General features: G+C 72.3%; 44 protein-coding genes (1 of these 44 running past the window's edge). 34 read left to right on the forward strand and 10 right to left on the reverse strand.

Annotation, left to right across the window (positions count from 1 at the left end):
- The 3 genes in view from QSK26_RS33705 to QSK26_RS33715 are tightly spaced (at most 50 nt apart) and all read left to right on the forward strand, a layout consistent with a single transcriptional unit that may run on beyond the window.
- Nucleotides 1-194 carry the 3' end of an FAD-dependent oxidoreductase gene (locus QSK26_RS33705; protein ID WP_285779364.1) on the forward strand. 1,411 nt of this gene lie to the left of the window's left edge, so 194 of the gene's 1,605 nt are visible here — the last part of the coding sequence; its start codon lies off the left edge, out of view; the stop codon is at nucleotides 192-194.
- 2 nt (nucleotides 195-196) lie between these two features.
- Complete coding sequence (locus QSK26_RS33710; RefSeq protein WP_285779365.1) at nucleotides 197-1,120, forward strand: dihydrodipicolinate synthase family protein; 924 nt, start codon at nucleotides 197-199, stop codon at nucleotides 1,118-1,120.
- Nucleotides 1,121-1,170: 50 nt separating this feature from the next.
- Nucleotides 1,171-3,180 (forward strand): golvesin C-terminal-like domain-containing protein, encoded by a 2,010-nt coding sequence (locus QSK26_RS33715; RefSeq protein ID WP_285779366.1) that lies wholly within the window; start codon nucleotides 1,171-1,173, stop codon nucleotides 3,178-3,180.
- A 5-nt stretch (nucleotides 3,181-3,185) separates the two neighbouring features.
- On the opposite strand, the gene QSK26_RS33720 is transcribed toward QSK26_RS33715, so the two are convergent.
- Nucleotides 3,186-4,034, reverse strand: coding sequence for a helix-turn-helix transcriptional regulator (locus QSK26_RS33720; RefSeq protein WP_285779367.1), 849 nt, complete (start codon nucleotides 4,032-4,034; stop codon nucleotides 3,186-3,188).
- A gap of 65 nt (nucleotides 4,035-4,099) precedes the next feature.
- On the opposite strand from QSK26_RS33720, the gene QSK26_RS33725 reads away from it, so the two are divergent.
- Nucleotides 4,100-4,966 (forward strand): phytanoyl-CoA dioxygenase family protein, encoded by an 867-nt coding sequence (locus QSK26_RS33725; RefSeq protein WP_285779368.1) that lies wholly within the window; start codon nucleotides 4,100-4,102, stop codon nucleotides 4,964-4,966.
- A 68-nt stretch (nucleotides 4,967-5,034) separates the two neighbouring features.
- On the opposite strand, the gene QSK26_RS33730 is transcribed toward QSK26_RS33725, so the two are convergent.
- Entirely contained in the window at nucleotides 5,035-5,907 is an 873-nt protein-coding gene (locus QSK26_RS33730) for an alpha/beta fold hydrolase (protein ID WP_285779369.1), read from the reverse strand.
- A gap of 93 nt (nucleotides 5,908-6,000) precedes the next feature.
- Between QSK26_RS33730 and QSK26_RS33735 the strand changes: the two genes are divergently transcribed.
- The gene (locus QSK26_RS33735) at nucleotides 6,001-6,606 is read left to right on the forward strand and encodes a TetR/AcrR family transcriptional regulator (protein ID WP_285779370.1); all 606 of its coding nucleotides are present in this window, start codon (nucleotides 6,001-6,003) and stop codon (nucleotides 6,604-6,606) included.
- 68 nt (nucleotides 6,607-6,674) lie between these two features.
- Here the strand turns inward: QSK26_RS33735 and QSK26_RS33740 are convergent, their stop codons facing one another.
- Entirely contained in the window at nucleotides 6,675-7,109 is a 435-nt protein-coding gene (locus tag QSK26_RS33740) for a TIGR03618 family F420-dependent PPOX class oxidoreductase (RefSeq protein ID WP_285779371.1), read from the reverse strand.
- A gap of 49 nt (nucleotides 7,110-7,158) precedes the next feature.
- On the opposite strand from QSK26_RS33740, the gene QSK26_RS33745 reads away from it, so the two are divergent.
- The 14 genes from QSK26_RS33745 to QSK26_RS33810 all read left to right on the forward strand — a co-directional run bounded on the left by QSK26_RS33745 (nucleotide 7,159) and on the right by QSK26_RS33810 (nucleotide 20,436).
- Entirely contained in the window at nucleotides 7,159-7,509 is a 351-nt protein-coding gene (locus tag QSK26_RS33745) for a winged helix-turn-helix transcriptional regulator (protein WP_285779372.1), read from the forward strand.
- Between the two features lie 512 nt (nucleotides 7,510-8,021).
- Nucleotides 8,022-9,320, forward strand: a complete 1,299-nt coding sequence (locus QSK26_RS33750) for an ABC transporter substrate-binding protein (protein ID WP_285779373.1) — start codon at nucleotides 8,022-8,024, stop codon at nucleotides 9,318-9,320.
- Nucleotides 9,321-9,398: 78 nt separating this feature from the next.
- Nucleotides 9,399-10,739, forward strand: a complete 1,341-nt coding sequence (locus QSK26_RS33755; protein WP_285779374.1) for a branched-chain amino acid ABC transporter permease — start codon at nucleotides 9,399-9,401, stop codon at nucleotides 10,737-10,739.
- 14 nt (nucleotides 10,740-10,753) lie between these two features.
- On the forward strand, nucleotides 10,754-11,722 hold the full coding sequence (locus QSK26_RS33760) for a branched-chain amino acid ABC transporter permease (RefSeq protein ID WP_285779375.1): 969 nt from the start codon (nucleotides 10,754-10,756) through the stop codon (nucleotides 11,720-11,722).
- Complete coding sequence (locus QSK26_RS33765; RefSeq protein WP_285779376.1) at nucleotides 11,715-12,569, forward strand: ABC transporter ATP-binding protein; 855 nt, start codon at nucleotides 11,715-11,717, stop codon at nucleotides 12,567-12,569. The genes QSK26_RS33760 and QSK26_RS33765 overlap by 8 nt, the downstream gene beginning before the upstream one ends.
- The gene (locus QSK26_RS33770; RefSeq protein ID WP_285779377.1) at nucleotides 12,566-13,300 is read left to right on the forward strand and encodes an ABC transporter ATP-binding protein; all 735 of its coding nucleotides are present in this window, start codon (nucleotides 12,566-12,568) and stop codon (nucleotides 13,298-13,300) included. Before QSK26_RS33765 ends, QSK26_RS33770 begins: the two co-directional genes overlap by 4 nt.
- A 94-nt stretch (nucleotides 13,301-13,394) precedes the next feature.
- Entirely contained in the window at nucleotides 13,395-14,873 is a 1,479-nt protein-coding gene (locus QSK26_RS33775; RefSeq protein WP_285779378.1) for a 2-hydroxymuconic semialdehyde dehydrogenase, read from the forward strand.
- Entirely contained in the window at nucleotides 14,870-15,661 is a 792-nt protein-coding gene (locus QSK26_RS33780) for a 2-keto-4-pentenoate hydratase (RefSeq protein WP_285779379.1), read from the forward strand. The genes QSK26_RS33775 and QSK26_RS33780 overlap by 4 nt, the downstream gene beginning before the upstream one ends.
- Nucleotides 15,661-16,608 (forward strand): acetaldehyde dehydrogenase (acetylating), encoded by a 948-nt coding sequence (locus QSK26_RS33785; RefSeq protein WP_285779380.1) that lies wholly within the window; start codon nucleotides 15,661-15,663, stop codon nucleotides 16,606-16,608. Before QSK26_RS33780 ends, QSK26_RS33785 begins: the two co-directional genes overlap by 1 nt.
- Nucleotides 16,605-17,672 (forward strand): 4-hydroxy-2-oxovalerate aldolase, encoded by a 1,068-nt coding sequence (dmpG, locus tag QSK26_RS33790; protein WP_285779381.1) that lies wholly within the window; start codon nucleotides 16,605-16,607, stop codon nucleotides 17,670-17,672. Before QSK26_RS33785 ends, dmpG begins: the two co-directional genes overlap by 4 nt.
- Nucleotides 17,669-18,460, forward strand: coding sequence for a 2-keto-4-pentenoate hydratase (locus tag QSK26_RS33795; RefSeq protein WP_285779382.1), 792 nt, complete (start codon nucleotides 17,669-17,671; stop codon nucleotides 18,458-18,460). The genes dmpG and QSK26_RS33795 overlap by 4 nt, the downstream gene beginning before the upstream one ends.
- Nucleotides 18,457-18,912 (forward strand): RidA family protein, encoded by a 456-nt coding sequence (locus tag QSK26_RS33800; RefSeq protein WP_285779383.1) that lies wholly within the window; start codon nucleotides 18,457-18,459, stop codon nucleotides 18,910-18,912. The genes QSK26_RS33795 and QSK26_RS33800 overlap by 4 nt, the downstream gene beginning before the upstream one ends.
- Nucleotides 18,909-19,436 carry a 3-hydroxyanthranilate 3,4-dioxygenase gene (locus tag QSK26_RS33805; RefSeq protein WP_285779384.1) on the forward strand — a complete coding sequence of 176 codons (528 nt, stop codon included), beginning with the start codon at nucleotides 18,909-18,911 and terminating at the stop codon, nucleotides 19,434-19,436. The genes QSK26_RS33800 and QSK26_RS33805 overlap by 4 nt, the downstream gene beginning before the upstream one ends.
- Before the next feature lie 4 nt (nucleotides 19,437-19,440).
- On the forward strand, nucleotides 19,441-20,436 hold the full coding sequence (locus QSK26_RS33810) for an amidohydrolase family protein (RefSeq protein WP_285779385.1): 996 nt from the start codon (nucleotides 19,441-19,443) through the stop codon (nucleotides 20,434-20,436).
- A gap of 8 nt (nucleotides 20,437-20,444) precedes the next feature.
- Here QSK26_RS33810 and QSK26_RS33815 read toward each other — a convergent pair whose 3' ends face one another.
- Entirely contained in the window at nucleotides 20,445-21,398 is a 954-nt protein-coding gene (locus QSK26_RS33815) for a LysR substrate-binding domain-containing protein (RefSeq protein WP_285779386.1), read from the reverse strand.
- A 90-nt stretch (nucleotides 21,399-21,488) separates the two neighbouring features.
- On the opposite strand from QSK26_RS33815, the gene QSK26_RS33820 reads away from it, so the two are divergent.
- On the forward strand, nucleotides 21,489-22,265 hold the full coding sequence (locus tag QSK26_RS33820) for an SDR family NAD(P)-dependent oxidoreductase (RefSeq protein ID WP_285779387.1): 777 nt from the start codon (nucleotides 21,489-21,491) through the stop codon (nucleotides 22,263-22,265).
- 82 nt (nucleotides 22,266-22,347) lie between these two features.
- On the opposite strand, the gene QSK26_RS33825 is transcribed toward QSK26_RS33820, so the two are convergent.
- The 4 genes from QSK26_RS33825 to QSK26_RS33840 form a co-directional block, all read right to left on the reverse strand.
- Nucleotides 22,348-22,536, reverse strand: coding sequence for a hypothetical protein (locus QSK26_RS33825; protein WP_285779388.1), 189 nt, complete (start codon nucleotides 22,534-22,536; stop codon nucleotides 22,348-22,350).
- 17 nt (nucleotides 22,537-22,553) lie between these two features.
- A complete protein-coding gene (locus tag QSK26_RS33830; protein WP_285779389.1) occupies nucleotides 22,554-28,748 on the reverse strand; it encodes an RHS repeat domain-containing protein in 6,195 nt (2,064 codons plus the stop codon).
- A 14-nt stretch (nucleotides 28,749-28,762) separates the two neighbouring features.
- Nucleotides 28,763-31,969 carry a hypothetical protein gene (locus QSK26_RS33835; protein ID WP_285779390.1) on the reverse strand — a complete coding sequence of 1,069 codons (3,207 nt, stop codon included), beginning with the start codon at nucleotides 31,967-31,969 and terminating at the stop codon, nucleotides 28,763-28,765.
- A gap of 201 nt (nucleotides 31,970-32,170) precedes the next feature.
- Nucleotides 32,171-33,808, reverse strand: coding sequence for a helix-turn-helix transcriptional regulator (locus QSK26_RS33840; RefSeq protein WP_285779391.1), 1,638 nt, complete (start codon nucleotides 33,806-33,808; stop codon nucleotides 32,171-32,173).
- An 84-nt stretch (nucleotides 33,809-33,892) separates the two neighbouring features.
- Between QSK26_RS33840 and QSK26_RS33845 the strand changes: the two genes are divergently transcribed.
- From QSK26_RS33845 to QSK26_RS33875, 7 genes are all read left to right on the forward strand, one after another.
- Entirely contained in the window at nucleotides 33,893-34,081 is a 189-nt protein-coding gene (locus tag QSK26_RS33845) for a hypothetical protein (RefSeq protein ID WP_285779392.1), read from the forward strand.
- 59 nt (nucleotides 34,082-34,140) lie between these two features.
- A complete protein-coding gene (locus tag QSK26_RS33850; RefSeq protein WP_285779393.1) occupies nucleotides 34,141-34,986 on the forward strand; it encodes a helix-turn-helix transcriptional regulator in 846 nt (281 codons plus the stop codon).
- Nucleotides 34,987-35,179: 193 nt separating this feature from the next.
- Entirely contained in the window at nucleotides 35,180-36,013 is an 834-nt protein-coding gene (locus tag QSK26_RS33855) for an ion transporter (RefSeq protein WP_285779394.1), read from the forward strand.
- A gap of 398 nt (nucleotides 36,014-36,411) precedes the next feature.
- On the forward strand, nucleotides 36,412-36,579 hold the full coding sequence (locus tag QSK26_RS33860) for a hypothetical protein (protein ID WP_285779395.1): 168 nt from the start codon (nucleotides 36,412-36,414) through the stop codon (nucleotides 36,577-36,579).
- 24 nt (nucleotides 36,580-36,603) lie between these two features.
- On the forward strand, nucleotides 36,604-37,152 hold the full coding sequence (locus tag QSK26_RS33865; protein WP_285779396.1) for a MauE/DoxX family redox-associated membrane protein: 549 nt from the start codon (nucleotides 36,604-36,606) through the stop codon (nucleotides 37,150-37,152).
- Nucleotides 37,153-37,162: 10 nt separating this feature from the next.
- Nucleotides 37,163-37,690 carry a TlpA family protein disulfide reductase gene (locus QSK26_RS33870; protein ID WP_285779397.1) on the forward strand — a complete coding sequence of 176 codons (528 nt, stop codon included), beginning with the start codon at nucleotides 37,163-37,165 and terminating at the stop codon, nucleotides 37,688-37,690.
- A complete protein-coding gene (locus QSK26_RS33875; protein ID WP_285779398.1) occupies nucleotides 37,687-39,543 on the forward strand; it encodes an ABC transporter ATP-binding protein in 1,857 nt (618 codons plus the stop codon). Before QSK26_RS33870 ends, QSK26_RS33875 begins: the two co-directional genes overlap by 4 nt.
- Here the strand turns inward: QSK26_RS33875 and QSK26_RS33880 are convergent.
- Both QSK26_RS33880 and QSK26_RS33885 read right to left on the reverse strand, forming a co-directional pair.
- Nucleotides 39,504-39,995: a S26 family signal peptidase gene (locus QSK26_RS33880; protein ID WP_285779399.1), complete on the reverse strand. Its 492-nt coding sequence runs from the start codon at nucleotides 39,993-39,995 to the stop codon at nucleotides 39,504-39,506. The genes QSK26_RS33875 and QSK26_RS33880 overlap by 40 nt on opposite strands.
- A 235-nt stretch (nucleotides 39,996-40,230) precedes the next feature.
- Nucleotides 40,231-40,911 carry a hypothetical protein gene (locus QSK26_RS33885; protein ID WP_285779400.1) on the reverse strand — a complete coding sequence of 227 codons (681 nt, stop codon included), beginning with the start codon at nucleotides 40,909-40,911 and terminating at the stop codon, nucleotides 40,231-40,233.
- A gap of 312 nt (nucleotides 40,912-41,223) precedes the next feature.
- Here QSK26_RS33885 and QSK26_RS33890 point away from each other — a divergent pair, with 312 nt between their 5' ends.
- From QSK26_RS33890 to QSK26_RS33925, 7 genes are all read left to right on the forward strand, one after another.
- Nucleotides 41,224-42,831 (forward strand): ABC transporter substrate-binding protein, encoded by a 1,608-nt coding sequence (locus QSK26_RS33890; RefSeq protein WP_285779401.1) that lies wholly within the window; start codon nucleotides 41,224-41,226, stop codon nucleotides 42,829-42,831.
- 28 nt (nucleotides 42,832-42,859) lie between these two features.
- On the forward strand, nucleotides 42,860-43,813 hold the full coding sequence (locus QSK26_RS33895; RefSeq protein ID WP_285779402.1) for an ABC transporter permease: 954 nt from the start codon (nucleotides 42,860-42,862) through the stop codon (nucleotides 43,811-43,813).
- The gene (locus tag QSK26_RS33900) at nucleotides 43,810-44,586 is read left to right on the forward strand and encodes an ABC transporter permease (RefSeq protein WP_285779403.1); all 777 of its coding nucleotides are present in this window, start codon (nucleotides 43,810-43,812) and stop codon (nucleotides 44,584-44,586) included. Before QSK26_RS33895 ends, QSK26_RS33900 begins: the two co-directional genes overlap by 4 nt.
- Before the next feature lie 104 nt (nucleotides 44,587-44,690).
- Nucleotides 44,691-45,683: a nitroreductase/quinone reductase family protein gene (locus QSK26_RS41995; RefSeq protein WP_352244448.1), complete on the forward strand. Its 993-nt coding sequence runs from the start codon at nucleotides 44,691-44,693 to the stop codon at nucleotides 45,681-45,683.
- A 166-nt stretch (nucleotides 45,684-45,849) separates the two neighbouring features.
- Nucleotides 45,850-47,490 carry a carbamoyltransferase family protein gene (locus QSK26_RS33915; RefSeq protein WP_285779404.1) on the forward strand — a complete coding sequence of 547 codons (1,641 nt, stop codon included), beginning with the start codon at nucleotides 45,850-45,852 and terminating at the stop codon, nucleotides 47,488-47,490.
- Nucleotides 47,491-47,560: 70 nt separating this feature from the next.
- Nucleotides 47,561-48,592, forward strand: a complete 1,032-nt coding sequence (locus QSK26_RS33920) for a glycosyltransferase family 9 protein (RefSeq protein ID WP_285779405.1) — start codon at nucleotides 47,561-47,563, stop codon at nucleotides 48,590-48,592.
- A partial coding sequence (locus QSK26_RS33925) for a glycosyltransferase (protein WP_285779406.1) occupies nucleotides 48,589-48,863 on the forward strand: 275 nt, incomplete at its 3' end. The genes QSK26_RS33920 and QSK26_RS33925, both read left to right, overlap by 4 nt.

Consider the following 48,863-nt stretch of genomic DNA (forward strand, 5'->3'; position numbering starts at 1 on the left):
CCAACGGCTGCTACCGCCTGCACCCGGTGGAGTGGAACATCGGCGAGTCCGCGGGCGCGCTCGCCGCCTTCTGCCTCGCCCGCGGCCTCGCCCCGGAGCAGGTGCACCGGGACGGGCGGTTGCTGGCGGAGTTCCAGGACGGGCTCGCCCAGGACGGCGTGGAGCTGGCCTGGCCGGAGATCAGGGGGTACTGACCGTGTCCGACGGCCGGAGTCTGCTGCGCGGCGTCATGGTGCCGCTCGTCACGCCGATGGACCGCCCCGGGCGGCCGGACCGGCGCGCCGCCCCGCACCTGCTGTCCCGCATGGCCACCGCCGGGGTGCGCGGCCTGCTGCTGCTCGGCAGCAACGGGGAAGGCCCCCTCGTCCCCGCCGGATCCATCGGCGGCTATGTCACGGCGATGGCCAGGGAGTGGCGGGAACTCACCCCGGGCGGGCCGGTGGTGGTCAACGTCTCGGCGGCCGGGACGCTGGAGGCCCTCGCCCGCGCCGAGGCCGCGCTCCCGGCCGGGCCTGACGCGTTCCTGCTCAGCCCGCCCAGCTACTTCCGGCACCGCGACGACGAGGTCGTCGCGCACTACGCCGCGCTGGCCGGCCTCGGCGTCCCCGTCGTCGTCTACAACGCGCCACGCTACGCGCAGCCGCTCACCCCGGACCTGGTGGCGCGGATCCTGAGCCTGGACCACGTCGCCGGGATCAAGGACAGCTCCGGCGACGCCGGCCTCCTCGCGCACATCGTCGCCGTCGCCCGCGACGTCGGCGGCGTGGGCGTCACCCAGGGCGCGGAGCGGGATCTGGCCGCCGGGCTGCGCGCGGGCGCGGACGGCATCGCGCCGGGGCTGGCCAACTTCGCGCCGGGCCCGATGGCCGGCCTGTTCGCCGCGCACGCCGCCGGCGACGACGCGGAGTCGGACCGGCTCCAGGCGGTCGCCACCGAGCTGACCTCGCTGCACGCCATCAGGGCCGGAGTGCCCTCGGTGAAGGAACTCCTGCGCCGGCGCGGCCTGTGCACCGAGCACCTGGCCCCGCCGCTGCTGCCGTGCGACGAGGCCGAGCGTGCCGCGATCCACCGCTTCGCCGCCGACCACTCCGTTCACCTCGTCGAAGGGAACCCCGCGTGAAGTCCGTGCCATCCGTGTTATCCGTGCCATCCGTGTTGTCGGTGTCATCGGTGTTGTCGCTGGTCATGGCGATCCTGGCCACCACGCTCGCGGCGCCGGCGCCGGCGCAGGCCGCGGCGCCCGGACGTTTCGCCGAGACCGTCCTGTGGGACGCCGCCACCGACCCGACGTACGAGAACTTCCACGTCCACGCGCTCGCCGTCACCCCGGCGGGCACCACGCTGGCCTTCACCGAAGGGCGCTACGAGGTCTGCGACGCGGGGCCGCGCGACGTGCTGATGCGCCGCAGCACCGACGGCGGCGCCACCTGGTCGCCGACCCGGATCGTCGTCCCCTCCCGGAACGGCAGCTCACCGGGCAACCCCGCCCTGGTGACCGACGGGTCCACCGGCGAGGTCTTCCTCTTCTACAACGAGGGCACCCGCGACGCGGGCAACACCACCTGCTCCGCCGACCGCACCCGGCTGTACATGGTCTCCAGCAGGGACGACGGCCTCACCTGGGGCACGCCGCGCGAGCTGACCCCGCTGTTCGCCGCCAACCCCCACGGGTGGACGCTGCACGGCGCGGGCCCCGGCCACGGGGTCCAGCTCGCGAGCGGCCGGTTGTACGTGCCGACCGCCCACCGCAGGGAGGTCCGGTACTCGGTGCCCGAGCGGCGTTACGGCATGGCCGGCCTCTACAGCGACGACCACGGAGCCACCTGGCAGGCCGCCCAGCCGGTCACCGTCTCCCCCGACTACCCGATGAACGAACCGCGGGTGTACGAACGGTCGGACGGCGCGCTGGTCGCCAGCACGCGCAACGCCGTCGGCGGGGAACGGCGGCGGGTCACCGCGATCAGCACCGACCGGGGCGCGACGTGGTCACGCCCGCTGCTCGACACCGCGATCACCCCGTACGTGGCCGTCGACTCCGCGGTGCGGCGCTACAGCGGGGGCCCGGCGAGCGACGCGCCCGACCGGCTGCTGTTCTCCCGCCCCGACTCGCCCGCCCGGCGGAACATGACGGTGTCGATCAGCTACGACGAGGGCTACAGCTACCGCTACAGCAGGGTCATCACCTCCGGCCCGTCCTACTACTCCGACCTCGGCGTTCAGCCCGACGGCACGATCACCCTGCTGTACGGCAGGGACGGCACGCACGGCTCCTTCCCCCAGCGGGTGTCGGTGGCGAGGTTCGACCTGGCCTGGCTCACCGGCGGCAGGGACTCCGCCCAGGGCGGCCCCGGGCTCACCGAGCGGTCCCACGAACTGTCCGGCGCCCGGCCGGGCGAGACCGTGCTCGATCCGCACGCCCGCGGCGGCGGATACGCCAGTTTCGAGGCCGCCGCGGGCGGCCGCGTCGAGGTCCCGTTCGACGTCCCCGGCACGGCGGCCGGGCGCACCGAGGTGGCCGTCCGCTACCTGCGGCTCGCGCGGGGCGCGACGGTCCGGGCGAGCATCGACGGCGTGGACCTGCCGGCCGCGGTGGTGGACACGACCTCGACGACGCTGCCGATGTTCCAGACGTACCAGCACGGCGCGGTCACGCTGCAGCCCGGCAGGCACACCATCCGGTTCACGGTCACCGGGCCGGGTCACGGCGGGGGCACGACCCTCGCCCTGGACCAGCTCTCCCTCGTCACCGGCGGCGCCGCGGCCGATCCCCTGAAGGCCGTGGCCGACAACGACTCGGCGCTGGACTTCGGGGCCGTGTCCGGCACGTGGAGCCGCGGCACCGGAACCCCCGGCTTCTACGGCGGCAGCTACCACTTCCACGCCGCGGGCACCGGCGCCTCGGTCGCCCGGTGGCGTCCCGAGGTGCCCGCCAGCGGGCGGTACGAGGTGTCGGTGTGGTACGTCCAGCATGAGAACAGGGGGTCCGACGTCCCCTACACGGTCAGATTCGAGGGCGGCACGGCGACAGTCCGGGTGGACCAGCGGGTGAACGGCGGGAAGTGGGTGCCGATCGGCCGGTATCCCTTTGTCGCGGGGAACCGGGGGACGATCCAGGTCAGCGACGACGCCGACGGATTCGTCATCGCCGACGCCGTCCGCCTCACCCCGGTGACACCGTGACCGGGTCAGGACAGCCGTCGTAGCAGGGACCGCAGGCCCGGAGGGTCCGGCGGCTCACCGGCCTGGTGCGCGGAGCGGAACTCGCGCGGGGACCGGCCGAACGCGGCGCGGAACCGGCGGGAGAAGTGCAGCGGGTCGGTGAAGCCGCAGTCGCGGGCCACCACCGTGACGGTCATGTTGCTGCGCAGGAGGAGGGTGCGCGCGCGGGCCAGCCGTACGAGTTCGAGGGCCGCCGCGGGCGGGTGGCCGAAGTGGCGGGTGAACAGCCGCGAGATGTGGGTCCTGGACACCAGGGCCGCGGCGGCGAGCTCGTCCACGGCGACGCCGCGCATGCCGCCGGCGGCCCAGGTGGCGCGCACCCAGTCGAGGGCCGCCGCGAGCGCGGCCGGCTCCGGCCGGTCGCGCCGTTCCGGCAGCGGCCCCCGGACGAAGATGCCGATCAGCGTGCCCAGCACCTCCTCGATCCGGTCCCGCGAGCCGGTCCCGCCCTCGTCGGCCAGCCACAGCAGGTAGGAGAGCAGACCGGCGAGGGGGCTCGGCGCGGCGGTGGGGCGGACCAGGGGCCAGCCGCCGGTGTCCACCTCCGGGCTGATCGAGACGTGCACGTAGCCGTGCGCGCACGGGGAACGCGCGTCCCAGGCGAACTCGTCCCGCATCCCGGGCCGGACCAGCAGAAGGTCGCCGGGGGCCAGCTCGCGCTCGTCCGGCACGTCGAGCCGCCGCCAGCGGGCCGTGCCCGTCACCATCCACACCAGCTCGAAGTCCACCAGGGTGCGCGGGCCGAAGGTCGCCCCGCGCGAGTAGTGGGCGACCGTGGGCGGCTGCCTGCCGATCCTGCACCTGAGCGGGGTCACGATCGTCCATGTTCGTGTACGGCACGACCATGGTCAACCCGGTCCCCGCCCGGCATCCTCGATACATGACGATTTCCACAGACACCCCCTCTGACCTGCGGCGACGTTATGAGCAGGACGGGTACGCAACCGTCCCCGGCATCCTCTCCGCCGACGAGACCGAGGCGTTGCGGGCCGAGACGCTGCGGATCTACAAGGGTGAATGCGGTCAGGTCGAGGGCCTGCTGCCCGCCGCTCCCGGCGACACCGGCGACACGCTCCTGCGGCGCTACATCTGCGTCCACCACCCGCACAAGATCTCGTCGGTGATCAGGGACACCCTGGCCCACCCGAGGATCGTCGACGTCCTCGTCCGGCTGATCGGCCCCGATGTCAAGGCGATGCAGTCCATGCTGTTCACCAAGGGGGAGGGCAAGCCCGGCCAGGCGTGGCACCAGGACGAGTTCTTCATCCCGACCCGCGACCGCTCGCTCACCGCGGCGTGGATCGCCCTCGACGACGCCACCGTGGAGAACGGGTGCCTGTGGGTGCTGCCCGGCTCGCACGCGCCGGGGATCATCTACCCCGACCGCGAGCACGACGACGAGCGGTTCGACTGCACCGTCGAGTCCTACGGCTTCCCCTACGCCGACGGCGACGCGGTGCCGGTCGAGGTCGCCGCGGGCACGGCCGTCTTCTTCAACGGTTATCTGCTGCACCGCTCGCTGCCCAACACCGGGCGGCACGGGCTGCGCCGGGCACTGGCCAACCACTACATGAACGCGCGGTCCCCGCTGCCGTGGCAGTCCCCGCCGCCCGGTGTCCACGTCGGCAAGTACGACTTCCGGGACGTGGTCATCGTCGCGGGCGAGGACCCGTACGCCTACAAGGGGTACCGGGACATCGCGCGGCCGCACGTCCGCCGCGACCGGGACGGCGGCTGCGATCGCTGAACTGCCGCCGGTGGACGGGCGGCGGCCCGGTCCCGCGAGGCCCGGCCGGGCCGTCCCCGGCTCCGTGGTCAGGCCGTCAGGAACTTGAGGATCCGCCGGTTCACCTCCTCGGGCTGCTCCAGGAACGGGAAGTGGCCCACCCCGTCGAGGAGGGCGCCGTCCGAGCCCGCGGGCAGCGCGTCGACGATGTCGGCGAGCGTCCGCGCGTCGACCACCGGGTCCTCGCTGCCGTGCAGGTAGAGCGTCGGCTGGGTGGGCAGGTCGGCCAGCACGGCTCCCATCGTCCACCGGTCGGTTCCGAAGGTCTCGGGGTGGAAGTTGTCCCGGTAGAGGCCGAGGCCCGAACGCAGGTTGGCCGGCGCCCGCAGCGCGTCCTTCCCGGCCTGCCGGTCCTCGGTGGAGTCGAAGCCGGGGACGGATCCGCTCCAGTGCCGCCACAGCCAGTCGAGGTAGGCGAAGTCGTTCACCGGCACGATCTGGTCCGCGACGCCCATCTGGAAGAAGTAGAAGTGGCTGTTCTTGTGGATCTGGACGGGATCGGTGGCCTTGCGGTCGTAGAACCGGACCGGCGGCACGTCGGCCACCACGACCTTCGACCAGCGTTCGGGCGCGTGCGCCGCGGCGCCCCAGGTGGCGAAGCCGCCCCAGTCGTGCCCGACGATGACCGCGTTCGCGTCGCCGCCGAGTTCCTCGTGCAGGCTGTTGGCGTCGGCGATCAGGTCGGCGATCCGCATGCTGCCGTCCGGCGGCACCTGGGTCGGGGCGAAGCCCCGCAGGGCCGGGGCGACGGCCCGGTACCCCGCCTCGGCAAGGACGGGCATCAGGTGCCGGTACATGCTCGGGGCCTCGGGGAAGCCGTGCAGCAGCAGCGCCAGCGGCCCCTCCCCCTCCTCCAGGTAGGCGAAGTCGATCCCGTTGGCGGTGACGTGCTTGTGGCGCATTGCCTGTTACTCCTTGCTCGGTTCTCTGTAACGAACGTTCTAACCAGAACCTAGCACGTGTGTAACGAACGCTCCAACCAGTACTGTGGTGAGATGAACGACACGACACTGCCGGCTCAGGCCGACCCCGCCCTCGGAACCCGCGAGCGTCTCGTCCGGACGACCTCACGGCTGATGCAGCGGCAGGGCTACGAAGGAACCGGGATCAAGCAGATCTCCCGGGAAGCCGGCGTCGCGCTCAGCTCGGTCTACCACTTCTTCCCCAGCGGCAAGCAGGAGCTCGCCGCCGAGGCGGTCCGGCACGCCGACCTGGAGTTCGCCGGCATCCTGCGCGAGGCGCTGACCGCCGAGGCCGATCCGGCCGAGGCGATGATCGCGTGCACCCGGATACTCGCCACCTACCTGCGTGACTCCGACTGGCTCGACGGTTGCCCGATCACCGCCACCGCCCTGGAGACATCCGGCCGCGTCCCCGACATCCACCAGGCCGTCGTCGACGCCTTCGCACACTGGCGGGAGCTCGTCGCCGAGAAACTGCGCGGCACCGGCATCGCCGAGGACGACATCCCCGACCTCGCCCACACGGTGATCAACACTCTGGAGGGCGCGGAACTCGCCGCGCAGGTCTCCAGGAGCGAGCAGCCCCTGGAGATCGCCGGCCGCCACCTCGCCCGGTTGATCGACTCCTACCGGGGCTGACCTCCCGGGGCCCGCGCACCCGAGGGGGCCTGCGGCGCGACTCCCGGCGGTCGCCGAGCGGGTCCCGGTCAGCCGGCCCAGGGGCCGATCCCGGACACCCGCCTCACCCGGACCCGGCCGATGAGCGCGGTCGGCGACAAGCGGTTGTCGAAGGGGTAGTCGGTGCCGAGGTACCTTCGCGCCTGCCGATCCATGAAGGCGGCGAATCGGTCGGGGATGCCCGGGCCCTCGAAGGTCACGGTGCCGCGGACGACCAGGTGCTGCCGCAGTCCCTCCGGCGTGTTCCCCTCATCCTCCACCATCACCGTGACCCGCGGGTCCGCCCGCAGGTTGCGGACCTTGACCCGGTGATCCTCCACGCCGAACACCAGGTCGTCGCCGTCCCGCGACACCCACATGAGGCTGACCTGGGGCGAGCCGTCGGGATTGACGGTGACGAAGGTGGCATACCGGTCGGTCTCGAACAGCCGATACGCGCTCGGCGGAATCTTCTGATCGCTCATGGCGCCACTGTAGGCAGCCCGATGGGAACCGATCGGTACCCTGGGAACCATGGGTGACTTCAACCGCCCCGGCGACGTCTTCCTCGCCGACTGCCCGGCCAGGCTGGCGGTCGAGGTCATCGCCGACAAGTGGTCGGTCGTCGTGCTCTACGCGCTCAGCCGCGGGCCACGCCGGCACGGCGAACTCGTCGAGCTGATCGGCGGAATCTCCAAGAAGATGCTCACCCAGACGCTACGCCGGCTGCAGCGATACGGGCTGGTCGGCAGGGAGGCGTACGCCGAGGTGCCCCCGCGGGTCGAATACTCCCTCACCGACCTCGGCACGACCCTGATCGAGCCGATCGCCATGCTCACCAGGTGGGCTGAGGAGAACGGCGACGCCGTCCTGGCCGCCGGTTAAGCCCCACCCCGCCGTCACCGGCGGAGCGCGTTCGACGGGGCACAGGCCCCCGTTTCAGAAAGTTTTCAGAGAGGAACCGCGCGAAGGCGGCCAGCGGACGTCCGCCGCCCCGGAGGAGCCCCGGCCGGAGCCGAAGGAGACGACAGAGGCGGGCACCCGGCTCCGGCTCGGCGAGCAGGCGATCCTGCCGGTACCGGGACGGGACCATCGGGATCACCGTGACCGCCGTCGAGAGACGTCCGATTCGGACGGCAGGCGTGGCGGTACGGCTGTCGCGGGAAGCCCCGGCGGACGGTCGTACCGCCACGCCTGCCTTGGTGGGGAGCGGGTGCCGGCGCGGGCGATTCCCGCGAGGTCCGCTCGGCCGTCCACGGAGACGGCATGCCCGGACGGGCATGGCGCGGCAGCGAAAACACATTGGACGGGCATGTGTGGTGGCCCGCATCCTCGACCTACATCAGCGTCACGCCGGCTGGGGGGACAGGGCGACGCCGCGCTATCTGGAGCACCACATGAATCGAAGACTGACAGGACTGACGGCCGCCATCGCGGTCTCCCTGAGCCTCACCGCCTGTTCCGGCTCAGGTGATCAGGAGGGTGCCGCGCAGCCGGCGAAGAAGACACAGATCTATCTGGTCGACGGCAACACCACCCAGTACGGCGACGAGTTCAAGGCCGGCACGTTCGACGGCGTGAAAGGGGTCATCCCGGGCGGGAAGTCGACCGGCGAGTTCCGCGATCGGCTGCTGTCCGTGGACCCCGGCCTGAAGGACTTCGCCTACGCGGTGGAGTCGTACGACTCGGTGATCGTGACGGCTCTGGCGGCGGAGGCGGCGAAGAGCGACAAGCCGAACCTGATCGCCGCCAAGATGCGGGACGTCTCGAACGCGCCGGGCGAGAAGTGCACCACCTACGCGGCCTGCGCGAAGCTGCTCAGGGCCGGATCCGAGATCGACTTCGACGGGCTGAGCGGCCCGATCGACCTGAACAGGACCGGCAGCCCGTCGGCCGCCTCCGTGGGCGTCTTCCAGTACGGCAAGGACAACACCTACCAGCCGATCGGCTACGAGACGGGCAAGGTGTCCGCCGACCCCGAACCGCTGCCGGAACAGGAGATCAGCGGATCGGGTGCGCCCGGGGACGGCCGGCTGGTGTTCGGCTCCCTGTTGCCGCAGACCGGCGACCTGTCCTATCTCGGCCCGCCGATGTCGGCCGGCGTGAAGGTGGCCGTGGACGAACTGAACGACCAGGGCGGGGTGCTGGGCGAGGACGTGCGGCTCGTCTCCGCGGACTCGGGCGACGGAACGCCCAACATCGCGCCCCAGGAGACCGACAAGCTGCTCGACCAGGACGCGGACGTCATCGTCGGGACTGCCTCGTCGAGCGTCTCGCTCAGCGTCCTCGACAAGATCGTGAACGCGGGAGTCCTCAACATCTCCCCCTCGGTGACCTCCCCCGCGTTCGACACCTTCCCCGACAGGGGACTCTTCTTCCGGCTGATGCAGTCGGACGCCTTGCAGGGCGGCGTGCTCGCCAACACGATGTCGAACGACGGCTACACCGACATCGCGATCCTCGTCCGGCAGGACGCGTGGGGGCAGGGGCTCGCCGCGGGCATCGAGGCGGCGTTCGGGGCGTCGGGCGGCAACGTCGTCGCCACCCGCTTCTACGCGGCGGACTCGGGCGGATTCACCGCCGAGGTCAACGCCGTCAAGGCGGCGGATCCGGACGCCATCGCGCTCGTCGGGTTCGACGAGACCAAGAAGATCGTCCCTGAGCTGATCAAGGCCGGTCTCTGGATGGGTCGGTAGCACGGCCCGCGGGCCGTGGCGCCGAGTCGACGGCGCCACGGCGCCCATCCCCCTTCTCACCAGTACCTGGAGTTCCCCGTGCGGTTGCGTCCTGCCCTGTGTCTCGTCCTGCTCGTCATGGTCTTCCTCGGCGCCGGCTCCGCCGTGGCCGCGGCGGCGTCCACCGCCGCCCCGGCTGAAGTCCCGGCCGGAGTCACGACCGGAGTCACGGCCCGGGGCGACGACCCGGAAACCGTGAAGGTGACGGGCAAGCTGGTCAACCGCGACGAGACGGGCACGACGCCGGTCGGCGGCGGCAAGGTGACGGTGACCGACGCGTCGGGCGTCGTGCACTCCGCCGTCAGCCGGCCGGACGGCGGTTTCTCGCTTGAGGTGCCGTTCAAGGTCGGGCCCATCTCGATCGCACTCGACGAGGGTTCGCTCCCGGACGGCGTGGCGTTGCGCGAGGGCGGCCGCAACCCGATCACCAGGACGGTCTCGGGCACCCTGCCGCTGACGGTCACCTTCGTGCTGGGCGAGGGCGACCGCCGGACGATGGGCTGGGCCGACCAGGTACCGCAGAGCCTGTTCAACGGCTTCTACTTCGGCCTGATCATCTCGCTCGGCGCGCTGGGGCTGTCGCTGATCTTCGGCACCACCCGGCTGACGAACTTCGCGCACGGCGAGATGGTGACGTTCGGCGCGCTCGTGACGTACGCGTTCAACGTGATGGGGGTCGACATCTGGCTGGCCGGACTGCTCGCGGTGGCCCTGGCCGGCGCGTTCGGGTTCGCGCAGGACCGGTTCTTCTGGCGCCCGATCCGGCGGCGGGGCACCGGCGTCGTCGCCATGATGATCATCTCGATCGGGGTGCAGTTCATCCTGCGCAACGTCTACCAGTACTTCACCGGCGGGCGGACCGAGACGTATCGCCAGTACACGACGCCGGAGGGCCACCAGCTCGGCCCGATCACGTACACCGTCCGCGACGTGGTCTGCGCGGCGATCGCGCTGGTTTTGGTCGTCGGCGTGACGACCGCGCTCAAGCGGACCCGCCTGGGCCGTGCGACGCGCGCGGTGGCCGACAACCCGGCCCTCGCGGCGTCGACGGGCATCAACGTGAACCGGGTGATCACCACCGTGTGGTCCGTGGGCGCGCTGCTCGCCGCGACCTGCGGCCTGCTCCTCGGTTTCAGCCAGGCCGTGAAATTCGACCTCGGCGCGCTGCAACTCCTGGTGATGTTCGCCGCCATCACGGTGGGCGGGCTCGGGTCCGTGTGGGGGGCCGTCCTCGGCAGTCTGCTCGTGGGCACCCTGATCGAGATGTCGACGCTGGTCATCCCGTCCGAGCTCAAGGTGGCCGCCGCGCTGTTCCTGCTCATCGGCGTGCTCCTCGTCCGGCCGCAAGGACTCCTCGGGCGCGCACAGCGCATCGGTTGATCGAGAGGAATGACATGGACATCCTGACCGGTGCCCTCCGGGCCGGTTTCTCCGTCGACGCGGCGTACTTCTGCCTCGCCGCCATCGGGCTCAACGTGCAGTTCGGGTACGCGGGCCTGATCAACTTCGGGCAGGCCGGGTTCCTCGCCGTCGGCGCGTACGGGTTCGCGGTGGGGTCCGTCTGGCTCGGGCTGCCGTTCTTCACCGCGATCGGCCTCGGCCTGCTGTGCAGCGTCGCGCTGGGGCTGGTGCTCGGCCTGCCGACGCTGCGCCTGCGGGCGGACTATCTCGCCATCGCGACCATCGCCGCCGCGGAGGTCCTGCGGCTCTTCTTCGGCGCGGCCTTCCAGGACGTCTTCCACGGGCGGGACGGCATCTCCGGCTTCTCCGCCGCGTTCCAGGCGGCCAACCCCTTCCACCAGCCGTTCCTCGGTTACCGGCCGGCCGACCTGTGGGTCATGACGGTCGGCTGGGGGCTGGTGGTGATCGTCAGCGTCTTCGTCTGGTCGATCATGCGCGGGCCGTGGGGCCGGGTGCTCAAGGCGATCCGCGAGGACGAGGACGCGGTGCGCAGCCTGGGGAAGAACGTCTACGCCTTCAAGATGCAGGCGCTGGCGATCGGCGGCCTCATCGGCGCGCTGGGCGGATTCATCGTCGCGCTGGGCCAGAACTCCGTGCAACCGGACAACTTCAGCTTCGACCTGACGTTCATCGTGTGCACCATGCTCGTCCTCGGCGGCGCGGCCCGGATCATGGGCCCGATCGTGGGCGCGGTCGCCTTCTGGGCCTGCCTCTCCCTGGTCAGCGGGATCCTGGGCGCTCTGACCGAGGGGCGGGACCCGGTCATCCCCGCCTGGCTGATGACCGCCGACCAGATCGGCACGGTCAGGTTCGTGCTGGTGGGCGTGGCCCTGGTGGTGTTGATGATCTATCGGCCGCAAGGAATCTTCGGAGATCGTAAGGAGATGGCGCTCCATGCCTGAACGCACCCCCGCCGCGGCCCGGTCCGGACCCGATCCGGCCGTGATCCTCCGGGTCGAGAACGTGGAGCGGCGATTCGGCGGATTCACCGCCGTCGACGTGGACCACCTGGCCATCCGGCGAGGCGAGATCACGGCGTTGATCGGGCCGAACGGCGCGGGCAAGACCACGTTGTTCAACCTGCTGACCGGGTTCGACCGGCCGGACGCCGGCCGGTGGACGTTCGACGGCCGTCCGCTGGCGGGTGTGCCGCCGCACCGGGTCGCCCGTCTGGGCATGGTCCGCACCTTTCAGCTGACGAAGGTCCTCTCCCGGCTGACGGTGCTGGAGAACATGCGGATCGCCGCACCGGGCCAGCTCGGCGAGCGGCTCTGGCTGGCTCCGTTCAGCCTGGCGTGGGGAAGGGGCGAGAAGGAGAACACCGCCCGTGCCCGCGCGCTGCTGGCGCGGTTCCTGCTGGACGACAAGCGCGATGAACCGGCCGGCTCACTCTCCGGCGGCCAGCGGAAGCTGCTGGAGATGGCCCGCGCGCTCATGGTCGAGCCCCGGATGGTGATGCTCGACGAGCCCATGGCCGGGGTCAACCCGGCGCTCAAGCAGTCTCTGCTCGAGCACATCGTGTCCCTGCGCGACGACGGCGTCAGCGTGCTGTTCGTGGAGCACGACATGGACATGGTGCACGAGATCTCCGACCACGTCGTCGTCATGGCCCAGGGCCGCGTGATCGCCGAGGGCACCGCCCGGGAGGTCACGAAGGACGAGCGGGTGGTGACCGCCTATCTCGGGGAACGCTTCGGCGGCGACCTCGACGACGCCGCCGCGGCGCCGGGAGCGGGACGGGGCCGATGAGCGTCACCTCTGAGCTGCTGGTCGCCGAGGACCTCGTGGCGGGGTATGTGCCGGGGGTCGACATCCTCAGGAAGGCCGGCCTCCGGTGCGACGAGGGCGAGGTGGTCGGCATCATCGGGCCCAACGGGGCGGGGAAGTCGACCCTGCTCAAGTCGCTGTTCGGTCTCGTGCCGATTCGCGGCGGGACGGTCCGGCTGCGCGGCGAGGACATCACCAACGAGCGCGCGGACACGCTCGTGGCGCGCGGCGTCGGCTTCGTCCCGCAGACCGACAACGTCTTCGCCAGCCTCTCGATCGAGGAGAACCTCCAGATGGGCTGCTACCAGGCGCCCGCGAAGTTCGCCGCCCGGCTGGACTTCGTCGGCGACCTGTTCCCCTCACTGCTCGGCAAACGGCACCAGCCGGCCGGATCGCTGTCCGGCGGGGAACGGCAGATGGTGGCGATGGGCCGCGCGCTCATGATGGACCCCTCGGTCCTGCTGCTCGACGAGCCGTCCGCCGGGCTGTCCCCGCAGATGCAGGACGAGGTGTTCGTGCAGACCCGGAACGTCAACCGCGCCGGCGTGAGCGTCGTGATCGTCGAGCAGAACGCCCGCCGCTGCCTGGAGATCTGCGACCGGGGATACGTGCTGGACCAAGGCTCCAACGCCTTCACGGCGACGGGCCGGGAACTCGTGAACGATCCCAAGGTCGTCGAGTTGTACCTCGGCACCCTGGGGCGTGACGCATGACGGACCACGACATCGCGAGGTATGCGTATATGGGCATGACGGATGCGGCAGATCCTATTTGTGGAACATGGCCGACGGCGGTGAGCATATGGGCATGACCACAGCGTTCGCAGATGGCATCGTCCACAACTTCGTCGGCGGCGCGTTCGCCGAGCCCGGCGCCGGGTCGCTGTTCGACAACGTCGATCCCGCCACCGGCCGGGTCGCCGGACGGGTGCACGAGGCCGACGCCGCGCTGGTGGACCGCGCCGTGCGAGCGGCACGCGACGCGCTCGGCGGTCCGTGGTCGGCCTGGTCGGTGAACGACCGCACCGCCCTGCTCAGGCGGGCGGCCGACCGGATCGAGGAGCGCTTCGAGGAGTTCGTCGCGGCCGAGGTGCGGGACACCGGCAAACCGGTGACGCACGCCCGCGAGGTGGACGTCGCACGCGCCGTCGCCAATTTCCGCGCCTTCGCCGACGTCGTCGGGGCGGCCGGTCAGCCGTCGTTCCTGACCGAACTGGCGGACGGGCGCCGCGCGCTCAACTACGCGGTCCGCAAGCCGCTGGGCGTCGTCGCGGTGGTGGTCCCGTGGAACCTGCCGCTGCTGTTGCTGACCTGGAAGGTGGCGCCCGCGCTCGGCTGCGGCGATACCGTCGTGGTCAAGCCGAGCGAGGAGACGCCGTCGACGGCGGCCCTGCTGGCCGAGGTCCTGCGCGAGGTGGGCCTGCCCGACGGCGTCTACAACGTGGTCCACGGTTTCGGCCGGGGGTCGGCGGGCGAGTTCCTCACCACGCACCCCGGCATCGACGGGGTGACGTTCACCGGTTCGACGGCCACCGGTTCGCAGGTGATGCGATCCGTCGCCGGGCGGGTCCGGCCCGTGTCCTTCGAGCTCGGCGGCAAGAACGCGGCCGTCGTGTTCGCGGACGCCGACCTGGACGCGACCCTGGAAGGGCTCAAGCGGTCGATCTTCTCCAACACCGGCCAGGTGTGCCTGTGCACCGAACGCGTCTACGTGCAGCGCCCGATCTTCGACGACGTCGTCAACGGGCTCGTCGCGCGGGCCAGGTCGCTCACCCTGGGCGACCCGCGCAGTGAGACGACGACGACGGGCCCGCTCATCTCCCGGGCTCACCGCGACAAGGTGCTCGGCTACTTCGGCCTGGCCGCGGAGGCGGGCGCGACGACCGTCGTCGGCGGCGGCGTCCCGTCGATGACGGAGGACCTGGCCGGCGGCTGGTGGATCGAACCCACGATCTGGGTGGGCCTGGGACAGCGGGAACGTTCCATGCGGGAGGAGGTGTTCGGCCCGGTGGCCGGCCTGATCCCGTTCGACTCCGAGGAGGAGGCGATCGCCCTGGCCAACGACACCGACTACGGGCTCGCGTCGAGCGTGTGGACCTCCGACCTCACCCGCGGCCACCGCGTGGCGCAGGCGATGCACGTCGGCATGTCCTGGGTCAACACGTGGTTCCTGCGGGACCTGCGCTCGCCGTTCGGCGGCATGGGCCTGTCGGGGATCGGCCGCGAGGGCGGCGAGGCGTCCCTCCACTTCTACACCGAACCGACGAATGTGTGCGTGCAACTATGACGACGACCATCAGCGCCGCGGCGGAGCGGCTGCTGGCCGCCGCGCGAGACGGCGTACCGTGCCCCCCGGTCCGGGATCTGATCGGCGCCGGCGACCTGGACCAGGCGTACGCCGTCCAGGAGGCCGTGGCCGCCGCGCGTGAGCGGGCCGGGTCCCGGGTCGCAGGTTACAAGATCGGCCTCACCTCGAAGCCGGTGCAGGAGCAGTTCGGCGTCTTCCAGCCCGACTTCGGGCTCGTGTTCGACGACATGCTGCACTCCCACGGCGGCGAGCTGGAACGCGGCGCCTTCCTGCAGCCCCGGGTGGAGGCCGAGGTCGCGTTCGTGCTCGCGACGGACATCGAGACGCCCTCGCCGTCGGTGGCCGACGTGCTCCGCGCGACCGGCTTCGTCCTGCCGGCGATCGAGATCGTGGACTCGCGGATCGCCGGCTGGGACATCACGATCGGCGACACGATCGCCGACAACGCCTCCAGCGGCGGGGTCGTGCTCGGGACGACCCCCCGATCCCTCGACGGCCTCGACCTCGCCGAGGTCGGCATGGTGCTGGAACACGACGGCGAGGACGTCTCCCACGGCTCGGGCGCGGCGTGCATGGGATCGCCGGTCGTCGCGGCCACCTGGCTCGCGCGTGAGCTCGTCCGCCGCGGCCGGCCTCCGCGCGCCGGCGACGTCATCATGACCGGCGCGCTCGGGCCGATGGTCGACGTGCCGGGCCCCGGGCGGTTCACGGCCCGGCTGTCCGGACTCGGCCAGGTCGAGGTCACCTTCGTAGAACGGGGAAAGTGATGTCCGCGCACCGGAAGGCGGGAGCCGTCGTCATCGGCTCCGGCAACATCGGAACGGATCTCATGTTCAAGGTCGAGCGGCTCTCGAAGCGGCTCTCCATGGCGGCCATGGTCGGCATCGACCCGGACTCCGACGGTCTGGCCCGGGCCCGCAGGCGGGGTGTCGCGACGACCGCGGACGGCGTCGACGGGCTGGAGGGCCTGCCCCAGTTCCACGACGCGGCGGTGATCTTCGACGCGACCTCCGCCGGAGCGCACGAACGGCATGCCGCGTTCGCGCGCCGGCACGGGAAGCTCATGATCGACCTGACGCCGGCGGCCCTGGGCCCCTACGCCGTGCCGACGGTCAACCTGGACGAGATGCACTTCGCGGACAACGTGAACATGGTGACGTGCGGCGGGCAGGCGACCATCCCCGTCGTCGCGGCCGTCGCGCGGGTCGCCCCGGTGGCCTACGCCGAGATCGTCGCGTCCATCGCGTCGCGCTCGGCCGGGCCGGGCACCCGTGCCAACATCGACGAGTTCACCGAGACCACGAGCCGTGCGATCGAGTCCGTCGGCGGCGCCGGGGTCGGCAAGGCGATCATCATCCTCAATCCGGCCGATCCCCCCATCATCATGCGGGACACCGTCTACTGCCTGGTGGAGGACGGCGCGGACCTCGACAGGAACGCGGTGACACGGGCGGTCGGCGACATGGCCGAGCGGGTCCGTGGGTACGTCCCCGGGTACCGGCTCAAGCAGGCCATCCAGTTCGACCGGCTGACCGGCGCGTACGTCCCGGCCCTCGGCCGCGCGTTCACCGGCACCAAGGTCTCGGTCTACCTGGAGGTGTCCGGAGCCGGCCACTACCTGCCGGAGTACGCCGGCAACCTCGACATCATGACCTCGGCGGCCCTGCGGACGGCCGAGCGGATCCTCGAACTCCGCGAGGGGGCGGCGCTGTGAGGCTCTACATCCAGGACGTGACCCTGCGCGACGGGATGCACGCGATGGGACACGCGTACACGACCGAACACGTGCGCAGGATCGCGGCGGCCGTGGACGCGGCCGGGGTGGCCGCCGTCGAGGTCGCGCACGGTGACGGTCTCGGCGGTTCGAGCGCGAACTACGGTTTCGGCGCCCACTCCGACCTGGAGTGGATCGAGGCGGCGGCCGAGGTGCTGCGCCACGCCAGGCTCACCACGTTGCTCATCCCGGGCATCGGCACGATCAAGGACCTGGAACGGGCGCACCGGCACGGCGTCACCAGCGTCAGGATCGCGACGCACTGCACCGAGGCCGACGTCGCGGCGCAGCACATCGACTGGGCGCGGTCCCATGACATGGACGTCTCCGGGTTCCTCATGCTGAGTCACATGGTCGATCCCGCGACGCTCGCGGCGCAGGCCGCGCTCATGGAGTCGTACGGAGCCAACTGCGTGTACATCACCGACTCGGGGGGCCGCCTGACCGGCCGTGACGTCGCCGCCCGGGTGGACGCCTACCGTGAGGTGCTGGACCCGGCTACCGAGATCGGGATCCACGCGCACGAGAACCTCTCGCTCTCGGTGGCGAACAGCGTGACCGCCGTCGAGCACGGAGCCGTACGGGTGGACGTGGCGCTGGCCGGGCAGGGCGCGGGCGCGGGCAACTGCCCGGCGGAGCCCTTCGTGGCGGTGGCCGACCTGCTGGGCTGGCAGCACGGGTGCGACCTCTTCGCCCTTCAGGACGCGGCCGACGACATCGTCCGCCCGCTCCGCGCGCATCCCGTCAGGGTGGACCGCGAGACGCTGACGCTGGGATACGCGGGGGTGTACTCCAGCTTCCTGCTGCACGCCAGGCAGGCGGCCGGAAGGCACGGCCTCGACACGCGCGCCGTCCTGATGGAGGCGGGCCGCCGCCGGCTCGTCGGCGGCCAGGAGGACATGCTCGCCGACGTCGCCCTCGACCTGGTGGCCGCCGACGCCGCCGCCGTTGATATCGCCGTGGACGTCGCCGTTGACATCGCTGTGGACAAGGAGAACCGATGAGCCTGGAGGAGAGCGAGGTCGTACGGCTCGCGCATGAGCTGGACGACGCCCAGACGTCGGCGCGCGCGGTCACCGGCCGGCCGGAGGACTGGGACGTGGCGAGCGCGTACCGGGTGCAGCGGCACCTGGTGTCGCGCCGGCAGTCGCGCGGGGAACAGCCGGTCGGGCTCAAGCTCGGCTTCACGAGCCGGGCGAAGATGCGCCAGATGGGCGTGCACGACGTCATCGTCGGCCGGCTCACCGACGCGATGGACGTCCCCGACGGCGGGGACCTCGGCCTCGGCGGCCTGATCCAGCCGAGGGTCGAGCCGGAGGTGGCCTTCCGCGTCGCCCGGGACGTCGACCTGGAGGACCCGCGGGCCTCCGTCGTGAACGCGGTGGACGCCGTGGCCCCCGCCCTGGAGATCATCGACTCGCGCTACCGGGACTTCCGGTTCACCTACGCGGACGTGATCGCCGACAACACGTCCGCGGCGGCGTTCGTCGTCGGGCCGTGGGCCCCCATGCGCCCGCTCGGCAACCTGGCGGTGCGGATGACCCTCGGGCCACAGACCGTAGCGGCCGGTACCACCGGAGCCATCCTCGGAGATCCCCTGCGCGGACTGCGGCTCCTGGCGGGGATCTGCCGCCGCCACGCGATCCGGATCCGGGCGGGTGACATCATCCTGGCCGGCGCGGCGACCGCGGCGGTCCCGCTGACCGAGGGCGTCGTCACCGGGCAGGTGGCCGGCCTGGGCCGGGTGTCGGTGCGGGTGACCCGGGACCGGAGCGGAGGCGGCACGTCATGACGGATCGGCACGACGGCAGCCGTACGATCGCCGGAATCGCCCGCCCGCGCGGCAGGTTCCCGCATGTGAAGGTCGCGGGCGACCTGGTGTTCGTGTCGGGGACCAGCTCGCGGCGGCCGGACAACACCTTCGCCGGGGTCGAGGTCGACGAGCTCGGCACGACCGACCTCGACATCCGCGCGCAGACCCGCGCGGTCATCGAGAACATCGAGCGGATCCTCGGCGAGGTCGGGGCGTCGCTGCCGGACGTTCTCCAGGTGACCGCCTATCTCACGTCCATGAACGACTTCGGCGGGTTCAACGAGGTCTACGCCGAGTTCTTCGACGAGGACGGCCCGACGCGGACCACGGTCGCGGTCCACCAGCTCCCCCACCCGCACCTGCTGATCGAGATGCAGGTGATCGCCCGGAACCCACACCCGCACGCAACCGACCAAGGACAACGCACGTGACGAACGCGCTCTACCCGGCACCGATCAACTTCGCCTCGTGGATCAGTGAACACGAGCATCTGCTGAGGCCGCCGGTGAACAACCAGGCCATCCACACGGGCACGGACTTCATCGTCCAGGTGGTGGGCGGCCCGAACCAGCGGACCGACTACCACGTGGATCCCTACGAGGAGTGGTTCTACCAGATCAAGGGCGACATCCACGTCGATCTCATGACGCCGGAGGGCCCGCGGACCGTGCACATCGGGGAGGGCGAGGTGTGGCTCCTCCCCGGCAATCTGCCGCACTCGCCGCAGCGTCCGCAGGAGGGCTCGATCGGGCTGGTCGTCGAACGGGTCCGGAAGGAGGGGACGCTGGAGAAGTTCCGCTGGTACTGCCCCAACTGCGCCAACCTCGTGCACGAGGTGGAGCTCCAGGTGCGGGACATCGTCGCCGACCTCCCGCCCGTGTTCGAGGCGTTCTACCAGAGCGAGGAGGGCCGCACCTGTGGCAACTGCGGAACCGTGCACCCGGGCAAGGGCTGAGGCCGTGACCGCGAGCGGCTCCATCGACGTGCACACGCACTACGTCCCGCGTGGCTGGCCCGACCTGGGGACGGTGGACGAGCCCGTCCCCTGGTTGCGCGTCGACTCCGAACGCGAGGCCATGATCATGATGGGTTCCCAGGAGTTCCGCGCCATCCGCGACAACTGCTGGGACGCCGAGGTGCGCGTCGCCGAGATGGACGCCGACGGGGTGGACGTCCAGGTCCTCTCGCCGACGCCCGCGTTCTTCTCCTACGGCCGGTCCGCCGTCCAGGGGGCCAAGATCTCGGCGATCTTCAACGATCTGGCGCTCGACATCTGCGCGCCGGCCCCGCGGCGGCTGCTGCCGTTCTGCCAGGTGCCGCTCCAGGACACCGACGCGGCCTGCCGGGAGCTCGAACGGTCGATCGCCAACGGCCATCGCGGGGTCGAGATCGGGAACCACGTGGGCGACCGGGATCTGGACAGCGCGGGGATCGTGACCTTCCTGCAGCACGCGGCCTCGCTGGACGTTCCGGTGTTCGTCCACCCGTGGGACATGGCGAAGTCGGCGCGGCTGGACCGGTGGATGGCGCAGTGGCTGACGGGGATGCCCGCCGAGACACATCTGTCGATCCTCGCCCTGATCCTCGGCGGCGTGTTCGACCGGATCGATCCCGGCCTGCGGATCTGTTTCGCGCACGGAGGCGGTTCCTTCGCCTTCTGGGTCGGGCGGATGGACAACGCCTGGCACCAGCGCCACGACGTCATCGGGACGTCGGAGCACCCGCCGTCGCACTACCTCGGCCGCTTCTACACCGATTCGGTGGTCTTCGACCATCGGGCGCTGCGGTTACTCGTGGACACGGTCGGCGCCGACCGGGTGCTGCTCGGCAGCGACTACCCCTATCCGCTGGGAGAGCGTCCGGCCGGTCGCGTGGTGCACACGAGCCCGCACCTCGGTGACGGCGAACGCCGGGCGATCCTGCGCGGTAACGCCGAGACCTTCCTGGGGCTCTAGCGCACCGGTCACGGGGCCCGCTCGCTCGGTTCGGCGGACGGCAGGGCCAGGTCGCGGGCGGTGCGGCGGAGGATGTCGATCAGCGCGGTGGTCGCGGGGTTGAGGCGGCGGCCGGCCTGGAGCGTCAGGCCGACGCTGTGCCCGATGCGCTTCAGCGAGATGGGCAGCGTCGAGATCCGCGGGTCCTCGCGCGCGATGAGCTCCGGCATCACCGCGATGTTGTGGGTCTCGACGAGAAGCTGCCGCACGGTGAGGAACGACGTCGTCTCCACCCGGTTCTGCGGCAGCTCGAACCCGTTCTCGAGGAAGTACGTCTCAAGCTCGCGCCGGAGCACCGTCTCCACCCCGGGCAGGATCCACGGATAGCCCGCCAGGTCGTCCAGCCGGATGTCCGGACGCTCGGCGAGCGGATGCTGTGCGCCGACCACGACGCGTACCGACTCCTGGTACAGCGTGCGGCGCACGAGCCGTTCGTCGGACGGCGAGGTGAGACGGCCGACGATGACGTCGAGCCGTCCCGATTCGAGCTCGGCCAGCAGCATGTCCGTTCCGCCCTCGCGCACGACCACGGTCACCAGCGGGCGTTCGGCCTTGAGCGCGGCGATCGCCCGGGGGATCAGCAGGTTGGACCCGGTGAGGTGGGTTCCCACGACCACGATCCCGCGTTCCGCTTCGGCGATCTCGGTGAGGTGCCGTGCCGCCTGGGAGAGCTGGGAGAGCACGGCGCGCGCGTGCGCCGTGAAGGCGACGCCGAAGTCGGTGGCGGTGAGGCCGCGCGGGCCTCGGTCGTAGAGGGCGACGCCCAGCACCTGCTCAAGCTCCTGGAGGCTGCGCGTCACGACGGGCTGCGTCACGTGCAGCTCTCTGGCCGCGCCGATCACGGTGCCCTGCGCGCTCAGCACGTCGACCAGGACGAGATGCCGCAGCTTGAGCCGTCCGTCGAGCAGCTTGGGATTGTGCATGCGCTCGATGGTAATGCCACTATGTCAGAAAAGGTATGTAATGGCGCGAATTTCGCTCTATATAGCTATAGCAGCAGTAAGAGGTGCTAGATGACCGATCTCAGCGGGTTGATCGCGGTCGTGACCGGAGGTTCGTCCGGCATCGGGGAGGCGACGGTACGGCGGCTGATCGCCGACGGGGCGCAGGTGGTCTCGGGCGACCTGGCGCGGCCCGCCCACCAGCCGCCCGGACTCCACCACGTGCACGTCGACCTGGCCGGCGCGGAGGCGGGCACCACCCTGGTCGACGCCGCGCTGGACCGTTTCGGCCGGCTCGACGTCCTCGTCAACAACGTCGGCATCGCACCCACCCGCGCCTCGTTCGTGAACACGGCCGACGACGACTGGGCGACGACGTGGACCGTCAACGTCATGAGCGCCGTCCGGGTCTCCCGGGCCGCCCTCCCCGCCCTCCAGGCGTCCCGCCGGGGCGCCGTGGTGTTCGTCGCCTCGACCACCGGCCGGACGCCCGACCCCTACTTCGTCGACTACGCCGTCACCAAGGCCGGCCTGGTCACGCTGGCCAAGACGCTGTCGGAGGAGTTCGGCCCGCACGGCGTGCGGGTCAACTCGGTCTCGCCGGGTTCCATCCGCACGCCGCTCTGGGATCAGCCCGGCGGGTTCGTGGACGGGCTATCGGCCCGTCTCGGGCTTCCCCGGGAGGAGGCCGTGCGGGAGTTCGTCCGCGCGGAACGCAGGATCAGCCTCGGCCGCCCGGGCCGCGCCGACGAGGTCGCCGCGGCCATCGCGTTCCTGGTGTCCGCCGACGCCTCCTACGTCACCGGGATCGACCTGGTCGTCGACGGCGGCTCGACGAAGTCGGTGTAGCGCGCCGCCGGACGGCACCCGCGCCGAACCCGGAACGCCGACGGCCCCTTCCGAGGGCCGCCGGCGTCCCAGGTTCCGGTGATCAGCCCTCAGACCCGTTCCGATGGACGACGTCCAGGAAGGCCGACCCCACCGCGCCGATCACGACCATCAGCAGGGTGGCGACGAAGGCGTCCAGCCACAGGTCTGCGGCCACGCACAACACCACCACCGTGGCCAGGACCCTGAGGTTGCGCGGCCTGCGGAAGGTCGCGCGGTAGTTCACGATCACCTTGTGCTCCCTTCCGGCTACCGGTACGGCGGCTTGAGCATCTCGGGGCTGAACTTCGTCGGCTTCAGCTTCCACTGCCACTGGTACTTGTTCATGAACTTCGCGCCCCAGACGGCGTCGGTCCTGGACGTCACGGAGGGGAGAGTTCGCGCGCCCCGGTTCAGCCGGACCGCGGAGACCCCTCTGGCCGCCTTGTACGCGTCCCGTCCGCCCTGGTAGATCCGGCCGGCACCACCCGTGAGACCGCCCAGGGCGCCGGTCAGGGCGAAGTCACCCCAGTGCCAGGTGTCCTCGCCCGCGTTGACCATCGTGTACCCGAGCATGGCCACACCGGCGCCCACCGCGACCCCGCACACGATGGAGACCCCGCAGGCGACGGTCGCCCCCAGCGCACCCGCCACCATGACGGCCTTCCCGACCTCCCGGATCGCCTTCCGCCACCACGGCTTCTTCTTCTTGACCTTCTTGTTCGCCTCAGCCAGTTGCTGCTGGAGCTTCTCGATCTGCCGTTCCATCCTGAGCCGCTCGGCGTTCCGCCGGTTGAGCTCCTCCAGCCGCTTACGGGTCTGCTCGGCGTAGTCCGCGTCGGTGACCTGGCGGTAGCACTCGTAGGTGGGGCAGTTCTGCGGACTGATCCGGGGACTCCTCAGCACGCCGGTGGACCGCTTCACCGTCGCCTTGGGCTTCTTCTTCGCCTTCGGCTTCTTGATCGGCTGGCCGTCGGGGCGGATGCCCTCCGCCTGGCACTGCGCACCGTCGCAGACCCGCTCGCCGGAGGCGTCCTCCCAGGTGACCGGGTTGTTGCTGGCGTAGGCGTAGCCGTTGATCTGCTGCGGATCGGTGAGATCCATGATCGGGTCGACGGAGACGAACCGGCCGGTGTCCGGGTCGTACTCGCGGGCGCCGAGCTGGGTCAGCCCGGTCGAGGAGTCGATCGTGCCGCCGACGAAGCCGCGTTCTCCCGGCCAGGAGGCCGGGGCCTGGCCGCGCACGGCGCCGTACGGCGTGGTCGAGCGGCGGGTGTAGGCGAGCGTCCTGGCGTCGACGGACAGCGCGCCGGTGTCGTGGTGGTCGGCCAGCACGTAGTTCAGCCCGCCGTCGGAGGTGCGGACGACGGTCGACTCCGGGCCCTCGTAGAAGCGGGTGCCGCTGACCTTGCCCGTCGCCCGGGTGAGCTTGAGCTCCTGGTCGTCGGCGAGGTACAGGGTGACGGCGTCGGGTTCACGGCGGAGCAGCCGCTCCCCGTCGGCGTCGTAGACGAACGAGGTCTCCTTGCCCGCGACGGTCGAGGTGGCGAGACGCCCCTCGGGATCCCAGGTCAGCCGCTGGTCGCCCAGGGCGGTGACCCGCCGGGTGGTGTTGCCGGTCGGGTCGTACTCGTAGGAGTCGGTCCTCGCGCCCGGTCCCGTACCGGCGACCTGCGTCAGCGTGTGCGGCTGGGCCTGGCGCGCCGCCGGGTAGGTGTAGGTCCTGACGGTGTCACCGGTGCCGCCGGTGACGGCGTGCCGGGTCTCGGAGGTCCGGTTGCCCACCGCGTCGAACGCGAACGACTGCCAGTACGGCTCGGGGCCGCCGACCGTGGCCGCGGTGGGCTCCTCGTCCTCGGCGCAGTCGGCGAGGGCCGTCCACGCCTCGGTGAGCCTGCGCAGGTGGTCGTAGCGGTAGCACTGCGTGTCGGTGCGGCTCCTGTCGTCCCGCTCGTCACGCATCTTCAGCACGTTGCCCGACGCGTCGTAGCGGTAGGCCACGTCGCTGATCGTCTGCACGCCGGTGTGCTCCCGGTCGTTCACCACCTGGGCCAGGCGGCGGGTGGTGTCCTCGTACACCATCGTGCGCACGACCCGGGAGCCGACGTCGCCGAGCACGGTCTGCAGCACCTCACCGTGCGGCGAGTACTGCGTGCCGTTCACGTACAGCGTGCTGCCGTTGTCCAGGGAGGCCGGGTCGCCGAAGGCGGTGTAGCCGTGGTTGACCGTCTCCGCGGGCAGGCCGCCCCCCGCCGGGTAGGACGTGGTGGCGAGGAGCCCGCTGACCGGCTTGAAGGTGGTGCTCGTGGTGTACGTGCCGGCGAGGGCGCCCTCGGCCGCCGGGATCGTCACCGTGGTACCGGTTCCGCGGCCCGCCGAGTCGTAGCCCCTGACCGCGATCGTGTAGGGGTTGCCGTCGTGCCACCGGGTGTCGGTGACCGGCATGCCCTTGCCACCCGCCAGGGTGTCGTAGCTCCACTCGGCCCGCTTGACCGAGCCCTCGGTGAGGCGGGTCTTGCGGTTGAGCACGTCGTAGGTGTAGGAGAGCGTGACCCCGCGCGCGTCCGTGGTGGAGGAGATGTTCCCCGCCGCGTCGTAGGTCGTCCTGGTCACGCCCCGGTCCGGGTCGGACGCGAGGGTCTGGTTGCCGCGCAGGTCGTAGTCGTAGGTCCAGGTGTTGCCCACCGGGTCCACGACGGTGTCGAGCCGTCCCGCCGGGTCGTAGGTGTAGCGGGTGGCGTCGTAGGCCGAGGCGGGGGCGTCGAAATCCGGGTCGCGGCCCTTGTACTGGCGCAGCTCGGTGGTGCGCCCTTCGGCGTCGCTGACGGTGAGGGTGGCCGTGTCGCCGTCGGGCGGGACGATGGCGGTGTAGTTGCCGCCCTGGACCGTGGTGGTCCGCCACTTCTCGACGTTCAGCGACTTGTAGACCTCCGCGACCGTGCGGCCCTGGCCGTCGAAGAGCGTCTCGGTCTGCGTGGGCACGAGGTTGTCCGCCACGCCGAGCAGGGACGCGGCGGGGGCGGCGGAGTTCCAGTAGGCGTCGTTGGTCTTCCACACCCTGCCGTGCGCGTCGTAGAGGCTGTCCGTGACCACCCGGCCGCCGCCGGGCGCCGCGGTCTGCGTCTGCCGCGAGCGCAGCAGACCGTCGTACAGCGTGACCGAGGTCTTGTACGTCCCGTTCTCCAGCAGGTCCTTCCTGGTCACGGCGGTCGGGGCGGTGGTGGAGACCGCGTAGGCGAAGGTCATGCTGGCCGAGGCCGTCTTCGCCCGCCCGGCCGGCCAGACCGCGGTGAGCCGGCCGAGGGCGTCGTGGTCGGAGTAGGACATGCGGCCGTTGGCGTCCTTCTCCGACAGGATCAGGCCGCGCTTACCGTCCAGGGTGACCGTGGTGACATGATCCTTGGCGTTGGTCACGGTCTTGGCGGTGGGCAGCGCGCCGGTGGCCGGGAGGTAGGCCGTGCGGGTGGTGTTGCCCCGCTCGTCGGTCGAGACGGTGGTCCGGCCGTAGACGTCGTAACCGGCGGTGGTCGCCACGTAGACCGGCCTGCCGTCGGTGAACTCCGACAGCGTCTCGGTCCTGGTGACGTTGGCCTTACCCGCGACCGGCGCGGCGCCGACCGCCTGCGCGTCGTAGGACAGCCGCTCCTCGCCGACCGTGTTGGCGGCCGAGGCCGGCGTGGCGCAGGTCGCCGACGTGGTGAGCGAGGAGGCGATGAACCCGACGAGCCAGTTCGCGGTGTCGCGGGCAGTGTAGGTGGTGCGGACGCACTCCTCGTCGCCGGTGACGGCCACGTCGCCCTGGTCGCTCACCTGGGTGATCAGGCCGTCGCCGTTGTAGGCCGAGTCCACCTGGGTGCGCCGCCACGCCGTGCCGCCCGGCACGGTGACCAGCGTGCGGGACCGGACCTTGGCGACGTCCTCCATCCGGGCGATCAGCGCGGGCAGGCCGGGCCTGGCCCGCGAGGCGGTGACGGCCGACAGCCACGGGTCGGACACCGCTGCCGTGGCGATCTGCCCGTTCTCCCCGGTGTAGGTGATGATCTCCCGGGTGGCGCCCGCGAGGACGTCGGCGTCGTCCACCTTGCCGCCCTCGGAGTCCTCGACCGTGGCCCGCCTGGTGGAGCCGTCGGCGAGCTTGTCGCCGTCCATGCCCCGGTAGAAGATCGTGTCGCTCTGCGTCCGGTTCGTGACGCCCACCTTGACCCGGACCCGCCCGTAGCCGCGGAAGACGCTCCATGTCCGGTGCTTGTCCAAGGTGAACTCGGCGTCGTCACGCCGCCAGGCCGCGCCGCCGAGGTACTCGTAGGAGGTGATCTTGGACTCCGAGCCGGTGCCCGCCACCTTGTCGTCCTCGACCACCTTGGTCACGACGTACTTGTGGAACCAGTCCTTGATCGGGTCGATGTACCCCTCGGGCGACCAGAAGGCGGGGAAGCAGCGCCGGGTGTTGGTGTCGGGCGCCGGGGTCGCGTTGTAGGCGCAGTCCTTGGCGGAGTAGGTGATCAGCGTGTCGGCGCCGGACTCGGTGCTGATCCGGGTGAGGCGGTACTTGTTCAGCGGCGGCCTCCCCTCGGCCGCGTCCACCCGGTTCTCCATCAGCGTGCCGCCGAAGGTCACGGCCGGCAGCGTGATCGCGGAACCGGCTGCCTTGCCGGTACGGGTGATCGACGCCAGCCAGAGCGCGGCGGTGGAGGCGTCGCCGGTGCCGGGGAACTGCTGGGCGAGGGTCCAGGAGTCCACGTCCACGTAGGCGGAGCCGCTGAGCACCTGGGTGGTGATCGAGGTGAGCCGCTTGCGCGACCAGAAGGTGGGGGCGATCGCCTTGCACGTCTGGGCCATCGTGCAGTTCTGGTCCACCGGGGTGTCCGGCCAGTTGGCCGCGTGCGCGGTGTCGAACGTGGTGCAGGTGGCCAGGCAGCGCTCGCTCACCCCGAAGACGACCTTGGCCGGGGCCGCGGCCGAGTACACCTGCCCGGCCCGCAGGCCGTACTCGATCCTGGTCGGGTAGCCGCCGCGCACGTAGGAGGCGGTGGCGGTGGCCGTCTTGTTCTTGGCGTAGGCGCCGGTCTCCTTGGCGTAGTAGTACGCCATCGCGTTGCCGTGCGCGTCCACGACGTAGTCGAGCTGCCAGCGCCACATCTGGTCGCAGAAGGAGCTGGTCCAGGCGGTGCCGTGGCAGGGCTCGCCCTCGTGGTTGCCGTAGACGGGCACCGAGCGGCCCGAGCCGGTCTCCGGCTTGCCGGTGGTCCAGCCGGGCAGCCGGTTCTTGCCGAACCAGAACTGCGTGCCGTCGGTCTTGGTGATCTTCCAGTACTCGTTGTCGTCGTCGCCGTTGGCGGTGTCGGTGTCGGTGCCCTTCAGGTGCTCGACCTTGGAGCCGTCGTCGTCGGCGAGCCGCCACGTCCCGGTGTCGTCGTCACGCACCAGCGAGGTGGACGAGCCGTCCACGGTCAGGGTGGCGTTGTCGGACTTCCAGCACAGGTCGCCCACCTTGTCCGGGTTGTTGGCGCCCGCGGTCCTGTCGTCCCTGCAGCCCATGTAGCTACGCTCGATGTAACCCGGGTCGTAGTCCCAGCCCTCACCCAGCCAGGACGGCTGATTGTTGGTCGCCGCGGTCCTGCCGTCGACCGTGGAGGAGGAGTACTGCAGGGACACGCCGGGCTCCAGCTCGCCGGGCGTCGACGGCACGTCGATGTCGTAGCTGTAGCCGAAGGCGCCGGAGTTGCCGCCGCTCGACCACGAGCCGGAGGGCGCGAGCGAGGTGGCGGTGTAGGTGCCGCTCGATCCCGCGGGCGCGGCGGCGGCGGCCAGCACGGTCGCCTCCGCCACGTCCACGTCGGCGGTGAGGGTGCCGGTGGCGGCGTCGTTCCTGGCGGGAAGCGGCTGCCCGGTCCTGCACTCCTCCTCGTCCGGCGTGGTCAGCGCGCAGGCGGGAAGCTGGAGCAGGGTGAGCCTGGACGCCCAGTCGGCGCCGAACGCCCCGGTCAGCTTCTTGTAGTCGACCTCGACGGCGGACCGCTTGGAGCCGGTCCCGCCGTCGGCCCTGCGCAGCGTCATGAGCAGGCCGTCCACGCCCGCCCGCTGGGCGGCGGCACGGTCCGCCACCTCGACCCTGACCTTGGCGGGCCCGCGGGCCAGCCGTACGGGCAGGTCACCGGCGGCGCGTCCGGGGACGGCCTCGGCCGCGCCGCGCGGCCAGGTGATCGGGGTCCGCGGCTTCCAGGGGCGCTCGTCGGTCTCGCTCGGCCGCGTGGCGGCGTCCTTGGCCACCTGGCTTCCGGCGACCGACGTCTCCCGCTGCACGGGCCTGAGCTTGAACTCGGCGGCCTGCGCGGTCGCGGGCGCGGGGTACAGGAAGGTGGCCGCCATCACGCCGGTGAGGCCGACGGCGATGAGCCGGGCGGTGCGGGACTTCCCCGCCTGGAGTAGCCGGCGAGTACGGCCGGCTGCCGGCGTGTGCGTCATCCGATGCGTTCCCATCAGTAGATGCCGGCCATGTTGGAGGTCCAGGCGGAATCGCCGATCTGGGTGACCAGGCCGCGGTCCACCGGCGTGCAGGCGTAGAAGTAGAGCACCCCGGTGTCGTCGGCGCCGCCGGGCGCGGTCGACCAGATGTCGGGCGTCTCCTGGCCGGCCAGCGGCTGGAACCGCTTGGCGCCGTCCACGGTGACGACCGTGCCCTGCGCGTTGCCGTTGGAGGTGAAGGTCGGCCGGCTGGCGACGGTCCAGCCGCCGACGCCGTAGGCCCTGCGCGGCGCGAGGGTGTAGGCGCCCGCGGCGTCGTGCGTACCGGGGTGCAGCCACACCTCGCCGGTGGTGCGGTTCCTGGCGATCAGGTCGGTGACGCCGGCCTCCTCCGGGGTGCCGTCGCCGTTCACGTCGGGGGTGACCTCGCCCGGCATGATCACGTCGTTGTCCGCCCAGCCCGACGCGCCGAGCACGGCCGGGGCGGCGAGTTCGCCGTTGGCCGCGGTGGCCGGCGGCCCGGCCTGGGTGCCGGAGAACAGGAGCAGCCTGCCGCCCTCGTTGACGACGAGGTCCACGCCGAGCCTGCCGTCGATGTTGCCGGGGGCGATCACCTGGGTGGCCGCCGCCCAGGTGCCGCCACCCGGGTGCCTCAGCTCGCGGCGGCCCCACACCAGCGGCTCGCCCAGCCCGTCGCCGGGGTAGAGCCACAGCCGGTCGTCCTTGAGCACGAAGACGTCCTCGTAGCCGTCCTTGCCCATGCCGTCCTCCGGGCCGACGAGGTCACCGCGGTGGGCGAGCTGGGCGCCGTTCCAGCCGCTGGGGAAGGTGCGGTTCCAGGCGATCGTGCCGTCGCCCTTGCCGGTGTAGTAGAGGAGCCGGCCGTCCTTGGCGACCGCCAGGAAGTCCGGGTGGCCGTCGCCGTTCAGGTCGCCGTCCCGGTCGCCGTTCACGACGCCGTCGGGGTCGGCGACGAACTCGGGGGCCGCGGTGACGATCAGCGTGGTGTTCGACTCCACGGCCGAGGCCGCGCCGCTGTAGGAGGAGACGTTGCCGGCCGTGTCGTAGGCGACGACGTGCAGCCGGTTGTTCGGCCACCGGGGCGGCGTCACGTTCACCGTCGCCGTGCCGTCCGCGCCGGCCTTCACCCAGGTGCCGTCCGAGCACTTCCCGCCGCCGATCGACAGCGGGTGGTTGAGCGCGTAGCAGAAGCCGTCGAGGTGCAGGTCTCTGGAGGCGAACCGGATCGACCGGGCCTTGCGGGCCGCCACCTCGGCGACGTCCAGCGGGTGCCCGTCGGCCGCGGTCACCGTCGGCTTGGTCGGCGCCAGCTTGTCCACCTGGAAACCGCAGTCGCCGGAGCCGCCCGTGATGTCGATGCCGTCGGTGGCCTGTACGGTCCACCGGTAGCCGGTGCCGTCCTTGAACGTCGCGGCGCCGACGGTCGCACTCGCGGTCCCGCCGCTCGTCACGGCGTCCGAGGGGGTGGCCACGGTGGCCCCGCCCGCCTGCCAGACCAGGAACTTCGCCGTGACGTTGCCGCCGTTCGGGTCGCTCACCCTGGCGGTGAGACCCACTCCCGTGTTGCCGATCAGCGGCCAGGTCGCGGGGTTGTTGTCGCAGCGGAGCGCCACGTCACTGGAGTTGTTGTGCCACGCGCCCACGTAGGCGGCCTTGGAGTTGACCACCGGCATGTGGTTGTAGGCGACCTCCAGCACCGGGTTGGTGGAGTTGACCCGGAAACGCTTCCAGCTCCGCGGGTCGTCCTCGGTGCCGGGCTCGGCGCGCAGCCCCAGGGTGATCTGGGAGCCGCGCAGGTCGGCGTTCTCCTGCAGGGCCGCACGCAACGCGACGGCGGAGTAGTCCTCACCTCCGCCGGCGCAACTGGTGGACCAGCCGTGCGCGAAGGACTTCGTCTGCAGCGTCTTCTTCCACGTCGGCTGGTTGTTCCAGGTGGTGGAGGCGCCGATGCCGGAGGTCCAGCCGAGCTGCACCGGCATCCCGGTGCAGCTGTAGGAGTAGGAGTTGAAGACGTTGAACGTGGCCGAGACGATCCGGGAGCCCCGCAGGTCGTCGGTGTTCATCTGGAAGTAGGTGCGGGCCGTGCCGCCGGTCCAGTCCTCGTAGCCCACCCGCCCCTCGACCGGGTTCTCGCTGCCGATCTTCTTGGTGCCGTCGTAGAACGCGGTGTCCGCGAGCGACGGCGAACCGGCCTGCTTGTAGGCGATCGACCAGTGGTTCTGGTAGCCGTCGTTGAAGATCGGGTCGATGGTGACCGGGTACACCGTGGCCGGGTCGTCGAGCATCGCCCGGTCCGGCACGATCCGCAGCGCGTCACCCTCGACCGCCGCCGTCATGTGCGCGCTCCTGACCGGTCCGGTCTCCGCGGGTTCGGTGGGTCGCCCGGCCGGTGCCCCGGCCTTCGCGGCCTTCGCGGCCTTCGCGGTGGCCTTGGCGGCGGAGGAGGAGTCCCACATCAGGGGGCGCGGCGCGAAGAGGAGCGACCGGCCCGTGTCGTCGATCGCGGCGAGCCCGCCCTGCGCGTCGGAGGCCAGGCGCAGCCCCTTTCCGCCCAGGCCGAAGGTCAGCGTCCGGAGCCGGGGGTTCGCCGCGGCCTTGGCGTCCTTGACGATCAGGTGGTTGACGAAGTTGTCCGCCTCCACCAGGATCCGCAGATCGACGCCGGGCAGCACCTCGGGATAGGTCAGCTCGCTGCCGGACACGACGGGGTCGGGCAGCGGGTCCGGCCAGGTCAGGGTCAGGCTCCTGCCCTCCTTGACCAGGGTGGCCAGCGGCCCTTCGCCGCCGCCTGAGAAGGCCATGCCGAACGTCGTGGCCACCGGCGCGACGGTCCCGTCCTCCTGCCTGCGCAGGGTGGGGTCGATCCGCCGCCACTCGCCGGTGGCCCGGCTCCACACCGGCCGCAGGTGCTGGCGCAGGGTGAGGCTGCCGTCGGGGTTGGCGGTCACCTCTTTGGTCTCGGTGCGCCGGTCGAGGACCTCGACCGGCCTGCCGGTCTCGCGGGCCCGCACCAGTGCCCTGGCCTCCACGGGCGTGGGCCGCGCCGGCTCCGGCGCCGCCTCCGCCGTGGCGGCCGGTTCGGCGGGCGGGGGCGCGCCCCTCTCCTGGACCGGTGAGGTGGCCTGGGGGGCCGGCTCCTCCGCGATCGTCCGGGGTACGGGGTCGGCCGCCGCGGCCGGCGCGAGCGCGCCACCGGCCATGACTGCGACCGTCAGGACCGCCGCTCCCGTGCTCCACCGCAGACGCGATGGCCTCATTTTCTGGCTCCGATCTCGATCAGTGCACGCCGAAGGCGCGGGCCACCATTCGCAGAGCGACCAGCGGAACACTAGGTCCCGGCGGGCGCGGCCGAATCTGTCAGCCGCGGGGGCCGTGTCAGAGTGCGGAGCCGCGCGGCTGAGTCATTCCGGACCGTCGACTCCGTGTCCGGCCTCCCGGAGCCGCCGCGCGAGCTCCTCCCTGGAGGAGACGCCGAGCTTCTGGAAAGCCCGGTAAAGGTGGGACTCCACGGTGCGCAGGCCCACGTTGAGCCGCTCCGCGATCTCGCGGTTGGCCACTCCCCCGGCGGCCAGCTCGGCCACCCTGGCCTCCTGCCGGGTCAGGCCGGCCACCATGCCGGTCCACACTCCGCAGGTGGCGTCCCGCTCCCGACGGGCCCGGCGCGCCCAGGGTACGGCCCCCAGGGTCTCGAAGATCTCCAATGCCGTGGTGAGCCGTTCCCGCGCCTCGGCCCGGCGCGCCGCCCTGCGCAGCCACTCCCCGTACACCAGCGCGCTCCTCGCCCGGTCGTACGGCCGGCCGAGAAGCTCGTGCCCGCGCAGCGCCGCGGCGTACTCCTCGCCCGCCGCGCTCCCCTGCCCCAGCAGGCCCCGGCACCTGGCCAGATCCGCCCGCTCCGCCCGTCCCGGGCCGCCCATCCGGTCCAGCGCCCACCGGGCCAGGTCCTCCCGGCCGCACCGCACCGCCGCCTCGACCAGGTCCGGCCCTCCCACCTCCGCCCCCAGGACGAACCTCCCCGGCCCTGTCTCGGCCTCCTCCCCCGGCTCCAGGGCGCGCACCACGTCGCCGTACCCACCTTCGCCCGGCTTCAGGGCTTGGGCCGCGTCGCCGTACCTGCCTTCGCCCAGGTGGAGCAGGCCGAGTGCGCGGCGGGCGAGGGCCGCGACCTCCGGCGTTCCATGGGCCCCGGCGTACCCCGCGGCGGCCGCGGCGAGGGTGCGGCACCCGGCTTCGTCGCCGCGCGCGGCGGCCAGCCAGGCGAGCCGGGCCCGGAGCCGGGCCGCCTGGCGCCCCTGCCCGATCTCCTCCGCGAGGTCCAGCCCCTCGGACAGCGCCCGGCCCGCCTCCTCCCACCGCCCGGCGTGGACCAGCGTGACCGCGGCGGCCTCCAGCGCCCGGGGCAGCCCGCCGTACTCCTGCCGGGAGCGCACCCGGGTGAGCACGCTCCGCACCGCCGACCGGGCGGCGTCGTCGTCCCCTTCCGCCAGGCTCCGCCACACCGGCGACAGCGCCTCCTCCACCGCATCCGGCCCCGCTGCGGAATCCGGCGGGACAGGTGCGAGCATGGCGGCGCGCCGGGGCTGGCCGGCTTCCCCGGCCGAGCGGGCGGCGGCCGCCAGCCTGGTGGCGCGGGTGTCCACGTCGGGGGTGAGGTCGGCGGCGGCACAGAGGGCGTCCGCGCGTACGGCGGCGTTCTGGACCCGCTCGGCGACCTCTTCGAGGGCGGCGGCGACCTCCTCGTCGGGGCCGAGCGCCGCGGCGGCGCGATGCCACGGGCCGTCCCCGTGCCCCTCCGCCGCCAGCGCCCGATGGATCTCCGCGCGCAGGGAGTACGAGGCCGTGCCGTACGCCAGCGCGGGCACGAGGGGCTGCTCGACGAACAGCCGGCCCTCCACCACGCGCACGACCTCCGCCCGTTCCGCCGGAGCGAGGTCGTCGAGCGAGACACCGAGGCGGGCGGCGGCCGGGACGACGGCCCGGAGTTCGCCGGTGCCCTCGACGGCGATCATGGCCAGGAGCGTGACCGTGCGCTCCGGCAAGCCGCCGAGGAGCGCGCCTGGGCCGGCGGTGTCGTCCCGCGCCGAGTGGCGCAGACCTTCCAGGTGTGCCCACGGAGAAGTCAGATGCCCGAAGCGCTGTTCCTCGGTGAGCGTGCGGGCGCAGGCGAGCATCGCCCCCGGGTTTCCCCCGGCAAAGGCGACGAGCCGTTCGCGGACGTGCCGGACCATGTCGGGGTGGCGCTCGGCGAGGACGGCCGCGCACGATCCGGCGTCGAGCCGGGGCAGCGGGTGGCCGGGCAGCGACGCGGCTGACCGGCCTCCTCGCCTGGCTCGCCGCGGCCCGGGGCGCCGACGACGAGTGCCACCGCCTCGTGCACGCCATCGGCAGGACCGGAGAGACCGCGGGAGGCGCCGCCCGCTTCCCCGGCCCCGGCCTCGGACCGTGGGCGCTGGCCCTGCTCGATCTCGGGCACGGCCGTCCCGCCCTCGCGCTGCGCCGGTTCGGCGAGGGCCCGCTGTCCACCATGGCGGCGATCCGCTCGACCCCCGACCTGGTGGAGGCCGCCGTCCACGCGGGCAGGCGCGCCGAGATCGGGGATCGGGTCACGAGGTTCGAGCACTGGGCGGCGGTCACCGGCCGGCCGGGCCCGATCGCGCTCGCGCTGCGGATCCGCGCGTTGCTCAGCGAGGGCATAGTGGCGTGTGCGCACTACCGGCGCGCGTTGCAGGTGCAGGAGATCGCCGCCCAGCCCTTCGAACTGGCCCGCACCCGGCTGCTTTACGGCGAGTGGCTGCGCCGCAAGGGCCGGCGCGCCCGCGCCCTGCGTCTGCTGGCCAGTGCCCTGACCGGCTTCGAGGAAGTCGGCGCCGCCCCGTGGGCGGGCCGGGCCCTCGCGGAGTTACGGGCCGGTGGCGGCCTGCCCGCCCCCGGGGAACAGGACGCCCCGGCGACGCGGCCCACCGGGCCTCGCGGCCTGACACCGCAGGAGCTCAGAGTGGTACGGCTGGCGGCGGAGGGAGCCACCAACAGGGACATCGCCGCCCAGCTCGCCCTGAGCCGCCGGACCGTGGGCAACCACCTCTACAAGGCGTTCGCCAAGCTGGGCGTCACCTCCCGGGCCGAGTTGCACCGGCTCGCGCTGTCCCCCGCGGAGGGCTCCCCCGGCGTCCCGTCCCCGCCCGCCGTCGCGACGCCCGTCCAGCCCCACCGCGCCTGACCCATGATCATCGCAGACCCGCCCCGGCCGGAGCGCGCGCCCGCCGCGGGCGGGAGGATCGCCCGTTCGTCTCGGACTCACCGGCGAAGCGGCCGAGCCCAGCCGGCCCGGCGCAGTGGCTGCCGCATCGGGCGATTCACGCGTAGCCCTACGATGATCGGCATTTGACTCCCTTCCCTCCAGGAGCTGACCCTTGCCAGGGCGAGAGCGCGTACGTTCCTTCCTTGAGACCCCGCTCGTCCAGCGGGCCGTCGTCGCCGTCATCATCGTCAACGCGATCACGATCGGCTGTGAGACCTCGTCCTACCTGACGGACCGGATCGGCGGCTTCCTGCACGTCGTCGACCGGGTCGCGCTGGCGGTCTTCACCGCCGAGCTCGCCGCCCGGCTGTACGCCTACCGGGGCGGATTCTTCCGGGACCCGTGGAACTGGTTCGACACGACCATCGTGGCCATCGCGCTGATCCCGGCCTCCGGCCCGGCGTCGGTGCTCCGGGCGCTGCGGATCCTGCGGGCGCTGCGTCTGGTCGCGGCGGTCCCCAGCATGCGCAAGGTCGTCGGGGCGCTGTTCGCGGCCATGCCCGGGATGGGGGCGATCATCGGGCTGCTGATCCTGGTCATGTACGTCTCGGCGGTCCTGGCGACCCAGTTGTTCGGCGGGATCGCCCCCGAGCATTTCGGCGAGCTGCCCACGTCGCTGTTCACCCTGTTCCAGGTCATGACCGGCGAGGCGTGGCCGGACATCGCCCAGAAGGTGATGGACGCGAAGCCGTGGGCGTGGATCTTCTTCGTCGGCTACATTCTGATGGCCTCCTACGTGGTGCTCAACCTGTTCATCGCCGTGGTCGTCAACGCCATGGACGACCAGAACACCTCGGCGGAGGAGCAGCGGACCGAGGACCAGCTCGCCGCCGTCCTGAAGGAGCTCGCCCGCCTGCACGCCAGGATCGACGCGATACAGAACGTCCCCCACGCGCCCCAGCCCGTCAAGACGCCCCGCAAGAACGGCAACCGCCGCTCCCGGTGACCGGCCCGCGGAAGATCGGCCGACCCGGGAACCTCGCCTGCCGCCCAGGAAGACCGGCTCCTGTCTAGCACACCGCACGCCCCGGCGTCACGATCCCGGTGCCGGCTCGATCCGGCCCGCGCCACCACTCCGGCCCAGCCACCGGCCCTGCGTCCTCACACGAGACGGGTTGACGATGATCATGCCGAATCGGGATTTTGTCAAGATCCGAAATTACCAAAACAGAACCACCCAAAATGGCGATCATGCTTCTGTAAAAACGTTTTGAGTACCCATACGTTGCAGACGCCGACGGTGATCACCAAGCCCGGCGGCATGACCACGCGGGACGAGGCACCCATCGTCCGCCGACCAGTCGGTGTCACCAGACGCCGTATGGCCTCGACAGAGGAGATTCCATGATCCGTTCACTTGGCAAGCTGGGCGACCGCCTGCTCGACAAGCTGCTGCCCACGACCTCCGCCGCCGCCGAGACCTGCTGGACCGAGACGAAGTACGTCGGCTACACGCAGTGGCGGCAGTGCTGCATCGCCGCCGGCCGCACCGGCTGCACCCCCTGGCGCTGACCGAGCCGTCGCCGGCCGATCACCATGCAGTACGCGGCTCTGGCCTGCCGATGCGCACTGGCCGCCGTCTTCCTGGTGGCGCTGCTCAGCAAGGTGCGCAGCAGGGACGCCTTCCACGCCTTCCGTGCCTCCGTGCTCGACATGGTCCCGCTTCGGGCGGGCGCGGCAACGCCGGTGAGCACCGCGGTGGTGCTGGCTGAGGCGTCGGTCGTCGTGCTGCTGACGATCCGGTGGACCGCGCCGGCCGGCTTCGTGCTGGCCGGCGCCGTCCTGGTGGCGTTCTGCGCGGGAATCGCGCGGGCCGTACGCTCCGGCACCCGGACGCCCTGCCGCTGCTTCGGCGCCACGGCCACCCCGCTGAGCGGCAGGCACCTGGTCCGCAACGCGGTCCTGCTCGCGGTGACGGCGGCGGGCGGCACGGCGCTGCTGCTCACCACGCCGGGCACGGCGCATCCCGGGGGCGTCGCCGTCGGGCTGGCCTGTGCCGGTGTGCTCACTCTGGCCGTCGTCTACTTCGACGACCTGGCCGACCTGTTTGCCGGGCCGCCGGCCTCCGGGCGTGCCGGCCTGTGAAGGGATCCCGATGCCGTATCTCGTCGCCGCCGTGGTCTTCGTCGGACTTCTGGGCGCCGTCAACCTGCTCCTGACCCTGGCGGTGATCCGCCGCCTCCGCGAGCAGCCGGCCCGGCTCAGCTCCGACCACCCGGCCCGGCCTCCCCTGGTGGCCGCCGGCACCCCGCTGCCCGAGCTCACCGCCACCGCGACCGACGGCACGACGGTGTCGCGGGACTTCTTCACCGGACCGACCCTGGTCGGCGTGTTCTCCACCTCCTGCACGGCATGTCTCGAACGGCTGCCCGAGTTCACCACCCGGGCCCGGTCGCTGGGGCCCGGGCGCGCGCTCGCGGTGGTCGTGGACGACCAGGGGGACGCCGGCGCGTTCACCGCGGCCCTGACCCCGGTCGCGCCCCTGGTCGTCGAACCGCCTGACGGCCCGCTCGGCAAGGCGTTCCAGGTGTCGTTCTTCCCCACCTTCTACCTCGTCGACGGCGCTGTGATCAACGCCGCGGCGCTCACGCCGGACGACCTGCCGCTGGCGGCGAGCACGTGACGGAGCCGCAGGCCCCCGCCGGCAGGAACACCGGAGCGGGTTCCCTGTTCCGCCGCGGGCGGGCGGCGGCCGAGCTGGCCTGGCGGGCGCAGCCGGCCGCGGTCGCGGGGTCGCTCGCGACGGTGCTGCTCCTGGGGACGGCACCGGTGGTGACCGCGTGGCTGACCAAGCTGGTGCTCGACCGGCTGGCGGGCGGCGGGGGCGGCCCGCTGGTGCTGCTCGCGATCGCGCTCGGCGTGGCGGGCCTGGCGCTGGTCGTCGTGCCGCACGTGGCGGAGTACCTCACGGGGCAGTTGCATCGAGGACTGCAGCGGTTGATCCACGACCAGCTGTTCCGGGCCGTCAACGCCGACCCCGGGCTCGGCCGCTTCGAGAACCCCGCCTTCCACGACGAACTGCGACTGGCCCATGAGGCCGGCCAGAGCGCCCCTCAGCAGATCGTGGGCTCGTCCCTGGCGATCTGCCAGGGCGTCCTGACCTTGCTCGGATTCGCCGTCACGCTGACCGTCCTCAGCCCGGTCATGGTCGTCGTCGTCATCGCCGCCGCGCTGCCGGCGGCCCGGGTCCAGCTCGCGCTGAGCCGCCGCAGGGCCGAGACCATGTGGGGCATCAGCTCCAACACACGCCGCCAGCTCTTCTTCGGCACCTTGCTCACCAGCCCGGACGCGGCCAAGGAGGTGCGGCTGTTCGGGCTGGGCGACTTCCTGCGCGCCAGGATGCTCACCGAACTCGCCACCGTCAACGGGGCCGAACGAGATCTGGACCGGCGGACGTTGCGCAGCCAGGGCCTGCTGTCCCTGCTGGGCGCCGCCGTCGCGGCCGGCGGCCTGCTGTGGGCCGTGCTGACCGCCGCGGCGGGCGGTCTCAGCGTGGGAGACGTCTCGGTCTTCGTCGCCGCCGTCGCAGGAGTGCAGACGGCCCTCACCGCGATCGTCGGCCAGTGGGCGAGCGCGCACAACGCCCTGCTGATGTTCGGGCACTATCTCAGCGTCGTCCAGGCTGAGCCGGGTCTCCCGGTGCCCGCGCAGCCCGCCGCGCTGCCGCCGCTGCGAACCGGCATCGAGTTGCGCGACGTGTGGTTCCGCTACGACGACGAGCACCCCTGGGTCCTGCGCGGCGTGGACCTCTTCATCCCGCACGGCCGGGCCGTCGCCCTGGTCGGCCTCAACGGGGCCGGCAAGAGCACCCTGGTCAAACTGCTGTGCCGGCTGTACGACCCGGTCCGCGGCTCCATCCACTGGGACGGCGTGGACCTGCGCGACGTGCACCCGGACGACCTGCGCGCACGGCTCGGCGCGGTGTTCCAGGACTACATGTCCTACGACCTCACCGCCGCCGAGAACATCAGGCTGGGCGACCTGGCCGCGGGCGCCGATCCGGAGCCGGTCCGGGCCGCCGCCCGCCGCGCCGGGATCCACGACACGCTCGGCGGCCTGCCCAAGGGCTACGACACCATGCTCAGCCGGATCTTCCTCGGCGACGACGACGAGCAGGCGGGAGTGACGCTGTCGGGCGGGCAGTGGCAGCGGCTCGCGCTGGCGCGCGCGCTGATGCGGCACCACCGGGACCTGCTCATCCTCGACGAACCGAGCTCCGGCCTGGACGCGGAGGCCGAGCACGCCGTCCACCTGGGACTGCGCGAACACCGGACAGGTCGTACCAGCGTCCTGATCTCCCACCGCCTGGGAGCCCTGCGGGACGCGGACGTCATCGTCGTGCTGAGCGAGGGAAGGATCATCGAACGCGGCTCGCACGGCGAACTCATGGCGCTGGACGGGGAGTACGCACGCCTGTTCAACCTCCAGGCCCGCGGCTACGAACCCGCCTCGGAGGCCGCCGCCTCGCCGCTTTGAGTCCGCGCGGGGGAAAGCCCGCGCACGACCACGCCCAGCACCCGGTCGGCCGGCAGGTAACCCCAGTGCCGCGAGTCGGCGCTCAGCTCACCGTCACCGACGACGACCAGCCGTCCCTCGGGGACCAGCGCGCCGTCGAAGGCGTGCACGACGCGTGCGACGTCCGGCGGCACCGGGTCACCGGGGAGCGCGGCCACCCGCTTGATGAGCCACTTCGCGCCCTCCGGAGCGGGCAGCGGCCCGGTGCGCCACCGGCCCTCCCGCGCCGACTCGAAGACCACCACTTGTCCCCGCCGGAGTTTCGAACCGGCCACGCGGCGGATCAGCACCCGATCCCCCGGACGGTAGGTCGGCGCCATGCTCGGACCGGTCACCCGGACCACCACCCACCGGCGCCGGGCGGCCACGAGCACACAGACGACCACCGCCGGCAAGATCACCAGATACCACACGATCTCAGCCTAGCCCCGCCGTCCGGGCACCGGGCGGCGTGCTCGACGCCGGCCGCGCGGGAGCCGCCGGCGGCCATCCCACCCGCCCGGCCGGTGGGCGCCGCCGGCGGCCTGCGCGGCTCCGCCGGACCGGCGACGCCGCCCTGCCTGGCCGGTGGGCGCCGCCGGCGGCCTGCGCGACCCCGCCGGACCGGCGACGCCGCGCTGCCTTGCCGGTTCCTGCGAAGCTACCGCGTCACTCCGTGTGGCCCTCGGGGAATCCGTCGTTCATCGGCGCGCCGGTGAGGTCGACGTGCTGGTGGCCGTTTCCGGCGTCGATGTTGAGCTGGTCGAGCTGGGTGGCGGCGACCGACCAGGTGGCGACGGCCAGCGACCGTTGCCGCGTCACGATGCCGAGTGCGGACGCCCGGCGGTCCTCCGGCAGGTCCGCGGCCATGACATAGGTGTCCAGGGCGACAGACAGCATGTTGACGGAGCTTCGCAGGGCGTTGCGGGCGAGGTTCGTCCCCGTCGCCCCGGAGACGGTCTCCTCGTACTTCTTCACCTCGCCCGTCATAACGGTCCGCCATTCGGAAAGCCGCGCCTGTGGGACCTCCGGCGCGCCGGCCCCGCCCTCGGGTGCCGCCGCCGCCAAGCCGTCGACGACGGGGCCGAGCGCCTCCTGGGTGGCGCGCGCCATGGTGGTCAGCTCGGTGATCTGAGCGGCGTCGCGGCGCGCCTCCTGCTCACGCATCTCCGCCACCGCCGCGTCCTCGCCGCTCGTCCCCGGGCCGGCGATCGCCATTCCGGCCGGGACCCCGGCGCCGAACGCCAGCACGACGGCGGCGGCGAGCCAGAGCCTGAACCGCCTGCGGTGACGGCCGTCGTCGAGCGGGCGGGGCGCCACGCGGACGGGGGTGCGGGTCTTTCGCGACATCGGTTTCCCTTCATTGCGGCTCGGGGTCACATGAAGGGCCGGAACCGGACGAGCGCACGATCGATCGGCCCTTCGCTTCGGGAAGCGTGCGCCGACCACGCCTGCTGACAGTCCGTCCGGTCACGAGCGTCCCTGTGACGCCAGAGACGCTCGCCCGGATTATCAGCCTGATCTCACCGCGGAGTCAACGCCCACGAGAACGCCTCCCGCGCCTTCGCCGCGCTCGACGGTTCTGGCAGGCCGGTCGCCCGGCATCGGGCCAGGACGACTGGCCGATCGACCGCAATGTCGAAAATGGGTATCCTTTTCACTATGACGTCGTCCTCCCGATTCATGGTCATGCGGCACACCTACGGCCGGAGGGAAGTGCTCACCAGACTCGCCGCCGCGACCGCGCTGACGGTGCTGACGGCCTCCGTCGCGGCCTGCGCAGACGGCGCGGGAACAGGCGGCTCGCCGACTGCGCGGCTGACGCTGGCGGCGCCCCGCGACCTCGCCGCCGGACCGCGAGATCCGTACTTCGTCCATCAGTCGCTGGGCGTGTGGGAGCCGCTGGTGGCGCTCGACGAGCGCCTGCGCCCCGTGCCCGCACTGGCCACCGGCTGGACGTCCGCGGAACAGGGCAGGAAGTGGACCTTCAGGCTGCGCGAGGACGTCGTGTTCAGCGACGGCAGCCCGCTGACCGCGCAGGCGGCCGTGACCAGCATCCAGCGGCTGCGCGCGATCGCGCCCCGCCAGTCGGCGTACTTCAGCCTGGACGAGGGCATGGAGGCCGCGTACGGCGAGCTGACCCGGCTGGACGCCGAGGAGAACGCGGTGGTCTTCACCCTCGCCGAGCCGGTCGCCGACCTTCCCGCCAAGCTGGCGGGCTTCTTCAGCATGATCCAGGCACCCTCCGCCTTCACGACGGGCGGCGACTTCGCCGGCGACCCGGTCGGCACCGGCCCGTACACGCTGGCCTCCTGGACCAAGGGGCAGCGCCTGGAACTGCGGGCCAACCCGAGATACCGCGGGCCGAGGCCCGCGTACGCGACGGTGGAGGTCCGCACGATCCCGGACGCCAACGCGCGGGTCGCCGCGCTGCGGGCGGGCGAGGTGGACGGCCTGTTCGACAAGGGCGCCCTGCTTCCCGGCCAGGTCACCGCGGTGGCGGCCGACCCTCGCTACCGGGTCGTCCAGACGCCGTCGGCGCTGACTCACTACCTGACGTTCAACTCCTCCCGGCCGCCGTTCTCCGATCCCCGGCTGCGTGAGGCGGCCGACCTGGCGATCGACCGGGCGGGCATCGCCAGGACGCTGCTCGCCGGCACGGCCGCGCCGGGAGGCGCCTTCCTCTCCCCCGCCTTCGGCGACCTGGCGGCCCCCGGCATCACCGCCCGGCACGACCCGGCCCGGGCCCGCGAGCTGGTCGCCGCGGCGGGCGCCCCGGCCGAGCCGGTGACCATCCTGATCTCCTCGGCGGAGACCGGCCAGTTCCCCTACACCGACATCGCCGAGGTGCTCCGGGCGGCCTTCGAGGACGCCGGGCTGCCCGCCCGGGTCGAGGTGACCGAGGCCACCAAGACCGCCATGGAGGCCGGCAGGTACGACGTGTTCCTCAGCGCCTACAGCGTGCCCAACGGCGACCCCGACTACCTGTTCCGCCGCTTCCTGCGCTCCGACGCCGCCTGGAACGTCGAACGCCGCCTCGGCTACCGCGACACCACGTTCGACGGGCTGATCGACCGGGCCGCCGCCACCGGCGACGCGGCGCGCCGCCGCGAGCTCTACCACGAGGCGCAGCGGCTGCTCGCCGCCGACCGGCCGATGACCCCGCTGGCCTACCAGGCCAACCCCGTGGTGACCCGGGCCGGCGTGCGCGGTCTGACCCAGACCGCCTCCTACCTGGTGGACCTCGGCAGGCTCGAACCGGCCGGGTGACCCGCTGATGCCCGCACGGCCGCGACGCGTGGCATCCGCCGTGTCCGCGCTCACACCGGCGCTCGCGCGGACGGCGAGAGGGCTCGCCGTACTCCTGGTCGTGTCGGTGTTCACCTTCCTGCTCACCGTTCTGGCGCCCGGCGACCCCGCCGAGGAGATCCTGCGCCGCGGCGGGACGCAGCCCACGCCGGGCAGCGTGGCGCGGCTGCGCGCGGAACTCGGCCTCGACGCGCCGCTGCCCGTGCGCTACCTGCGCTGGCTCGGCGACGTGCTGCGCGGCGACCTCGGCGACTCCTACGCCGACCGCGCGCCGGTCGCGGCGGAGATCGTCTCCCGGGTGCCGGCCACCTTGTGGCTGGCGGCCCTCGCCTCGGTCATCGCCGTCACGCTGGCCGTCGTGGTGGCGGTGCGCACGGTCCTGCGGCCGCATGCCCTGGACGGCCGGATCGCGCTGACGCTCATCGTGGCGGCGGGCGCCGTGCCACCGTACATCGTGGGCGTGCTGCTGATCAGTGTGGTGGCGGTGGGCCTGGGCACGCTTCCGACCGGCGGCGCCGGGTCGCCGGTCGCGGTCGTGCTGCCCGCGTTCACCCTCGGCCTGGCCGGCGCGGCGACGCTGCTGCGGCTGCTGCGGGCGGACCTGGTCTCCGCGACCCGGCAGCCCTTCGTCGTCCTGGCCCGGGCGAAAGGCGTGAGCACCGCGCGCGTGGTCGCCGTGCACGCGCTGCGCGCCGCCGCGCCGGCCGCCATCGCGACCGCCTCGGTGGTGGCGGCCGAGCTGTTGGCGGGGGCGGTCGTCGTGGAGACGCTGTTCTCCTGGCCGGGACTGGGACAGTACGCCGTCTCGGCGATCAGGCAGCGCGACCTGCCGGTCGTACAGGCGTACGTGCTGCTCACCGCCGCCGGGACCGCACTGCTCCTGACCCTCGCCGACGTGTGCGCGGCCTGGGCCGACCCCCGGATACGCGGGAGCGGAACGTGACGAGACGCGGCGGGGCGGCGCTGTTCGCCGCGGTCGTGCTGTTCTGCCTGCTCACCCCGCTGCTGTCGCCGCACGACCCGTACCGGCCCGACCTGGCGCGGGTCCTGCTGCCGCCGAGCGCGGAACACTGGCTGGGCACCGACCAGGCCGGCCGCGACCTGCTCACCCGTACGGCGGCCGCCGGCCGCGCCTCGTTGCTGTTCGCGCTGACGGTCACGGCGGTCACCACCGTGCTCGGCTCGGCCGCGGGCGCGGTCGCCGGCCTGGCGCGGGGCCGGCCGGACCGGTTGCTGGGCTTCGCGGCCATGGGGGCACTCGCCGTACCCGGCCTCACCCTCGCGCTGGCCCTCACCGGCGTGATGGGGGCGGGGTACGGCACCTTGCTGGCCGCGCTGGTCCCGCTCGGCTGGGTGAGCTGCGCACTCGCGGTGCGCACGGCGGTACGGCAGGCGGCCGCCGCCGACTACGTGCAGGCCACCCGGAGCATCGGCGCGTCCGGGTTCTACCTGCTGCGTCGTGCCATCGCACCCCAGGTGATCGGCCCGGCGCTCACGGTGGCCTCAGGCGACACCGGCAGGATGCTCGCCGCCGCCACGTCGCTGAGCTTCCTCGGCGTCGGGCCGCCTCCGCCGGATGTGGACTGGGGTGGCATGGTGAACGAGGCGGTCCCGCTGCTGGTGGCCGCGCCGCAGCTCGCCCTCGCCCCCGCCCTCGCGCTGACCGTGACCGGCCTCGCCATCGCCCTCATGGCCGACGCCCTCAGGGGTGTCTGACGGAGCTGTCGCAGACGACGGCGACCTTCACGGTCATGCGTTGTCGCACGGAATTAGTTATGTGCATAATGTTATCCACATAACTAACCTGCCGAGGAGTGCCCATGGACTTCGAGCAAGCCGACGCCCTCAACCAGGCCATCCGTCTCCTGAGCCTGCGCCACCGGGCCAGGGCCGCGGCCCTGCTGACCCCGCTCGGGCTGCACCCCGGACAGGAAGCCCTCCTGCTCGAACTCGCCCGGACCGGCCCGATGATCCAGGCCCAGCTCAGCGAGGCGCTCGGCTGCGAGCCGCCCAGCGTCACGCTGATGACCCGCAAGCTCGAAGCCGGCGGCCACATCCGCCGCAGACCCGTCCCCTCCGACAGGCGCGCCAGCGTCGTCGAACTCACCGGCAGCGGCGAAGCTCTGGTCGATCAGATCAAACAGCTGTGGTGCGCCCTGGCGGAGGAGACCGTGCTCGGCCTGCCCGCCGATACGGTGGCGGCATTGCCCGGCACCCTCAGGACCCTGAGCGCCAACGTGGACACGAGGCGTCCCCGCCACCCGCACGGCCCGGTCGCGGAACCGCGGCGGGCCGGGCAGGCCGACGACCTGACCTCGACCGGTGACTACGAACCGAGCGCGCTGGACTGGGTCCGCGAGCACGTCGAGCAGATCGTGCGCACCGGCACGACCGACGGCGTCACGATCAGCGGCCTGCCCACCGTGCTGATGACCTACCGGGGCGCCAGGACCGGCAAGGTGCGCAAGACGCCGTTGATGCGCGTCGAGCACGAGGGGCACTACGCCGCCGTCGCGTCCAAGGGCGGCGAGCCGACCAACCCGCAGTGGTACGCCGGCCTGGTCGCCGAGCCGGGCATCGCGCTCCAGGACGGCACGGTGACCCGGGAGTACCGGGCGCGGGAGGTGTTCGGGGACGAGAAGGCCCTCTGGTGGCACCGGGCGGTGGACGCGTATCCGGCTTATGCCGACTACCAGCGCAGGACCGACCGCCAGATCCCGGTCTTCGTCCTCGAACCGGTCAACGGCGGCACACCTGCCGGCAGTGGCACCGGAGTCTCCGGGGAGCCGGCGGACGACGGGAACGCGCGGTGAGGGGATGCGTGCCCCGCGCCGCCCGGCGCCACACTGTCAGCCGACTACAGACAGTGAGATTTTTCCGTTTTCTCCCGTTCTGGTAGGAGTTATCAGCGACGGTGTGCTTTTGAGGCGCTTCTCTCCGTAGTGGCCGGGTATATCCGGCATGCGGGGGGAGTTCAGAATGAAATTTCTGGGGATCAACGCGATTTTCCATGATCCTGCGGCCGCGCTCGTCGTTGACGGGCGGGTCGTGGCGGCGGCGGAGGAAGAGCGTTTCAGCCGCCGCAAGCACGGAAAGCGGCCCCTTGCGTTCTCGGCCTGGGAGCTGCCGGAGCAGGCCGCGCGATGGTGCCTGGAACAGGCGGGACTGAAGCCGGAAGATCTGGACGCGGTCGCCTACTCCTACGATCCCGCGCTGGTCAGGGACGACGTGAGTGGCGTGGACGCGTGCTGGGAGGAGCTGCGCACCCTCTACGCCCGGCGCGCGCCCGCCTTCCTCGCCACCGCCCTGCCCGGTCTCGACCCCGACCGGGTGCGTTACGTGCCGCATCACGTGGCGCACGCGGCGTCGGCCGGGCTGGCCTCGCCGTACCGGGACGCGGCGGTGCTGGTCTGCGACGGGCGCGGCGAGGCGGTGTCGCACCTGGCCGGGCACTACCGCGCCGGTGAGCTGACCACGCTGGCCGCCCAGACGCTGCCGCACTCACTCGGCCTGATGTACGAGGACCTCACCCAGCACCTGGGGTTCCTGCGATCCAGCGACGAGTACAAGGTGATGGCCCTCGCCTCCTACGGCCGCCCGCGTTTCCTCCCCGAGCTGCGCGAGCTGATCTACCCCACCGGCGACGGCGGATTCCGGGTCGAACCCGTGGACTGGAGCGGCTACGCCAAGGCGCTCGCCACGGGCGCGGAGGCGACCGCCGACCACGCCGACCTCGCGGCCAGCGTCCAGGTACGCCTGGAGGAGGTGCTGCTGGAGCTGGCCGGATGGCTGCACGGGCGGACCGGGGAACGGGTGCTGACCCTGGCCGGCGGGGTGGCGCTCAACTGCGTCGCCAACACCCGGCTGCTGGCGGAGGGGCCCTTCGCCGAGCTGTGGGTGCAGCCGGCCGCCGGGGACTCCGGCACGGCGCTCGGCGGCGCGCTGCACCTGGCCCAGACCCACGGCGACCGGGTCGCCCCCATGCCCGGCGCCGACCTCGGCCGGGAGTGGAGCGAGGAGGAGCTGGCCGCCTGGCTGGCCACGGCGGGTGTGCCGCACGGGCGGCCCGCCGACCTCGCCGGAGCCGTCGCCGCCGAACTGGCGGCCGACCGGATCGTGGCCTGGTTCCAGGGACGCAGTGAGTACGGCCCGCGCGCCCTCGGCCGCCGCTCCCTGCTGGCTCACCCCGGCCGGGCCGCGAACACCGAGCGCCTGAACGCGGTCAAGGGCCGTGAGCAGTTTCGGCCGATCGCCCCGATGGTCCTCGCGGAACGCGCGGCGGAGATCTTCGAACGCGGTCCCGCGCTGAGCCCTTACATGCTGTTCGTGCACGACGTGCGGCCGGAGTGGCGGGACCGCATCCCCGCCGTGGTGCACGTGGACGGCACGGCCAGGATCCAGACGGTGGACCGGGCCGGCGATCCGCTTCTCGCCAGGCTGCTGACGGAGTTCGAGGCGCGCACCGGGCTGCCGGTCATCGTCAACACCAGTTTGAACACCGCCGGCCGGCCGATGGTGGACGACCCTCGCGACGCGCTGGAGTGCTTCGGCTCGGCGCCGGTGGACGTCCTGGTGCTCGGGCCGTTCCTGATCCGGCGCGGGGAGGTGTTCGTCTCATGAACGCGGTGATCTGGGTGGAGGCGCCCTCGCCGGTCGGGTGGCGGCTCAGCGGCGAGCCGGGGAAGCTGCCGTGACCGGGACCGTCCTGGTGGCGCGACCGGACAACGCGGGGGACGTGCTGCTCGCCGGTCCGGCGATCAGGGCGGTGGCGGCGCGGGCCGGCGAGGTCGTGCTGCTGGCCGGACCGCACGGCCGGGCCGCGGCCGGGCTGCTGCCCGGCGTGGACCGGGTGCTGGAGTGGCGTGCGCCGTGGATCGACCCCGACCCGCCGCCCATGACCGCCGGACACGCCGACGACCTGGTCAAACTGCTGCACGACGTGGCGCCGGAGCAGGCGCTGATCCTCACCTCCTTCCATCAGTCGGCGCTGCCGCTGGCGTTGCTGTTCCGCCTCGCCGGCATCGAGAGGATCGCCGCGATCAGCGCCGACTACCCCGGGTCCCTGCTCGACCTCCGGCATGTCGTCGACGAGTCAGCGGACGTCCCCGAGTCCGCGCGCATGCTGGGTCTGGCCGCCGCAGCGGGATTCCCGCAGCCGCCCGGCGACGATCTCCGGCTCGCGGTACGCCGGCCGCTGCCCGAGGCCGGGCCGCTGACCGGGCCGCCGGGGTACGTGGCGGTGCACCCGGGGACCTCCGCGCCGGCCCGGGCGTGGTCGGCCGACCGGTTCCGCGACACGGTGCGGGACCTGCGCGCGGCCGGGTTCCGGGTGGTGGTGACCGGGGGGCCGGGCGAGCGCGCCCTCACCGGGTACGTGGCCGGAGAGCACGGGGTGGACCTGGGCGGGGCGACCACGTTCGCCGAGCTGGCGGCGGTGCTCGACGGCGCCGTCGCCGTGGTGGTCGGCAACACCGGACCGGCCCATCTGGCCGCGGCCGTCGGCACGCCCGTGGTCAGCCTGTTCGCGCCGGTGGTGCCGGCCGCCCGCTGGGCGCCGCACGGCGTGCCCGCCGTGGTCCTCGGCGACCAGCGCGCGGCGTGCGCCGGCTCCCGCGCCCGGGTGTGCCCGGTCCCCGGCCATCCGTGCCTTTCCGGCGTGACGAGCGCCCAGGTCGTGGCCGCGGTACGCCTGCTGGCCACCGGAGAGGAGGTGGCCGGGTGAGGATCGACATGGTGTCCGAGCACGCCGGCCCGCTGGCGGCCGTCGGCGGCGTGGACGCGGGCGGCCAGAACGTGCACGTCGCCGCCCTCGCCCTGGCCCTCGCCGAACGCGGCCACGAAGTCGTCGTACACACCCGCCGGGACACCGCGGACACCCCGGACACCGTGCCGATGGCCCCCGGGGTGACCGTCGAACACGTACCCGCCGGCCCCCCGGTCCCGCTGCCCAAGGACGACCTGCTGCCCTACATGCCGGCCTTCGGCGAACACCT

The organism is Microtetraspora sp. NBRC 13810, from assembly GCF_030268685.1.
Taxonomy (GTDB): Bacteria; Actinomycetota; Actinomycetes; order Streptosporangiales; family Streptosporangiaceae; genus BSRQ01.

Excerpts from the sequence above, each read along its gene's own strand:
- QSK26_RS33725 (WP_285779368.1), top strand. The coding sequence starts at position 4,100 with ATGACGATTTCCACAGACACCCCCTCTGACCTGCGGCGACGTTATGAG.
- QSK26_RS33730 (WP_285779369.1), bottom strand. The coding sequence starts at position 5,907 with ATGCGCCACAAGCACGTCACCGCCAACGGGATCGACTTCGCCTACCTG.
- QSK26_RS33735 (WP_285779370.1), top strand. The coding sequence starts at position 6,001 with ATGAACGACACGACACTGCCGGCTCAGGCCGACCCCGCCCTCGGAACC.
- QSK26_RS33740 (WP_285779371.1), bottom strand. The coding sequence starts at position 7,109 with ATGAGCGATCAGAAGATTCCGCCGAGCGCGTATCGGCTGTTCGAGACC.
- QSK26_RS33745 (WP_285779372.1), top strand. The coding sequence starts at position 7,159 with ATGGGTGACTTCAACCGCCCCGGCGACGTCTTCCTCGCCGACTGCCCG.
- QSK26_RS33750 (WP_285779373.1), top strand. The coding sequence starts at position 8,022 with ATGAATCGAAGACTGACAGGACTGACGGCCGCCATCGCGGTCTCCCTG.
- QSK26_RS33760 (WP_285779375.1), top strand. The coding sequence starts at position 10,754 with ATGGACATCCTGACCGGTGCCCTCCGGGCCGGTTTCTCCGTCGACGCG.
- QSK26_RS33765 (WP_285779376.1), top strand. The coding sequence starts at position 11,715 with ATGCCTGAACGCACCCCCGCCGCGGCCCGGTCCGGACCCGATCCGGCC.
- QSK26_RS33770 (WP_285779377.1), top strand. The coding sequence starts at position 12,566 with ATGAGCGTCACCTCTGAGCTGCTGGTCGCCGAGGACCTCGTGGCGGGG.
- QSK26_RS33775 (WP_285779378.1), top strand. The coding sequence starts at position 13,395 with ATGACCACAGCGTTCGCAGATGGCATCGTCCACAACTTCGTCGGCGGC.
- QSK26_RS33780 (WP_285779379.1), top strand. The coding sequence starts at position 14,870 with ATGACGACGACCATCAGCGCCGCGGCGGAGCGGCTGCTGGCCGCCGCG.
- QSK26_RS33785 (WP_285779380.1), top strand. The coding sequence starts at position 15,661 with ATGTCCGCGCACCGGAAGGCGGGAGCCGTCGTCATCGGCTCCGGCAAC.
- QSK26_RS33795 (WP_285779382.1), top strand. The coding sequence starts at position 17,669 with ATGAGCCTGGAGGAGAGCGAGGTCGTACGGCTCGCGCATGAGCTGGAC.
- QSK26_RS33800 (WP_285779383.1), top strand. The coding sequence starts at position 18,457 with ATGACGGATCGGCACGACGGCAGCCGTACGATCGCCGGAATCGCCCGC.
- QSK26_RS33815 (WP_285779386.1), bottom strand. The coding sequence starts at position 21,398 with ATGCACAATCCCAAGCTGCTCGACGGACGGCTCAAGCTGCGGCATCTC.
- QSK26_RS33820 (WP_285779387.1), top strand. The coding sequence starts at position 21,489 with ATGACCGATCTCAGCGGGTTGATCGCGGTCGTGACCGGAGGTTCGTCC.
- QSK26_RS33830 (WP_285779389.1), bottom strand. The coding sequence starts at position 28,748 with ATGACGCACACGCCGGCAGCCGGCCGTACTCGCCGGCTACTCCAGGCG.
- QSK26_RS33835 (WP_285779390.1), bottom strand. The coding sequence starts at position 31,969 with ATGGCCGGTGGCGCGCTCGCGCCGGCCGCGGCGGCCGACCCCGTACCC.
- QSK26_RS33845 (WP_285779392.1), top strand. The coding sequence starts at position 33,893 with ATGCCCGAAGCGCTGTTCCTCGGTGAGCGTGCGGGCGCAGGCGAGCAT.
- QSK26_RS33860 (WP_285779395.1), top strand. The coding sequence starts at position 36,412 with ATGATCCGTTCACTTGGCAAGCTGGGCGACCGCCTGCTCGACAAGCTG.
- QSK26_RS33865 (WP_285779396.1), top strand. The coding sequence starts at position 36,604 with ATGCAGTACGCGGCTCTGGCCTGCCGATGCGCACTGGCCGCCGTCTTC.
- QSK26_RS33870 (WP_285779397.1), top strand. The coding sequence starts at position 37,163 with ATGCCGTATCTCGTCGCCGCCGTGGTCTTCGTCGGACTTCTGGGCGCC.
- QSK26_RS33885 (WP_285779400.1), bottom strand. The coding sequence starts at position 40,911 with ATGTCGCGAAAGACCCGCACCCCCGTCCGCGTGGCGCCCCGCCCGCTC.
- QSK26_RS33890 (WP_285779401.1), top strand. The coding sequence starts at position 41,224 with ATGACGTCGTCCTCCCGATTCATGGTCATGCGGCACACCTACGGCCGG.
- QSK26_RS41995 (WP_352244448.1), top strand. The coding sequence starts at position 44,691 with ATGGACTTCGAGCAAGCCGACGCCCTCAACCAGGCCATCCGTCTCCTG.
- QSK26_RS33915 (WP_285779404.1), top strand. The coding sequence starts at position 45,850 with ATGAAATTTCTGGGGATCAACGCGATTTTCCATGATCCTGCGGCCGCG.